At 31.9% G+C, this 57,671-nt stretch carries 49 protein-coding genes (1 of these 49 cut by a window edge); 30 read left to right on the forward strand and 19 right to left on the reverse strand.

All coding sequences use genetic code 11. From position 1 onward, the window contains the following. Positions 1–41: 41 nt before the first annotated feature. The 3 genes from JBL43_RS13390 to JBL43_RS13400 all read left to right on the forward strand — a co-directional run bounded on the left by JBL43_RS13390 (position 42) and on the right by JBL43_RS13400 (position 1,505). Positions 42–416 (forward strand): hypothetical protein, encoded by a 375-nt coding sequence (locus JBL43_RS13390; protein ID WP_198841921.1) that lies wholly within the window; start codon positions 42–44, stop codon positions 414–416. 109 nt (positions 417–525) lie between these two features. Beyond that, positions 526–1,005 carry a hypothetical protein gene (locus JBL43_RS13395; RefSeq protein ID WP_198841922.1) on the forward strand — a complete coding sequence of 160 codons (480 nt, stop codon included), beginning with the start codon at positions 526–528 and terminating at the stop codon, positions 1,003–1,005. 173 nt (positions 1,006–1,178) lie between these two features. Next, on the forward strand, positions 1,179–1,505 hold the full coding sequence (locus tag JBL43_RS13400) for a DMT family transporter (protein ID WP_198841923.1): 327 nt from the start codon (positions 1,179–1,181) through the stop codon (positions 1,503–1,505). Positions 1,506–1,549: 44 nt separating this feature from the next. Here JBL43_RS13400 and JBL43_RS13405 read toward each other — a convergent pair whose 3' ends face one another. Genes JBL43_RS13405 through JBL43_RS13415 form a run of 3 tightly spaced genes read right to left on the reverse strand, consistent with a single transcriptional unit; the run spans position 1,550 to position 5,848 of the window. Continuing rightward, entirely contained in the window at positions 1,550–3,355 is a 1,806-nt protein-coding gene (locus JBL43_RS13405; protein ID WP_198841924.1) for a M61 family metallopeptidase, read from the reverse strand. A 56-nt stretch (positions 3,356–3,411) separates the two neighbouring features. Beyond that, entirely contained in the window at positions 3,412–4,125 is a 714-nt protein-coding gene (locus tag JBL43_RS13410; protein WP_233098778.1) for a gluconate 2-dehydrogenase subunit 3 family protein, read from the reverse strand. A 1-nt stretch (position 4,126) separates the two neighbouring features. Continuing rightward, the gene (locus JBL43_RS13415; RefSeq protein ID WP_198841925.1) at positions 4,127–5,848 is read right to left on the reverse strand and encodes a GMC family oxidoreductase; all 1,722 of its coding nucleotides are present in this window, start codon (positions 5,846–5,848) and stop codon (positions 4,127–4,129) included. A 161-nt stretch (positions 5,849–6,009) separates the two neighbouring features. Between JBL43_RS13415 and JBL43_RS13420 the strand changes: the two genes are divergently transcribed. Next, on the forward strand, positions 6,010–7,191 hold the full coding sequence (locus JBL43_RS13420; protein WP_198841926.1) for a GlmU family protein: 1,182 nt from the start codon (positions 6,010–6,012) through the stop codon (positions 7,189–7,191). Between the two features lie 771 nt (positions 7,192–7,962). Here JBL43_RS13420 and yidD read toward each other — a convergent pair. The 8 genes from yidD to JBL43_RS13460 form a co-directional block, all read right to left on the reverse strand. Continuing rightward, a complete protein-coding gene (yidD, locus tag JBL43_RS13425) occupies positions 7,963–8,199 on the reverse strand; it encodes a membrane protein insertion efficiency factor YidD (RefSeq protein WP_198842022.1) in 237 nt (78 codons plus the stop codon). A gap of 10 nt (positions 8,200–8,209) precedes the next feature. Continuing rightward, a complete protein-coding gene (cysS, locus tag JBL43_RS13430) occupies positions 8,210–9,685 on the reverse strand; it encodes a cysteine--tRNA ligase (RefSeq protein WP_198841927.1) in 1,476 nt (491 codons plus the stop codon). Positions 9,686–9,958: 273 nt separating this feature from the next. Then, on the reverse strand, positions 9,959–10,909 hold the full coding sequence (locus tag JBL43_RS13435; RefSeq protein WP_198841928.1) for a hypothetical protein: 951 nt from the start codon (positions 10,907–10,909) through the stop codon (positions 9,959–9,961). Continuing rightward, positions 10,890–11,435, reverse strand: coding sequence for a ribosome small subunit-dependent GTPase A (locus JBL43_RS13440; protein WP_198841929.1), 546 nt, complete (start codon positions 11,433–11,435; stop codon positions 10,890–10,892). Before JBL43_RS13440 ends, JBL43_RS13435 begins: the two co-directional genes overlap by 20 nt. Next, positions 11,428–11,907, reverse strand: coding sequence for an RNA polymerase sigma factor (locus tag JBL43_RS13445; protein WP_233098779.1), 480 nt, complete (start codon positions 11,905–11,907; stop codon positions 11,428–11,430). Before JBL43_RS13445 ends, JBL43_RS13440 begins: the two co-directional genes overlap by 8 nt. Positions 11,908–12,301: 394 nt before the next feature. Further along, positions 12,302–13,396, reverse strand: coding sequence for a peptidylprolyl isomerase (locus JBL43_RS13450; protein ID WP_198841931.1), 1,095 nt, complete (start codon positions 13,394–13,396; stop codon positions 12,302–12,304). 1 nt (position 13,397) lies between these two features. Beyond that, complete coding sequence (gldI, locus tag JBL43_RS13455; protein ID WP_198841932.1) at positions 13,398–13,955, reverse strand: gliding motility-associated peptidyl-prolyl isomerase GldI; 558 nt, start codon at positions 13,953–13,955, stop codon at positions 13,398–13,400. Then, positions 13,945–14,976, reverse strand: coding sequence for a DHH family phosphoesterase (locus tag JBL43_RS13460; protein WP_198841933.1), 1,032 nt, complete (start codon positions 14,974–14,976; stop codon positions 13,945–13,947). Before JBL43_RS13460 ends, gldI begins: the two co-directional genes overlap by 11 nt. A 123-nt stretch (positions 14,977–15,099) precedes the next feature. On the opposite strand from JBL43_RS13460, the gene JBL43_RS13465 reads away from it, so the two are divergent. Next, positions 15,100–15,519: a nucleoside-diphosphate kinase gene (locus JBL43_RS13465; protein ID WP_198841934.1), complete on the forward strand. Its 420-nt coding sequence runs from the start codon at positions 15,100–15,102 to the stop codon at positions 15,517–15,519. Between the two features lie 127 nt (positions 15,520–15,646). On the opposite strand, the gene JBL43_RS13470 is transcribed toward JBL43_RS13465, so the two are convergent. The 3 genes from JBL43_RS13470 to recF all read right to left on the reverse strand — a co-directional run bounded on the left by JBL43_RS13470 (position 15,647) and on the right by recF (position 21,006). After that, entirely contained in the window at positions 15,647–19,552 is a 3,906-nt protein-coding gene (locus JBL43_RS13470) for a RemA C-terminal-like gliding motility protein (RefSeq protein WP_198841935.1), read from the reverse strand. 68 nt (positions 19,553–19,620) lie between these two features. Beyond that, entirely contained in the window at positions 19,621–19,920 is a 300-nt protein-coding gene (locus JBL43_RS13475) for a DciA family protein (RefSeq protein ID WP_198841936.1), read from the reverse strand. Between the two features lie 3 nt (positions 19,921–19,923). Next, the gene (gene recF / locus JBL43_RS13480) at positions 19,924–21,006 is read right to left on the reverse strand and encodes a DNA replication/repair protein RecF (RefSeq protein ID WP_198841937.1); all 1,083 of its coding nucleotides are present in this window, start codon (positions 21,004–21,006) and stop codon (positions 19,924–19,926) included. A gap of 103 nt (positions 21,007–21,109) precedes the next feature. Between recF and JBL43_RS13485 the strand changes: the two genes are divergently transcribed. The 7 genes from JBL43_RS13485 to JBL43_RS13515 all read left to right on the forward strand — a co-directional run bounded on the left by JBL43_RS13485 (position 21,110) and on the right by JBL43_RS13515 (position 27,270). Then, positions 21,110–21,883 (forward strand): tetratricopeptide repeat protein, encoded by a 774-nt coding sequence (locus tag JBL43_RS13485; RefSeq protein ID WP_198841938.1) that lies wholly within the window; start codon positions 21,110–21,112, stop codon positions 21,881–21,883. A gap of 6 nt (positions 21,884–21,889) precedes the next feature. Further along, entirely contained in the window at positions 21,890–22,363 is a 474-nt protein-coding gene (gene ribH / locus JBL43_RS13490) for a 6,7-dimethyl-8-ribityllumazine synthase (protein ID WP_198841939.1), read from the forward strand. A gap of 115 nt (positions 22,364–22,478) precedes the next feature. Then, on the forward strand, positions 22,479–22,748 hold the full coding sequence (locus JBL43_RS13495; RefSeq protein WP_198841940.1) for a riboflavin synthase subunit beta: 270 nt from the start codon (positions 22,479–22,481) through the stop codon (positions 22,746–22,748). Then, positions 22,749–24,575, forward strand: a complete 1,827-nt coding sequence (gene mutL, locus JBL43_RS13500; RefSeq protein WP_198841941.1) for a DNA mismatch repair endonuclease MutL — start codon at positions 22,749–22,751, stop codon at positions 24,573–24,575. Between the two features lie 20 nt (positions 24,576–24,595). Next, positions 24,596–25,342, forward strand: a complete 747-nt coding sequence (locus JBL43_RS13505) for a rhomboid family intramembrane serine protease (protein ID WP_198841942.1) — start codon at positions 24,596–24,598, stop codon at positions 25,340–25,342. A 6-nt stretch (positions 25,343–25,348) separates the two neighbouring features. Further along, positions 25,349–26,203 (forward strand): rhomboid family intramembrane serine protease, encoded by an 855-nt coding sequence (locus JBL43_RS13510; protein ID WP_198841943.1) that lies wholly within the window; start codon positions 25,349–25,351, stop codon positions 26,201–26,203. Between the two features lie 17 nt (positions 26,204–26,220). Further along, complete coding sequence (locus JBL43_RS13515) at positions 26,221–27,270, forward strand: endonuclease/exonuclease/phosphatase family protein (RefSeq protein ID WP_198841944.1); 1,050 nt, start codon at positions 26,221–26,223, stop codon at positions 27,268–27,270. Positions 27,271–27,293: 23 nt separating this feature from the next. Here JBL43_RS13515 and JBL43_RS13520 read toward each other — a convergent pair whose 3' ends face one another. Both JBL43_RS13520 and JBL43_RS13525 read right to left on the reverse strand, forming a co-directional pair. After that, a complete protein-coding gene (locus tag JBL43_RS13520; protein ID WP_198841945.1) occupies positions 27,294–27,818 on the reverse strand; it encodes a GNAT family N-acetyltransferase in 525 nt (174 codons plus the stop codon). A gap of 16 nt (positions 27,819–27,834) precedes the next feature. Continuing rightward, positions 27,835–30,618 carry a helix-turn-helix and ligand-binding sensor domain-containing protein gene (locus JBL43_RS13525; protein WP_233098780.1) on the reverse strand — a complete coding sequence of 928 codons (2,784 nt, stop codon included), beginning with the start codon at positions 30,616–30,618 and terminating at the stop codon, positions 27,835–27,837. A gap of 341 nt (positions 30,619–30,959) precedes the next feature. Between JBL43_RS13525 and JBL43_RS13530 the strand changes: the two genes are divergently transcribed. From JBL43_RS13530 to JBL43_RS13580, 11 genes are all read left to right on the forward strand, one after another. Continuing rightward, positions 30,960–34,067 carry a SusC/RagA family TonB-linked outer membrane protein gene (locus JBL43_RS13530; RefSeq protein WP_198841947.1) on the forward strand — a complete coding sequence of 1,036 codons (3,108 nt, stop codon included), beginning with the start codon at positions 30,960–30,962 and terminating at the stop codon, positions 34,065–34,067. Positions 34,068–34,078: 11 nt separating this feature from the next. Next, positions 34,079–35,596 (forward strand): RagB/SusD family nutrient uptake outer membrane protein, encoded by a 1,518-nt coding sequence (locus tag JBL43_RS13535; RefSeq protein WP_198841948.1) that lies wholly within the window; start codon positions 34,079–34,081, stop codon positions 35,594–35,596. A gap of 17 nt (positions 35,597–35,613) precedes the next feature. Further along, positions 35,614–36,516 (forward strand): PKD domain-containing protein, encoded by a 903-nt coding sequence (locus tag JBL43_RS13540; RefSeq protein ID WP_198841949.1) that lies wholly within the window; start codon positions 35,614–35,616, stop codon positions 36,514–36,516. Between the two features lie 180 nt (positions 36,517–36,696). Beyond that, on the forward strand, positions 36,697–38,181 hold the full coding sequence (locus JBL43_RS13545) for a glycoside hydrolase family 30 protein (RefSeq protein ID WP_198841950.1): 1,485 nt from the start codon (positions 36,697–36,699) through the stop codon (positions 38,179–38,181). A gap of 18 nt (positions 38,182–38,199) precedes the next feature. After that, positions 38,200–39,666, forward strand: coding sequence for a glycoside hydrolase family 30 protein (locus JBL43_RS13550; protein WP_198841951.1), 1,467 nt, complete (start codon positions 38,200–38,202; stop codon positions 39,664–39,666). Between the two features lie 27 nt (positions 39,667–39,693). Then, positions 39,694–41,436 (forward strand): cellulase family glycosylhydrolase, encoded by a 1,743-nt coding sequence (locus tag JBL43_RS13555; protein ID WP_198841952.1) that lies wholly within the window; start codon positions 39,694–39,696, stop codon positions 41,434–41,436. Positions 41,437–41,442: 6 nt separating this feature from the next. Continuing rightward, complete coding sequence (locus JBL43_RS13560; protein WP_198841953.1) at positions 41,443–42,519, forward strand: glycoside hydrolase family 16 protein; 1,077 nt, start codon at positions 41,443–41,445, stop codon at positions 42,517–42,519. 124 nt (positions 42,520–42,643) lie between these two features. Continuing rightward, on the forward strand, positions 42,644–43,981 hold the full coding sequence (gene mtaB / locus JBL43_RS13565; RefSeq protein WP_198841954.1) for a tRNA (N(6)-L-threonylcarbamoyladenosine(37)-C(2))-methylthiotransferase MtaB: 1,338 nt from the start codon (positions 42,644–42,646) through the stop codon (positions 43,979–43,981). Next, complete coding sequence (locus JBL43_RS13570) at positions 43,978–44,634, forward strand: alpha/beta hydrolase (protein WP_198841955.1); 657 nt, start codon at positions 43,978–43,980, stop codon at positions 44,632–44,634. The genes mtaB and JBL43_RS13570 overlap by 4 nt, the downstream gene beginning before the upstream one ends. 95 nt (positions 44,635–44,729) lie before the next feature. Further along, positions 44,730–45,269 (forward strand): dTDP-4-dehydrorhamnose 3,5-epimerase, encoded by a 540-nt coding sequence (gene rfbC, locus JBL43_RS13575; RefSeq protein WP_198841956.1) that lies wholly within the window; start codon positions 44,730–44,732, stop codon positions 45,267–45,269. A gap of 14 nt (positions 45,270–45,283) precedes the next feature. Next, positions 45,284–46,222, forward strand: coding sequence for a lytic transglycosylase domain-containing protein (locus JBL43_RS13580; RefSeq protein WP_198841957.1), 939 nt, complete (start codon positions 45,284–45,286; stop codon positions 46,220–46,222). A 47-nt stretch (positions 46,223–46,269) separates the two neighbouring features. Here the strand turns inward: JBL43_RS13580 and JBL43_RS13585 are convergent, their stop codons facing one another. Together JBL43_RS13585 and mnmA are read right to left on the reverse strand one after the other, a co-directional pair. After that, complete coding sequence (locus tag JBL43_RS13585; RefSeq protein WP_198841958.1) at positions 46,270–47,217, reverse strand: NAD(P)H-dependent flavin oxidoreductase; 948 nt, start codon at positions 47,215–47,217, stop codon at positions 46,270–46,272. Positions 47,218–47,226: 9 nt separating this feature from the next. Continuing rightward, the gene (gene mnmA / locus JBL43_RS13590; protein WP_198841959.1) at positions 47,227–48,414 is read right to left on the reverse strand and encodes a tRNA 2-thiouridine(34) synthase MnmA; all 1,188 of its coding nucleotides are present in this window, start codon (positions 48,412–48,414) and stop codon (positions 47,227–47,229) included. Positions 48,415–48,614: 200 nt separating this feature from the next. Here mnmA and JBL43_RS13595 point away from each other — a divergent pair, with 200 nt between their 5' ends. Beyond that, the gene (locus tag JBL43_RS13595; protein WP_198841960.1) at positions 48,615–49,595 is read left to right on the forward strand and encodes a fasciclin domain-containing protein; all 981 of its coding nucleotides are present in this window, start codon (positions 48,615–48,617) and stop codon (positions 49,593–49,595) included. An 81-nt stretch (positions 49,596–49,676) separates the two neighbouring features. Here JBL43_RS13595 and JBL43_RS13600 read toward each other — a convergent pair whose 3' ends face one another. After that, entirely contained in the window at positions 49,677–50,396 is a 720-nt protein-coding gene (locus JBL43_RS13600) for a toxin-antitoxin system YwqK family antitoxin (RefSeq protein ID WP_233098781.1), read from the reverse strand. A 238-nt stretch (positions 50,397–50,634) separates the two neighbouring features. Between JBL43_RS13600 and JBL43_RS13605 the strand changes: the two genes are divergently transcribed. From JBL43_RS13605 to JBL43_RS13630, 6 genes are all read left to right on the forward strand, one after another. After that, positions 50,635–51,213, forward strand: coding sequence for a hypothetical protein (locus JBL43_RS13605; RefSeq protein WP_198841961.1), 579 nt, complete (start codon positions 50,635–50,637; stop codon positions 51,211–51,213). 65 nt (positions 51,214–51,278) lie between these two features. Further along, entirely contained in the window at positions 51,279–52,622 is a 1,344-nt protein-coding gene (gene purB, locus JBL43_RS13610; protein ID WP_198841962.1) for an adenylosuccinate lyase, read from the forward strand. Next, a complete protein-coding gene (locus JBL43_RS13615; protein ID WP_198841963.1) occupies positions 52,622–53,011 on the forward strand; it encodes a hypothetical protein in 390 nt (129 codons plus the stop codon). Before purB ends, JBL43_RS13615 begins: the two co-directional genes overlap by 1 nt. A gap of 36 nt (positions 53,012–53,047) precedes the next feature. Then, a complete protein-coding gene (locus JBL43_RS13620; protein ID WP_198841964.1) occupies positions 53,048–53,935 on the forward strand; it encodes a DUF808 domain-containing protein in 888 nt (295 codons plus the stop codon). 402 nt (positions 53,936–54,337) lie between these two features. Beyond that, positions 54,338–56,617 carry a TonB-dependent receptor gene (locus JBL43_RS13625; RefSeq protein ID WP_198841965.1) on the forward strand — a complete coding sequence of 760 codons (2,280 nt, stop codon included), beginning with the start codon at positions 54,338–54,340 and terminating at the stop codon, positions 56,615–56,617. Positions 56,618–57,030: 413 nt separating this feature from the next. After that, positions 57,031–57,671, forward strand: partial view of a 3-ketoacyl-ACP reductase gene (locus JBL43_RS13630; protein WP_198841966.1) — the 5' portion only. It continues 79 nt past the right edge of the window; 641 of the gene's 720 nt are visible here — the first part of the coding sequence; it begins with the start codon at positions 57,031–57,033; the stop codon falls past the right edge of the window.

A 57,671-nucleotide genomic window follows, 5' to 3' on the forward strand; every position in this document is an offset into this window, starting at 1 on the left:
TTGCAATTAATAACATACTTTCTAAAGTTCAAATAGTTTAAATGAAAAGGTGGAATCAAATACTTAGCGTAGTTCTACTTATTTCAGTGTACTGTTTTGGTATTTATGTTCCTGCAAAAACATCTTTATCTTCAGTCACACAAACGGTTGAACAAAATAGTGAGCAAAAGGAATTTTCATCTACCGTTTCTAATGTTCTTTACCCGCATACGCAACAATTCGATAATTTATTTTCTGAATTCACAGAATTTACATCGCCTATTTTCAAATTGGGTAATGAAGTTTTTTGGGCAATTTTCCGTTCAAATGAAATACTGCTTAATGCAAAATTTAAACAGTATAAAAGTCACTTAAAAACACAACTGATCAGATCTAGAAAGACTGATCTCATATTTCCTTTCCATAATTTTTGGTAATTTTTTTTCGTTTAAACTACCTCTTGCGTAGTTGTATTTAACGTATTGATATGTTGTGATTTATCACTTCATACAAAAATTATTATATCAAAATTTAAAAAAACATACAATGGATTTAGGAACAACCATTATAGGAAGTGTAAGTGTTGCAATATGTGCAATGCCTTTTGTAATAACAAATAGAAGTAAAAAGAAAAAAGTAAAACAATTATTAATATCACTTAAAGACCTTGCGGCAGCACATAGCTCTGAAATAACGGAACATGATATTTTCAAATACTACGCCATTGGCATAGACGCGACTAAAAACTCCGTTTCTTTTATACTAAAAACTGAGGACGATGAGCAATCCTATTTTATTAACCTCTCTTCGATTAAAAAATGTGAAATCGTTAAAGTGGGTAGTTCAGGTGCTCATTCCGATAAGGATATTGACAAACTTGACTTAAAACTTACTTCAGTTGAAAAAAATAAACCTGATATTATGTTAGAGTTTTATAATGCTGAAGTTAGCTATCAATTGAGTGAAGAGTTACAATCAATAGAGAAATGGAATAAAATAATTAATAATCTGCTGAACAGTAAATAATAAAGCTCATCAGAAAATAATATGTATAAGCAATAGCTGAAATCAATTATAGAAAAGTAAGCTTACTTTAGTTAACTTTACCCTATCATTAAAAGGTTAGAAATGGAGAGCCGCTATTGCTTATATATTAAAACAACTTGAAATAATTACATTAGATACGTAACAAATTAAAAATGAATTGGATTATATTAATCATTGCCGGCCTATTTGAAGTTGCTTTTGCCGCATGTCTCGGAAAAGCAAAAGAAGCCACAGGTACAGAAGTAACGTATTGGTATATTGGTTTTTTAGTTTGTTTATCAGTAAGTATGTTTTTACTACTAAAAGCAACTCAAGAACTACCTATAGGAACTGCCTATGCCGTTTGGACAGGTATTGGTGCCGTTGGAACTGTACTGTTAGGCATTATAATTTTTAAAGAACCGGCTACCTTCTGGCGATTATTTTTTATTTCAACATTAATAATTTCAATTGTAGGACTAAAACTAGTTTCAAATTAAAACTAATTGTAGTAAAAAAACACCTCTAATTTTCTATTCAATAATTATTTATTATTTTTAGTACCCAACCATTTTTTTCTATTCTCTTGTACCTTATTACTTACTTTTTCTTGCAAATTGGTACTATAATCTTTATTGGAATTAAAAGTAAACGTAGTTTCTTTTTGCTTACCTAAACGTTTATAAATTAATTTTACAGTTTGATTAGGTTGAAACTGCCCAAAATATGTTGCATCTTTTGTTTCCGAATCTATAACCATTCCATCCATTGAAATAAATTCGTCATCAATTGCCAAACCAGCGTTGTAGGCAGCACTACCTTCTGTAGGATTTGAAGCAACTTTAAAATTTCTTATTCTCACTCCTAAATCTAATTGATTCGTCATAGTCTGTTCAAAATTTACACCTACAGTTGCTAACAACGTTTTATACGCTGGCATTTTACTCTCGAAAATATAATTTGAGAAAAAATCTGTGGCAAATGAGGCTCCTGCATAATTAGTCAGTACATTTTGTAAATCTCTAACCGTATATGGTATTTCATTGCTGCCATGTGTTTTCCATAATAGTTTCATAAAATCATCTAGATTTTTGTCAGCATCTAAATCTCTCAAAGATAAATCAAGAGCTAAGCCCAACACACTTCCATACGTATAATAGCTAATAAAAGTATTTTCTCTATTTACAGGATCTACAGATGTGGCTGCATCTACGAAAGGAGCTTGATAACTCATTTCAATGGGATTAAAATATTTCCGTGCAGGCGAATTCCATACATAATTAATTCCACCAGATAAACCTTCAACATATTTTTTCTCCGTCATTAATCCCGCTCTACATAATATTAAATTGGTGTAATAACTTGTAAATCCTTCTGCAAACCAAAGCTCACCAGACATATTAGCATCTGTATAATCAAACGGTTCTAAGGTTTGTGGTCTAATCCGTTCTACATTCCAGCAATGAAAAAATTCGTGAGATACGGTACCAATATTTCTTTCCATTCCGCCTGCAGCCAAACTTCTTGTACTGGTTACAATTGTAGAATTTCTATGTTCCATACCATCACCAGAGGCATTTGGAATATAACATGCTAAAAAAGTGTATTCTCCAAAATCATAATCAGGTAATTCTCCAAAGACTTTTTGTTGCTCTAAAACTACTTTTTTTACTTTTTCAAAATAAGTGTCAAGTTCTGCCTCTGTTCCGTTATGGTGTAATGCAAAATTTATTTTTAATTCTTTTGACCCATTTTGTACCATAAAACTTCTAACAGAATGGTTGCTAATTTCGGTGGGACTATCCATAAAGTAATCTAAGTTTGGAGCATAAAAAGTATTATTATCCAAGCCTTTTAACTGTGTAGCCACTTTCCATTTTAAATCTTTACGAACATCAAATTTCACCTTAATAGGTCTATGTTCATAATCGAGAGCATACATAAATGTAGCGGGAATGTTCAAATGAGCATGCGTTTCGTCAATCTGACTGTACGTGCCATCTCCCCTATTTCCAAATAGTGTGTAGGTTACTTTTACGGTTCCATCATGACTAACAATGTTCCATTGATGTGGATCGGAACGTGTAACTGATAAGGCAGTACCTTTACTATCTACCGCTTTAACATTGTAAACATTTTTTGCAAATTCATGCACTGCATACCTACCTGGTGATGTTCTACTCATTCGCAATTGCAACATTTTATTTTCAAGATTGGAAAACACAGCAGTTATTTGTGCCTCATGTTGTTCAGCCTTATCGAAGGATATGGAATATTCATTTGATGTTTGACTGAAGCCAGTAAATGATAAAAATACAGTTAGTAAAACGATCAGAATTCTATTTTTCATTTTTGTTATTTAATTAAAATTTTAAGTAGATAATTATGTATTGTTTATGTTAAGCTCTAACTAATTAAATTACCATCAGCATCCCATTTGGCTAATTCACCTCGTTTAGATTGATCAACACATTTTGCCAACCATTCGGCATCATATTCAAACCCATGTGCCTTTAACACATCCTCAGGAACACCATCCCAAACATTTGGCGTATTTCCTTTATAGCCTAAGTCTTTTATTCCCATTTCAGTAGTGTAGTATCCCGTTAGGGTTAAATTTCGCATACTGGTAAAGAATTTTTCTCCTTGTTTATGTTCCGGCTTTGTTTTTTTGGGATAGGCAATTAAATCGCAAATGGCGAGTTGTTCCTCAGTTGAACACAATTTGAATTCCTTTCCATTTTTTTTATTGCTATAACTATCTAGCCACATGATACCTCCTCGTATAGGTACTTGATGATACGGCATGTCTTTCATTATGAATTCAATAAATCCCGGTACATTCGCATCGGTTGCAGATCCAAAATCATCATTCTTTGGCAAAATGATATCACAAATAACAGCTACAGTTTCTAACTCGTGTTCATTAAAAAATACTTCTTCATGAAGCCTTTTATCTCTAGCTTTCTCTTTTGGAGTACGTCCGTAGAAAGGTGTATTCTCCGCTTCAGGTAATGCAACTGATGTACTATCTGCTTTAGGAGCACAGCCTTGTACGGTTAATCCTACAGCAACAGAACCCAGTAATAACGACTTAATAGTATCTCTTCTGTTCATCATACTATATATTTTGTTTATTTAATTGATCAACTATATAATCACATGTTCTCCATGATAAAGCTAAAATGGTCCATGTTGGATTTTTATCTGCCTGTGAAACAAAGGGTCCGCCATCAACTATAAAAACATTATCAACATCATGCAATTGCATATATTTATTGGTCACTGATTTTTTAGGATCATTCCCCATACGGGTTGTACCTACTTCGTGAATAATCTGACCCGGTTTTAATAAGCCATAATCTCTATCTGCACCAGGTCTTTCTCCACTAATCACTTTCCCTCCCATTCCATCTATAATCTCATCAAAAGTTTCAACCATATGTTTGGCCTGTAACTTTTCGTGTTGCGACCAAGTATAATTAAATCGTAAAACGGGTATACCCCATTCATCTACCATATCAGGATCAATTTCACAATAATTATCTTCTCGTGCAATACATTCTCCTCTACCCGCCATGCCGACAATTGAGCCGTAAAAACGTTTAACATCATCGCGTAAGGCATTGCCATAACCCCCTATTTCTCCTCCAATATATTCATTAAGATTGTTGGCGTTGAAACCAAATCCATATGATGGCATACCTAAACCTCCCCAAACTTCAACATGATACCCTCTCGGAAAATCTAACTTTTTATCATTACCCCACCAAGGTGAATATACATGTAAACCACCAACGCCATCTTCATTATATATTTTTCTATTCATTAATTCTGGCACAAAGCCCACACGGTCAGCCCCAGTAGAATCATGAAGGTATTTACCTACCATTCCGCTACTATTACCTAAGCCATTTTGATGTGTTTTACTTTTTGAATTCAATAAAATTCTTGCTGTACTACATGCAGAAGCTGCTAAAACAACTATTTTAGCATTAAGTTGATATTCCTTTCTATCTTTTTTATCGATATAAATGACGCCCGTAGCTTTACCACTATCATTTGTAACCACTTCTCTAACCATAGCATCTGTAAACAAGGTTATTTGTCCACCCGATTTTTGAGCTGGAAAAATAAGACATGATCCCGATGAAAAATCGGCATAAACACTACAACTTCGGCTACATTGGCTGCAGTAAAAACAGATTCCTCTATCTTCATTTATTTTTTTGGTAAGAATAGAAAGTCTTGAGGGAATAACAGGAATACCCATTTTTTCGGCACCCTTTTTATAATACATTTCATGCAATCTAGGTTTCGGAGCTGGCAAGAAAAATCCATCTGGCTCATTCGCAATACCTTCTTTACTGCCAAAGACACCAATTAATTTATCAACCTTATCATAATATGGTTTTACATCTTCATATGAAATCGGCCAGTCATCACCTAAACCATCATGACTTCTTCGTTTAAAATCTAAAGGACCGAATCGTAAAGATATGCGTCCCCAATGATTGGTTCTTCCACCTAACATCCTAGACCGAAACCATTCAAATTCAGTTCCATTTTTTCTAGTGTAAGGTTCTCCTTCAATTTCCCATCCACCATAAGCGGCATCAAATTCACCAAAAGCTCTTGTAGTCCCTGCTCCTCTTCGCGGTGATTCATAGGGCCACTTTAGTTGATTCTTTTGTTCTGCATCTGCCGGATCAAAATGTGGACCTGCCTCAACAACCGCTATATTTAGACCTGCTTCTGATAGTATTTTTGTCGCCATTCCTCCTCCAGCACCAGACCCTACAATAATTACATCAAACTCTTTGGGTGATTTTTTTATTTGCATATATGATGATTGATTTTCATTAAATTGACTTAAATAGTTCGCTATAATGCAAAGAATTTAAGTCAGTTCTTCAAATATAAGTAATCTAACTAACATATTATTTTACCTTAACAATAATATATTTATTAATTAGTTCTATTATTGCAAAATAATAGAACTCAATGAACTACATCTTATTTGACGGAAATGTACGCAACAATTTATTGCCATTTACCTATACACGACCCGTTGCCGATATTAGAATTGGTATTTTAACCATTAGAGAAAAATGGGAAAAACACTTAGGTCTGACGACCACCACATTAACCGAAGACTATTTAGAAGAAAAATATCCAATGGTTGAAATGGAAACAAATGTAATGCTAAATGCTTCATTTTTACCTACCGAACAATTGGTTGAAATGGTACAAACATTACAAGAAAATCAGGCAATCTATTATAAGGATGAAATTGTTGCCTTTTTTACAACTGAAACGCAAGAAGAAGTTGATTTTGATGCTTATGAAGCCATTATCTATAATGAAGAATTGCTTCAATTAAAATGTGTAAGTGATATTTTTTCATTGAATGAAAAAGCAATTCAAAGTGATTTTCACCTCGTTACTAATGGTAGAAAATCAGAGCCTATACCTGACACCGTAAATTGTATTAATAAAGAAAATATTTTTCTTGAAGAAGGTGTAGAAATAAATTTTGTTACGTTAAACGCATCAAGCGGCCCTATATATATTGGAAAAGATGCTAGTATTTGGGAGGGCTCTACAGTAAGAGGACCATTGGCTCTGTGCAATAATGCCGTTATAAAAATGGGAACAAAGGTTTATGGAGCTACCACTTTGGGTCCGTTTAGTAAAGTGGGCGGTGAATTAAGTAATGTGGTTATTTTTGGATATTCAAGTAAAGGTCACGACGGTTATTTAGGCAATTCTGTAATTGGGGAGTGGTGTAATCTAGGTGCGGATACTAACAATTCAAATTTAAAAAATAATTATGCACACGTTAAATTATGGGATTATGAAACTGATCGCTTTGAAAGCACAGGTTTACAATTTTGTGGCTTAATGATGGGCGACCATTCTAAATGTGGAATTAATACGATGTTTAATACGGGTACGGTAGTTGGTGTTAGTGCCAATGTATATGGTAGTAATTTCCCTAGAAACTTTATTCCTTCTTTTTCATGGGGTGGTGCCTCTGGTTTTACTGAGTATAGAATGAATAGAGTTAATGACGTAGCAAAAATGGTAATGCTTAGAAAGCATGTCATATATACGGAACAAGATCAAAGGATATTACAATGTGTTTTTGAACTCTCTCAAAAGTACAGAAAACAACATCATTAAATTTCATTAAAAACATCTCGTTTAATATCAATTTTTACCGTAAAATCTTCTTCAACTCGTATTCGAAATTGGATAAATAGTCTTTTTTTTAATTTTTTCTATTTTTTTTTAGATTTACTTCCTATTTCACTTATTTACTTTTAAACTACTGTACTACAAATACTTAACCCTAACTCAAAAGAATGAAACTTGTAGTAAAACAGTAAATAATCCATAAAACAGTACTATTTATTGCATAGTACTGTAACAAAATATTAATTATCTCGTCTACTAAGTATAAATGAATATAAAATTTATAAAATGAGTCCTGAAGTTTGGGATAGAAAAACAAGAAAAATTAAATTTAAAAACAACAATTATGAAAACTACAAAAAATCGAACAAAATTAACTTTTGGAAACACTTCTAGCCGAGTTTGGAATAACAACAGACGCTATAGCTAATAAAAAAATTAAATCTAAAAACAACAATTATGAAAACTACAAAAAATCGAACAAAATTAACAATTGGAAATACTTCTAGCCGAGTTTGGAATAACAACAGACGCTACAGATAGAAAAAAAAACTAACCTTTAAAAACTATAAATTATGAACACAATAAGCAAAACAATAACTGAATCAGGAATAAATACACTTTTACCTTCTACTAAAATTAGAAAAAAAACACTTTGGACTAACTATAGACACTACAATTTCTAATAGCGTATGAAAAATGTTCAAACAAACAGCTAAAAGATAAGCCATAACTGACTTATCTTTTTTGTTTTTAACCTTATTTCTCTTTCTTATCTGGCACCGGATCATAACCACTTCTACCCCATGGATGGCAACTAAATATTCTCTTTATTGATAACCATCCTCCTTTAAAAAGTCCATGTTTTTGCAAAGCCTCCACTGTATAATGAGAGCACGTTGGTGTAAATCTACAACTTGCCGGTGTATAAGGTGAAATGACAGTTTGATAAAACCTAACAAGTAAAATAAACGGATATGTAAGTATTTTTTTAATCTGATACTATTTAAATTGCAAAAGTTGTTCCGTCTTTTCCATCCTTTAACTGGACACCAGCAGCTGCCAATTGATCTCTTATTTGATCAGACAATGCCCAATCTTTATTAATCCGAGCTTCATTACGCATATCAATCAATAATTCTACAACATTACTCAATTTTTCTGAACTATCCGTTGAAGTAACATTTTCTAGACCTAAGACATCAAAAATAAATGTATTAAAAGTAGCCTTAAATGTTTTTAAATCATTAGATGATAAAGTCTCTTTTTTCTCCACTAACAAATTTATAGTTTTTACACCTTCAAATAAATTTGCGATTAAAATGGGACTATTAAAATCGTCATTCATGGCATTATAACAACTCTGAATCCATTCAGAAATATCTATTGAAGACGCATTACTTTCTTGTATATTATCTAATAAATTAACTGCATTCATTAAACGATAATACCCTTTTTCAGATGCCACTAAAGCGTCATTTGAAAAATCTAAGATACTTCTATAATGTGCTTGTAACATAAAAAAGCGTGCTACAGTAGCAGGAAAAGGCTTACTTAAAATAGCATTATTACCGGTAATTATTTCTTCAGGTAAGATATAATTACCGGTTGATTTTGCCATTTTTTTGCCATTCAAAATCAACATATTTCCATGCATCCAATACTTAACAGGAGTTATATTATTGTGAGCTTGAGCTTGTGCTATTTCACATTCATGATGTGGGAACTTTAAATCCATTCCTCCTCCATGAATATCAAATTGTTCGCCCAAATACTTTGTACTCATAGCGGTACATTCTAAATGCCATCCGGGAAAGCCATCACTCCATGGAGAAGGCCAACGCATAATATGCTCTGGTTGAGCCTTTTTCCACAAGGCAAAATCTTGAGGGTTTCTCTTTTCAGACTGTCCATCTAAAACACGGGTGTTATGAATGGCATCTTCAATATTTCTTCCACTTAAGATACCATAATGTTCTTTCTCATTATACTTTAAAACATCAAAATATACAGAACCATTCACTTCGTATGCTAAGCCATTATCAATTATACTTTTTATAATCTCTATCTGTTCAATGATATGCCCCGTAGCGGTCGGTTCAATATTTGGTGGTAATAAATTGAATTTTCTCAATACATTATGAAAATCAACAGTGTAACGCTGAACAACTTCCATAGGCTCAATCTCTTCCAGACGTGCTTTTTTTGCAATTCTATCTTCACCAACATCAGCATCATTTTCTAAATGCCCAGCATCCGTAATATTTCTTACATAACGAACTTTATACCCTAAATGTTTAAAATAACGATATACTAAATCGAAAGACATAAAGGTTCTAACATTACCTAAATGCACATTGCTATATACCGTAGGTCCGCAAACATACATACCAATATAACCTTCGTTTATTGAAACAAAATCCTCTTTCTGATTAGAAAGTGAATTATAAATCTTTACTTTTTGTTGTTTATACAACTCCATAAAATATGCTCTTTTTTAGAAGCTCTAAAGGTAACAACATTTTAAATAGTGGCAGGTTAGAAATAGACAAAAATTAAAACCAATTCTTTTGATCCTATTTTTATTCATTTCTTGTGGGCTGATGCTTAGGCATCTCCTAAATAAAAAAATAAAACTATCCTCAAAAATTTATTGAGTTTGTAAAAATCTGTTTATTTCTGACCTGCCACTGTGTACTAAAAAACCACTAAATTTATGAAATTTAGTGGTTCAAATGAGTTAGTAATTTAAAAACTAGTTTAAGAAACTTAACGTGCCATATTTTACATTCATTTTGAATTTCGCATCCTTTGGAGCCTTAATAATTATCGTTCTTTTTACTTTTACTTTTTCTCTGTCTCCTAAAACACCAATTATAATATTTCTTTTTTCATTAGCTTCAGCTACATTTACTCGCAATTTACCATTAATAACAACTTGATCTTTTCTTTCTTTAGCTTGTTGTTTTCTAAGTTCAATTTGCTTTTTTATCAACTCTTTACGTTGTTCTACATGTTTCTTTTGTTGCTCTGCCATTTTTTCCAGTTCAACCTTTAATACTGCTGAATGTTCTTTTGTATTTTCAGCATCTTTTTCCCAATTTACTTTATTTTTTTCTAATTTTTTTTCCATTTCTTTTTGCCATTCTTTTAAATAGCCTTTGTCCTCTTTATATTTTTTATAATCAAATTTGGGCAACTTCTCCTGAAAATGAAAATCAAAATCTAACACTACAGGTAATTCAGGCGATTCTGGAAAAACCATAATATCATTATTTAATTCTATTAGATTATCTAAGTTTACCTCAGGGAAATTATAATCATAGTCTTCATTGAACCTTCCTTTCACAATAATTCTGTTATTACTATTAATATTATCAGATGAAAAAAAGTAATTTGCTCCGCCATTCGATTTTGAGGAAATTTCCACTTCACTTTTATTTCCAACTGCATTGAATATCCAATTATCTAAGGTTCTTTCTGCTTTTTCATCTTCCGCACCTTCTACTTCTATAATGGCTTCAATACTTACTTTGTTTTTACTCCATGTTTCAATTTTCACATCAGTATTTCTTGTATTTACGTCAATTATAACATCTTTGTTTGTATTAAAGTCTTCGTTGTATGTTCTTCGATGGTTTTGAGCACCAATGGTTGTACTAAGCATTAGTAGTAACCCTAATATTTTATATAGTGTTGTCTTCATTTTGAATTGTTTTATTTGATTTAATTTCTTTGAGTTTATCTTTTAATTCCAATAGAAGTTGCAACCTTAATTGTAAATTATTTATTAATGCATTTACGATGTTTTCATTAATATCGTCAGTAATTAGCTTTTTGCTCAACACTTTATAATCATCTGACAACACTGATACTTTTTCTAAATAACTATCTAGTATTTCTTTATTATCGTCAGTGACTTCAATTCCGAGTAATTCATAATTGATTGCCGTTTCATAGTTATTTTCTATTTGTTTTAATTCTGGAGATATAGCGGCGAGGTCGATTTTTTCATCAATTACCTCTGTTTGAATGTCATTATTTCCAATTAAAAAATATCCAGCACTTATCAATACCAAAATGGATGCGGCTATTTTTAGAAACAAATAATTTTTCCTTTTTTTAGGTTGTTGTTTTTGCAACCTGTTTTCAAAACGTTGTCTATGATTAGATAACATTTCTAGCTTTTCACCTTCATTTTCTTTTATGATTTCTTTTATATCTTTAAGCATAGTTTTTTTGTTTTAGCATTTCCTTTAATTTATTTTTTGCTCTAAATAATTGTGATCGTGATGCTACTTCAGTTATATTTAGTATTTGAGCAATTTCTTGATGATCATAACCTTCTAATAAAAATAGCTTTAAGGTAATTTTATAATTTTCAGCCAATTGTTCAATCGCATAATAAACTTGATCTATAGAAATGGAACTTTGAACCTTCCAATTATCCTCATCTGATAATTGTAAATGATTTTCATTTATTTCAACAATTGTCAGTTTTCTCCTTTTTAAGTAATCTAAACATTGGTTGATTACAATTTTTTTTAACCAAGCTCCAAAGGCAACACTTTCATTAAATTGATTTAATTTTTGAAAAGCTTTTATAAAAGATTCCTGCATCATATCTTCTGCCAACGCTTTATCTTTCATAAAATTAAATGCTGTTTTAAACATTGCATCACAATACAAATCATAAACTTTCATCTGTGCTTTACAATTGTTTTTTTTGCATTTAATAATTAGATCTCTATGCAAGAATTTGGTTTGATTCATTATAGCTATTGGCTATTTCTATTTGTTCAATTATTTCTTAAACTCATATTAAATACGATGAAAAAAAAGTAGTGTTGCACTTTTATCAAAATATTATTTTAAATCTACAACAATTCCCTCTTATTACTAAAAGTCATAAGTAGGTACAAAATATTAATTAAGATTGTAAGTATAGGTGAATTTATGGTAATCGAGAAAGTAAGTATCGCTAAATAAGAGTTGTTCCTGCTAAAAAAAGTATGGCAAATTAGACAATAGTAGACCTATCAAATATTCCCGGTTATTGGCTGTAATGGCCTATCGAATCAATCAAATAAAATTGTAATTATTCTACAATTTCTAATTCAAATATTAAATCTGTATCTGGTGGTATCGGCCCACGCCCTTGAGTTCCATAGGCTAAATGAGAGGGAATAAAAAGCATTACTTTATCTTCAATATTCATTTTTTGTAAACCTTCCTTAAATCCATGTATTAGTTCCGCATCTGGACTATAATCCATTTTTTTAGGATTATAACCACCTCTTGCTTCTACTTTAGGATCGTATTTTAAATAAAGTTCAGCTATTTCTTTATTATTTGTAGTAAAAAGCTCTCCCGAATTAAAATAACCTGAATAATAAACATTAACCGCAGTACCTAATTTAGGTTTTGCTCCTTCTCCTTTATGTATAAAATAAATTTTTAGTCCTGAGTGCAAACTATCCGCGTTTGCCTCAAAGGTTTCTTTTTGCTTTAAAAAATTAGTTTTAGCCGTTTTGGCCATTTCTTCTTTTATTTCAGCTTCTTTTTCTAATTTCTTAAAATAGTCACCAAATATTTTTGGTGCATTAAACTTCTTTGATTCATTTCCTATTCTAATAATTTGAACTTTGTTTATTACATCATCCTTAGCAATAGAATCTAATACTTGTGCACCTTCTACAACATTTCCAAAAACGGAGTGTACGCCATCTAAATTTGGAGCATCTTTTAAGGTAATAAAAAACTGACTCCCGTTGGTATCAAAACCAGCATTGGCCATGGATAAAATTCCTTTTTTACTATGTGTTAGAATTAGCTCGCCATTGTCATCTAAAGGAAACTCATCTTCAAATTGATAACCTGGCCCTCCAGCACCCGTTCCTTGAGGATCGCCTCCTTGAATTATATAGTCTTTAACAACCCTATGGAATAATAATCCTTCATAAAAATGCTTATTCCTAAATCTTTTAGCTACATATGGATTCGTTCCTTCCGCTAAGGAAACAAAATTTGACACCGTAATTGGTACTTTTTTATATTCCAATTGCACTAAAATGGAGCCTTTATCAGTTTGAATATCTGCATACAATCCCTTTTCCAAATCAGTATAGTTGTTTGATTTACAGGAAGAAATAACAACTATAACTACGAGAAAAAAAATCTTAGCTATTCTCATTTTACTTATTTTTAAGAACTTTAGTTAAAGTAACCGTGTACTGTAACGGTTGGTTAGAATTAATTTTTTGATATCCAGAGTACCCATATGCTTTATGAGATGGAAATAAAAAAGTAACCGTCTCACCTTCTTTCATTAGTTTAATTCCATCTTGTAAACCTGTAATAAGTTCCTGCTTGTCGACAAGATAATTCTTCTCACCTAATTCTTCTTTGGTATAAATCGTTTTATTATTTACATCTTTAATTTCGTAGGTGAAAACTACTTCATCTCCAGTTTTTGGTAAATCGATTATTTCAGTATTTTTTATATTGTAGTAATACCAAAACCCTTTTTCAGAAGTAATATATTCTTTTGTAGTGTCAGATTGCATTAATGCAATTAACGCCTCTTCTTCTACTTTGTTGATAATTTTATTTCGCTCAATTGACTCCTCTAAAAAAGAAGATGTTTTTTGGACAACTGGTTTTCTGGGTTGTGGAGTTGTACATGAAATTATTAAAGCAAGTAAACTTATGCTAAACCCAATGGTTAAAATATTTTTAATTTTAGTATTCATAAGAATTTTCTAATTCATTTTTATAATCTGGTAAAAGTTCCATAAAGTGTTTCACTGTATCTTGCAAAGGAATTTCGCTTCTACCACCTGCAGCATTTAAATGACCGCCACCGTTAAAATGATTACGAGCAAATTCATTTACAGAAAATTTTCCTTTGGATCGTAAAGACATTTTAATAATACCTTGCTTTTGATCTTCAATAAATATAACGGCAAAAACAATACCTGCAACAGACAATCCATAATTTACAAAACCTTCTGTATCTCCTTTTTTGAAATTCTTACTATTGAGTTCCTGCTGAGAAATGGTAATAAATGCCGTTCTATATTCATGCATTACCTTTAAATTACTTAATGCTGTACCTAGTAATTGTAAACGACTATAGGTGTTTGTATCATATAAACGGTTATGTATTTTTGTATGATCAATACCTACATCCATCAAATTGGCTATAATTCGGTGCGTTGTACTTGAAGTCGCTTGATATTTAAACGAGCCTGTATCAGTAAGAATTCCCGTATAAATACAACTGGCAATATCTTTATCAATACTTTCTAACGCATCTACTTTATCCATAAAATGATAAATCATTTCACAAGTAGAGGCTATAGAAGCATCTGAGTACATATACTTGGCGTAATCATCTGGTTGTTCATGATGATCTATCATTATGTATATGGGACTAATTCGTTCTAAAACATGCTCCATTTGATGCCCTACCCTATGCAGTGCATTAAAGTCTAGCGTAAAAACAATGTCAGCTTCCTCTAAGAGTTTTGTACCTTCTTCAACATTTTCATCAAATACAATTATTTTATCCTGATTTGGCAACCACTTTAAAAAGTCTGGACAATCATTTGGAGAAACTACTTTAACTTCATGATTTCCTATTAATAAATAATGGTATAAAGCTAAACTAGAGCCATATGCGTCACCATCTGGATTTCTATGTGAGACAATAACTATTTTTTTAGGAGTAGATAACAACTCCTTTACTTCTTGTATATCTTTCGTATTCATTGCTCGCGAATATACAATATTTTAATATTTTTTATCCTTTAGTATTAAAACAAAAAGTTAAAATGAATTCGTTTTTTTTAATAAAACGATTACTTTTGCATTTCAATAAAAGAAAATTTAAAAATGACAACAAACAGAACTTTTACAATGCTTAAGCCTGATTCAATTGAAAAAGGTAATATTGGAGCTATTTTAGAAAAAATAAATGCTGCAGGATTTAGAATCGTAGCCATGAAATTAACTCAAATGACGGAAAATGATGCGAAAGCATTTTATGCGGTTCATAATGAAAGACCATTTTTTGGCGAGTTAGTTGAATATATGACACGCGGACCTATTGTTGCAGCTATTTTAGAAAAATCTAATGCTGTTGATGATTTTAGAGCGTTAATTGGAGCCACAAACCCAGAAGACGCAGCTGAAGGTACAATTAGAAAATTATTCGCTACATCTATTAGCGAAAACGCTGTTCACGGAAGTGATAGCGATGAAAATGCAGCTATTGAAGGTGCTTTTCATTTTGCTGGACGTGAGATGTTTTAATATTAGAAATAATATACTTTAAGTATAAGTGACTTATTCTCATATCTTAAAAGAAAACATATAGAACAAAAAAAATGCCTCGTATTTACGAGGCATTTTTTATTAATTCACTGTAGATTAAGTATTCTTAATACTTAATTGCTTTTTTACTGATTTCAGTTCCATTTTCAAAAGTAGTATTTAAAATCAATACCGTACCTTTTCTAATATTCTGAGTATTTACTCTGAACTCACTTTCATTTGGTAACATATTCACTAGTAATCTACCAGTTATATCATACATTTTCAATTCTTTAACAACCGTTTTAGATTTTACCAACAACGCATCATCTTCATTTATAACGACAAAGTCATTGTTTAAATCAAAATCATCAACACCTAAAGTTGCTTTAGTAAACTGAAGTGTAAATCTATCATCTGAAGTATAACCATCATTGAAATCTACGGGTACTGATACATCAAAGTTATAAGCACCTTGTTTTAAATCATGAGTTATGTTTAATTCATTATCTACTAAGTAGATATCATTATCTCGCAACACTCCTTCAAAACGATCTATACTTATAGAATATGATACTGTAGCATCTTCTATATAGGTCTTAAATGCCAATGGTACTTTTTTCTCAACTGAAAAACTACTCAATCCTTGAATACCATAATTCAACGTGTCAATTTTTGAATATAAATTTACATAGCCTTCACTTATTTTTATACCATCATAAGCTCTATCAAAACCATCGGTAGCATTTTCAGCAAACCCAACTAAAATTTGACTAAAAGCACCTCCAGTACTACTTTCCATATTTAACCAAATTCTGTCCTTTTCTACTACAGATGAAGACTTTTTTGTATCCGTACCTCTAAAAAATTCTGTGTTACCACCTTTAATACGCATACCATCAGTGAACGTTACATTCTGTATGACCGAGTTGGTTTGAACCATAAACCCTTGACCTGAACCTATTATTCCATTTGGTGTAGGCCCTCCTGTATCTGCTGGTGCACCAGCTAGACCGCCCAATAAATTATACGATGCATAATCATCATTCGTATATTGTTCACCCGTTGTACTTTGGTTATTTGCGGTATTATGTGTCCAAAACCATATAGTCCCATTTATTGAAACCACATTATTACCATCACTAATAAATTCATCTGCATCAATTGCAGAAGGATAAGGGTTACCCACTAAATTTAAATCATCATTTGAATTGCCATTATTATTAAAAATAATGTCATTTCCTCCTGCATCCAAATCCGTTGAACCATTATTTGGTGTACCCGTAAAGGACACCGTTGCTTGCATAGGATAAGTTCCTGCTTCTGGAGATTGTGATATATAACCTTTACCTGGTTTCATTGCAAGACCTGCAGCCGGAATCCACTCTCCTAATGCCTGACTTCCTCCATATAAAATGTCATTACTTGCAGACTGATCCCAATAATACAATCTAGTTTGCTGATAAGTTCCTGGAGCAAATACACTTGACATATTTGCACTCTCTACTGGAGATGACCAATACGTATAATCATCACTATCATTTAATAATGTAGTTGTTTCTAATTTAGTAATAACGCCTGTAACTGAAACTGGATCTGTACCAGGGGCTAATACATTTACGGAATACAAAGATTCTTGATCACCAATGGTAAATGTGCCATTTACTACCAAATTATCATTTACCTCTACATAATTGGAAGTACCACTATTAAAATTAAGATTACCATTAACTGTTAGATTACATGCTCCGAATGACCCATCAGTAGCATTATATGTTCCATTAACAATTGCATTTCTTGTTCTACCCGGCGTACCATTACTCCATGCAGTTGTCCATACAGTTGAACCTAACAATTGTGTTCCTAAAGCAATATTACTGTCCGGGTCAGCTGTATTCACTTCATCTAAAAATAACTCGATATAATTACTACTATCAAAAACCAATGATGGTTGTTGAGTAGTACCACACCCTTTAATTAGACTTTTATTACTTCCCCAAACTGGTGGAAAGCCTGTCGACGGAGGTACAACTCCTACAATATCAATTCTGTCATTATAACAATTTACTCCCGTAGACGTAGAAATTAAAATAACATCATTACCCGTAAAATTACATACGGCTGTTGGTATAACGTGTGCAGTACCTAAATTGGCAGCACCTGGTAAAAGAGGCGTCCCCACGTTATTTCTAAAAAGTATAACTTCTCCTGGCTGTATTGCCCCCAATGCACCGCTAATTCCTACACTCTGTGCAGGAGCCTTTGTATTTATTTGTCCTTCTCTTGTAAATGTATTTTCATATAAAGCTAGGTTGTAAACTCCAGCCGTAATTATTTGCGTTGAAATATTTTTAACTTCTATCCATCGGTCATTCCCTGCCCCTTCATAGTATTGTGTAATCATAAGCGGACTACCTGTATTTGTATCTACAGCGGTACCTGAAATAGCAAAGGTGTACGGATTCTCATCACTATCGTCATTGGCAATAGAAACCGTTGCATTTCTAGTAGTTAATGCCACACCTGTAGGGTCAAAAATTATTCCGAATGTTGTACTTCCTGATGCAGCGATGGGACTTGTAGGTATTGCTATTAAAGTAAAGTCAGCAGCATCTACACCTGAAATAGTTACATAAGGACTTGGGTCTGTTAAAGTCAAATCTAACGTACCATTATTTTCAATGGTAAAAACATGTGTTACACTCCCTGTAGAAACATCTATAGCACCAAAATCAGTATCATTTGCAATACTTGTGGTAAGGTCTCCATTATTAACAGGATTTCCTAAACCAGTTATGTCCATTTCTGGACCAGGTACAATACCATTACCTTGTATTAAAAAAATAAAATTTAAATCGGTTGTATCATCACTGTCAATTCTAATTGTTGCAGTTTGAGGCCCAGTACTAGTTGGACTAAAAGTAACATCAAACGTTGTTGAACCAGAAACCGGTATTGGGCTCGTTGGTAAATTAGAAACTACAAATTCACCTGCTCCAATAATACCTACAATAGGTACACCCGTTAAATTTAAAGGGGCGGTACCCGTGTTTTCAATGGTAAATGTATGTGTAATACTTGATGCTATCGCCACATTACCGTATTCCGTATCATCAGTCACTGTTGGTGAAAAATCAAAATTTGCAATAGGGTTACCTAAACCACTGACTTCAATCTCTGGTGTATTAACAACCCCTGTTCCTGAAATTTGATATAAAAAGTTAGTATTCGCAGCATCATCACTTTGTATAATCACGTTAGCAGTATAATACTGGGAAGCTGGAGTAACTGCAGGTGTAAACTCAACATCAAACGTACTAAAACTACCAGCCGGAATCGGCGTAGTAGGAAAACTAGTTACATTAAATGTTCCTGCACCACCCGGTACATTTACAACAGGAGAACCTATCAAGTTCAATGGAGCTGTACCTGAATTTGAAATGGTAAACGTATGTGTTTGAGAACCACCAACCGTAACATTACCAAAACTAGTGTCATCAATTATACTTGGAGTTACATCAAAGTTCGCTATTGGCACTCCTAAACCACTAAGAACAATTGTAGGTGATGTCGCGGGCGGAGTTGTAGCAGTACCCTTAAAATTTAGAGAATGACTAGTACTTGTACTTCCCAGCAAACCGAATTTAGTTGCGATTAAATTTTGAGTAGCAAGTTTTATACCTATAGGACTTACTGGATTAAAAGTAATTTCAAATGTTCTTGATTGGAATCCTGGTATAACTAAATTCACATTTGGGCTTCCTCCAGTAGTACCTGTAAAATCAGTAATAGCCCCTGTCATTCCATTATCAGAAATTGATATTAAACTTAAGGTGTTGTTTGAAACTGTAAAAGTATGTGTTACAACAGCAGCACCTATATCTAGTGAGCCAAAATCTGTATCATCGGTTGGAGTAGGGACGTTAGAACCATTACTTGATATGGTAATCCCAAGTCCTGTAATGGTTATGTCCTGAGCCTGCACAAAGAAAACTGCAAACAAAGCCATTAAACATAGTAATTTTTTCATCATTTTTTATTAGTGTTAGCGTCTTTAGAGACTTTTTCTTATTTTGCAAATATACTAATTATAAACAAATGTTAATTAAGCTTAACGCTTTTTATTAACATTTTATTTAACTTTTCGTTTAAAAGTTTTACAATTTTTTCTTTTCCATAACTTAGCTCTTCTCGTAAAACCGAAGAATTCAGCTTTACCGTTAAAATACCATTTCTAAATTGCACGTCAGTGGTGTAACTTACTACTCCACTCCCCATTACCTCTGCCCAAGCCTCTTTTATCAATACGAGATCAATACCTTTTTGTAATTTATTTTCGCCCAAAACGTTCTCCATTACTTCTTTTATCGATAAAAATTCGTTATTTCTTCTGTTGCTCATAGTCTAGTTTAATTCAAACATTTTATAGGGTTGATCTGTTTTTTTAATTACATTTTCAGTCCTTTCAGCATGTGTGTCTGTAATAAATATTTGTCCAAAATTGTCATCATTAACCAAATCTACAATTTTTGACACTCTATTTTCATCTAATTTATCAAAAATATCATCTAACAACAATATAGGTGTTTTTTTTGATTGCATTTGAATAAAATCAAATTCTGCCAACTTTAATGCTATAAGATATGTTTTTTGCTGTCCTTGCGATCCAAACTTCTTTATAGGATACTCCTCTATACTATATAACAAGTCATCACGCTGAATTCCTACCGAGGTGTATTGTAAAACCCTATCTTTTTCTAAACTATTTTGCAATAACTCTTCAAAATCTGTTTTATCCAACTGACTTTTATAGGTAAAACTAACATTTTCCCCTTCACTACTAATGTGTTTATGTCTTCTTTCTAATATTGGAGCAAAATCTTCCGAAAATTGTTTACGTTTTTTATAAATTTTATCACCAAAATTGATGAGTTGCTTATTATAAACATCAATATTCAAAGCGTCAAAAGTATGGTTAGATGCAAAATATTTTAATAAGGCATTGCGTTGTGAAAGTACTTTATTGTAACTAATCAAATCTTGCAAGTAATACTTATCTGATTGAGCGATGACACTATCCATAAATTTACGTCGAACATCACTACCTTCACTAATTAAATTCGTATCATTTGGAGAAATAATGACGACGGGAATCAACCCAATATGCTCAGAAAGCTTTTCATAATCTTTCCCATTCCGTTTTACAACCTTTTTCTGACCTTTTTTAAAACTGCAATTAATTAACTCTTCCCTTTCGTCAAGATTAAAAAGACCTTCTACCACAAAAAATTCCTTTTCATGTTGAATGTTCTGGCTTGCTATACTATTAAAATACCCTTTTGTAAATGCTAAGTGATAAATTGCATCTAAAACATTTGTTTTACCTACACCATTATAGCCAACAAAACAATTTATTTTAGTATTGAATTCAAATGCTTCCGCCTCAAAATTCTTATAATTAACAAGGCTTATTTTCTTTAAATACATGTTTTATATGAAGTTCATTGCAAAAAAACGAAATTTACATCAATAATAAGAATATTATATCATAAAAAATTATACTTTTGCACCCACAAATTTTGACATAGAAATGGCAACATATAAGAAAAAAGGCAATAAGGCTAAAATTGATAAGGTTTCAAAAGTAGAAGAAGAAAGCACAACAGCAGAAGTGTTTAACACTTTAGATGAAACAGCTTCGAAATCTGAAAAATGGATTGAGAAAAATAGTAAACCTTTAATTATTGGTTTCGTAGCACTTGCGGCAGTAATATTAGGTTATTTAGCTTATAACAATTTTGTTAAGGAGCCAAAAAGTATTGATGCAGCAAATGAATTAGCGTATCCTAAAAGCTTTTTTGATCAAGCCGAATCAGGCTCTGCAACAATAGCGGTAGATTCTCTTTATAAATTAGCCCTTAATGGTGCAGACGGAAAATATGGCTTAATTGACATCATTGATAATTACGGAAGCACAGATGCTGGTAATTTAGCAAAATATATGGCAGGTATATCTTTCTTAAAAACAAATGATTATGAAAATGCTGAAAAATATTTGAATTCATTCTCTACAGATGATGAAATTTTAGGAGCTATAGCGGAAGGTAACTTAGGGGATCTTTATTCAGACACTAACCAACCTGAAGATGCTATTGACAGTTATATAAAAGCTGCTAATTTCAAAAGTAATGAGTTTACTTCTCCTTTGTATTTATTTAAGGCAGGTAACATTGCTATGGATTTAGAAAATTATACGAAAGCTGAAGAATTGTTCACTAGAATAAAAAATGAATATCCTAATTCTGATGAAGGACTTAAAATTGATATTTATTTAAATAGAGCTAGACTAGCTGCTCAAAATTAAGCCTACATGGCAACTACAAACTTATCAGATTACGATAAATCAATACTTGGCAATGCTAAAAAATTAAAATTTGGTATTGTTGTTTCCGAATGGAATACTTCAGTTACAGAAAATCTTTATAAAGGTGCACATGCTACCTTATTAGATAATGGAGCTTTGGATACTAATATCACAAGACTGAATGTACCTGGTAGCTTTGAATTAGTTTACGGAAGTAAACACCTACTTAAACAAGGTAAATTTGATGCCATAATTGCCATTGGATGCGTGATTCAAGGTGAAACTAAACATTTTGATTTTGTTTGCGAAGCCGTTTCGCAAGGCATTAAAGATTTAAATATTCAATTTGATGTACCTACTATTTTTTGTGTATTAACGGATAACACATTACAACAATCTGTTGATAGATCAGGAGGAAAACATGGTAACAAAGGTGTAGAATGTGCAGTGGCCGCCATTAAAATGGCAACATTAGCATAGTTTTAACAGGTATTTCCCTAATAAATTTTGATTGCCCCTATTTATTTCTGTAAATTTGATTTTGGTTTAATTTTTGGTGTAAATCAGCTAAATTTATAATTAAACATTAACTATTATGGGATTTATTAAACGTAAAAACAAAAAATTTGAATATTCTCCAAGATATTATAAAGGAGAGGGCAATCCATACAAGATTGAACATAAGTTTGACGAGTTTAGAACAACTGTTGGAAAAAATTCTCTAAAAACAAAATTTAGCAATGCCTTTGAAGAAACTAAAAGCTCTAAAGGCATCAATAAAACAATAGCAATTACAGTTGCTATTTTAGTGTTACTATTTCTATTTATAATAGATTTTGATCTATCCATTTTTCAAATGAAATAAATGTCAGATATCATTCAACTACTTCCTGATCATGTTGCCAATCAGATTGCTGCCGGCGAAGTGGTTCAACGTCCTGCTTCCGTTGTAAAAGAATTGCTAGAAAATGCTATAGATGCAGGTGCTACGGAAATAAAATTACTCATTAAAGATGCAGGTAAAACCCTAGTTCAAGTTATTGATAATGGCAAAGGTATGAGTACTACAGATGCTAGATTATCTTTTGAACGCCATGCTACTTCAAAAATTAGAACTGCAGAAGATTTATTTAATTTAAATACCAAAGGTTTTCGAGGAGAAGCATTGGCCTCTATTGCCGCTATTGCACATGTTGAAGTTAAAACGAAACAAGTAGATCAAGAATTAGGTACACATATAAAAATTGAAGGTAGTACGATTCAGAATCAAGATGTTATTGCTACACCGACAGGCACGAGTATTGCGGTAAAACACTTATTTTTTAACATACCTGCTCGTAGAAATTTTCTAAAATCTAATTCGATTGAATTACGTCATATAAAAGATGAATTCTATCGTGTAGCTCTTACCCACCCTTCCATTGCATTTGACTTTTACAGTAATGATAGCGAAGTACTGAATTTAAACAGTAGTAATTTGCGTCAACGCATAGTAGCTGTCTTCGGAAAAAAAATAAACGAAAAACTTGTCCCAATTCAAGAACATACCGATATTATTACAATTGAAGGTTTTGTATCAAAACCAGAATTTGCTAAGAAAAAACGTGGCGAACAATTTTTCTTTGTAAACAATAGATTTATTAAAAACGGATATTTGCATCATGCTGTAATCAATGCTTTTGATCAATTATTACCGCCAGGTCATCATCCTTCTTATTTTTTGTATCTCAGCGTTCCTCCAAATACAATTGACATAAATATTCATCCAACTAAAACGGAAATAAAATTTGAGAATGAACATGCCCTTTATGCCATTTTACGTTCTACCGTAAAGCATAGCTTAGGACAATATAATGTGTCACCTGTTTTAGATTTTAATAGAGATGCTACTATGGATGTTCCTTATTCATTTAAGGATAAGACATCTGTTTCTACACCCAAAATAACCGTTAACCCGAGTTTTAATCCTTTTGAAAGTGAGTCTAACTCAAAATCATATGACAAACCCAAAACGGCCCAATGGGAATCTTTATATTCGGGAACAGAAACAGCATTAGATGTCCAAGAAATTGAAGTGGAGGCTGATGTTGTACATAAAGATTTGTTCAATTCTTCTGAAAACGAAATAAAAGTAAAAACACTTCAAGTACATAAAAAATATATACTTAGTGTAATCAAATCAGGTGTTGTGTACATTAATCAAAATTTAGCACATCAACGAGTTTTATATGAAGAGTTTTTAACGAAAATGACTATTGAAGACACTTCTAGTCAACAATTACTATTTCCGTTAGAAATAGCTTTCAATAAAGGAGACATAACGCTTTGTAAAGAAATTCAACCCGATTTAGAAAGTGTAGGGTTTCAGTTTGACAAAATTGACAATGATACCATTACATTAGATGGAATTCCTGTAAATGTGAATCAAAACAATGTTCAAGGTTTATTTGAAGAGCTTTTTGAAGACATAAAGAATGAAATACCTGATTCTAGTTTCAGCCAATTGGATGCCATAGCTAAAAGCTTGGCAAGAAGTTTGGCTATAAAAAATGGAACCAAGCTTAACAGTAAAGAGCAAGAGGAGTTATTACAACAATTATTTTCATGTAAAGAGCCCAATCAGTCACCTTTTGGTAAAAAAACATTTATTACACTTTCTTCTGAAGAAATTCAACTTAAATTTGACAATTAAACCCTTTATAAATTACAGCAATGGGAAAAATAACTGATACGGTTAAACATATCATCATAATAAATGTGCTGCTCTTTCTAGTAGCGAGATTTGCTTATCCGCCTTTACAGGACTTATTTGCTTTACATTTTCCGACAAATCCAGAATTTGGTATTTGGCAATATGTTACACATATGTTTATGCATAGTCAACAATCCTTAATGCATATCGGGTTTAACATGTTAGGCGTTTGGATGTTTGGTAGTCCTTTGGAACAACTTTGGGGTCGTAATAAATTTATTTTCTTTTATTTTTCTGCTGGTATCGGTGCTGGTTTAATTTATAGTGCTGTAAACTACTTTCAATATACAAGTATTTATAACGATATCATTTCTATGGGATTTAGTAGTTCTGATATTCAGAATTTATTAAATACTGGAAGTTCATCTTCTGGAATATTTGATAAATTTTCTCAAGAAGAATTACTAAAATTCTACAGGCTTTATAACACGCCCGCTGTTGGTGCATCTGGTGCTCTCTATGGGGTATTGGTCGCATTTGGAATGAGTTTTCCAAATGCTAAATTGGCTTTAATATTTTTTCCAGTTCCGGTTGCAGCCAAATACTTTATTCCTGTTTTAATTGCATTAGATTTATTTTCTGGTCTCACAGGATACTCAATTTTTGGAGATGGAGTCGCTCATTTTGCTCACGTAGGAGGTGCTATTGTGGGATTAATCATTATGTTGTATTGGAAAAAGAATCAATTTAAACGGTGGGATAAATAAAATACTTTGAACACATTAAAAGATCAAATATTATACAGAATAAAATCAGCAAACATTGCTGAGCAAATTATCTATGCCAATATTATTTTATATATAATAACCTTATTGTTTAAGGTGTTATCTGGTTTTATGCAATGGCACGATAATTTATTTGTTAACTGGCTCTCTTTACCTGCAGACTTTAACTTATTTCTTACTAAACCTTGGACCCTAATTACGTATGGATTTTTGCATGCCGATTTTTTACACATTTTATTTAATTTAATATTCCTGTTTTATATTGGAAACCTATTTTTAGATTTCTTTTCAAAACGTGATTTTTTAATTTATTATATAGCGGGTATTGTTGTTGGAGGCATAATTTACCTTGCCAGTTATAATTTTTTTCCGGCCTTAAAAGGAAGTAATGCGGTTTTATTAGGTGCATCAGCTGGTGTAACTGCAATTCTGGTAGGTATTGCAGCTAAGGTACCCAATTACGCCATCCATTTAAGGTTTATTGGGGCGGTAAAATTATGGCATATTGCTGTAGCTATGATCTTTATTGATATTATTCAACTACCTGTAAATAACACTGGAGGACATTTAGCACATTTAGGTGGTGCTCTAATTGGTTTTCTACTCACCAACCAAGCAAATAATGGAAAGAACTTAAATCAGCTCTTCGGATCACTATTTAAATCTAAAAAGAAAGAGCCTTTGAGAACAGTTTATAAAAACCCTAATCCTCAAAAAAAGACAAAAAACACTGTCAATGACCAACAAAAGATAGATGCCATATTAGATAAAATAAGTAAATCTGGCTATGAAACTTTAACTCAGGAAGAAAAAGATTTTCTTTTTAATGTTGGTAAAAAATAACGTGGTAATTTTATACGGTGAAGAAACTATCTTTTTTTAATAAAATACTATTTATCATTAATACAATCTTTGCGATTGCATTAATTTTCGCAATTTTTTTACCGGGATTATCTCCAAATAAATTTGGTGTATTTTCTTTATTCAGCATAGTAGTTCCTGCAGTTATAATTGTAAATATTTTATTTGTAATATATTGGATAGTAATCGGCTTTAAAAAGCAACTTTTACAGTCATTTATAGTATTGATAATATCCTATCTTTTTATTCCTCAATTATATAAATTTAATGATAATATTAATCAAGAAGATTCTAACACAATAAGCTTAATGAGTTTTAATGTGAGGAAATTTAATATGTATAAATGGATAAAAGTTGATGATATAGAATCAAAAATTAAAGATTTTATTGAAAATGAAGATCCAGATATCTTAGCATTGCAAGAATATAGAATTCCTAAAAATTTTAAATTAAAATATCCTTATTTTAGCAACCCACCTGCTGAAAATTATTCTGACTCTATTCAAAATAGCAAACATAGAATTGCATTAGGCATATATTCGAAATATCCCATTGTAAAAGAAGGCATAATTAAATACGCAAGAACATCATCGGCAGCAATGTTTATTGATGTTTTAAAGAATAAGGATACCATAAGAATTTATACTTTTCACATGGCCTCTTTAGGAATTGTACCTAATCAGCATTACTTTGGCCACGATGATTCAGAAAAATTAGTAAAAAAAGTACGCCAATCTTTTAAAGTTCAACAACAACAAATAGACTCCTTAAATAAGCATATAAATACCTGTAAGCACAAAGTAATAGTAACGGGTGATTTAAACAACACAGCCTATTCATGGGCTTACAATAATGTTAGAAAGAATTTTAAAGATACATATTTGGAGGCTGGTCAAGGATTTGGGACTACTTATAAATTTAATAAATTTCCCTTACGTATTGATTATATTTTTGTGGATAACCACTTTAAAGTTAAATCACATAAAAATTATGACATACAACTCTCAGACCATTACCCTGTTATGGCAACATTAAAACTTAAAGATTAGTTGTTAATCTTTTAAACTTTATATTACTTTTTACACTGCAACTTTAATAAACTTAAAACATACCTTTGTTCTGGTATCTTTAAATCATCACTCACAAATTTTTCAATGAACTGAAAACCAACATTTTTTATCATCTTTAAGGATGCAATATTTTCAGTTGCAACTACTGCTATAATATTTTTTATTTTTATTGATTTACAATACGCTATCAACCCACTAAGAACTTCCGTTCCATAACCACTACCCCAATATTCTTCTAAAAATCGATACCCTATTTCATCTTTATTATGTTCGTCTTTAACTAATGCAACTGTACCAATAAATACCCCATCTTCACTTCTAGTTATTGCATAAATATAAAAATCATTTCCTTCTTTATCATAAACATCAATTAATTTGGGTAATTCTTCCTTATTCTCTTCATAGGTCATCGGTCGACCTCTGACATATTTCATCACATTTTTATTTGACTGCATTTTATTGAAAGCTTTAAAATCTTCCATAATTAACCTTCTTACTTGCAACCTTTTTGTTTTAAAAATTGTCATTATCCTTAATTTAAGTCTATATATTCATCAAAAAAGCTGTTAAATTGTCCTTTCTTGAAAGTCCCAATTTTTTACGCAACCTATATCGAGCTAACTCTACTCCTCCTTTTGATATATTCATTACTTCAGCTATTTCTTTAGTTGACATATTAATTAGTAAATAGGTAGACAAATCTAATTCACGCGGGGTTATATGTTCATATTTCTCTTGTAAGCGTTTAAGAAATTCAAAATGCACATTCTTAATATGTTTTTCTAAATCCTTCCAACTTTTGTCTGCATTTATTTCCTTTAAAACACTTTTTTTAAGACTGTGTAATTGCGATTTTGTTTCAGGGCTTATCTCAGAAGTTTCTAATTTTTTTAATTTATCAATTATTCCATTCAAAATTTTATTTTTTTTAACAACTTGTAACGAATTACTTACCAACTCCTTATCCTTGGCTAAAATTCTTGTTTGCAATTTATCACGGTTTAAATCCTCAATTTCTTTTTCCAACCTATATTGTTCAGATATAATTTTTGCTTCTTTTTCCAAATAACGTTTTCGGTGTTCTAGAGTCTCATAATATTTATCCTTTCTAATTTTTAAGTTCATCCATAAAGAAATAAAATATATACTCAATATTACAAACAAAGAATAACATATATAAGCTATATAATGACGATACCAAGGTGGATTAATTCTAAATTTTAGGACCGTTGAATTAGAAATATTACTATAACTATTCTTAACCCTAACATACATTTGATATTCATTCTCTACTAAATTGGTATATTCCTTTATTGCATTCTTGGTCCATAAACTCCATTCTTTATCAAATGGTTCTAACTTATACGAATACAATTTCGGTTCTCTATTATACTCTGGTGACGAGAACGTGAATTTTATATTATTTGACTTATATGGAATTTTTATATTAAAAGAGCTTTGCTGTGGGTTGCCCTGCATAATTGTATCGTTTTCATAAATAAAACTTCTAATAACAGCTTTTGGTATTGCTATTTTATTTGGTATGGTTCCATCATAATGTGCTAACCCATCAATTAATCCTATAAAAATATTCGTACTATCTTTTGTGTTGACTGATAAATAATTCTGTACCAAATTTCCTGTCAAATTAGCAAATGGTTTAATCACATTGGTATAGTCTCTATTTTTATTTTTCATTAGCACCCCTAAAGATTCATCAAAAACATACCATAAATTACCTAACGAATCTTCAATTAATGTATTTATAGTAGCTATATCCTTAAAATAATTACTCAACTTTCTATCTTCAAAAAATCTATCCTGTCCTTTTGAATAAGAATAAAAATGATTATTTGATTGAAAATAAACTTCATTATTTATTCTTTGTAAGCTATTTATAGTGTTAAGGGTATCATTAAATTTAGTTATGGTTTTTATAGAGTTAAACTCTAGATAATCTTCTGAAATTTCCATTTGATAGAGTAAATTATCTCTTTTCAACCATAAAAAATTACCATCATGTTCGAATATATTTGAAGCTTTATCGAATTCGCCAATATGATTTTTATAAATTAAACCGGTTTTAGTTTTTTCAAATATGGAAAACCCACCATAATTAGAACCAATAATTACATTCGGTTGGTTGGGTATTTCTTTAAATCCGTAATAACCAATATTATCCAGTACTTTGGCAACCTTATTATTCTTTATAAGCATGGCTCCTCTATTATTTGCACACACTAAATCATCACCAATAACTTGTATATTCCAAGTTTGTGCCGTTGTACCTTCTACTAATTTAAAGGTATCATCTGAAAAGGTATTGTTCAATAAACGGTAAAAAAGACCCTGGTTGGTGGCAACATATAAATATCCTTTATGAATTATTGTTGCATATACAGTACTCAAGTTTTGACCTGAACCAAAATAGGTGAAAGGTGAATTTATACTCACATGAGTGATTCCATTATCTAGGCCTAACCAAAGATTACTATTACTATCAATAAATGAGCTAAGAATTGTATTATTTTGAAGTCCCTTGTCTAAGTTTATATGTTGCTTAATCTTTCCATTCAAATTGCTAATAATAATTCCATCTAAAACCGTATTAAATACAATTGAATTATTTATTATAATTGCACCAAGTGAACTGTTTTTCTTAACAAACTCATTTGCTTCAGTCTCCCAAGGTTCAACTTTTTTATTTTGATAGGTATACAATCCTTTTTCTAATAGAGCAAAAAGTAATGTATTATTTGGCATTTTTAAAATACTCCATATTTCTGTATTTTTCAATACTTCAGTCCCCTTTAGATATATTAAAACCCCATTTACATATTCAAAAACTCCATACTCCGTGTCTTGAAAATAAAGTTTGTTATCGACTAAAAATGAAAACTGAAATCGTTTAGGAGCTTCTAACGTTTTAATTATATTATCCTTGAAAATATATGCCCTATGAAAAGTTTGAAAAATAACTTCATCATTAACTATATGAATCTTCCAAATAAAATCAGTCGTTTTACTTTCTGTACTATCAATTAATGACAATAATGATTTAAATACAAGTTTTCCCTTTAAGTTAGATTCAAAATAACCAAATTGATTATAACCACCGACATAAATACGTCCATTTGTTCTATCATATTTTACACTTCTTATATTAGACGAATTAGGAATTTTATATAATTGCCATGAATTTCCGTCAAATTGAAGTAACCCATTATTATTGGCAAAATAAATATTGCCAATTGTATCTTGATCAATTTGCCAATTTTGAGTACCAGCATTATAATCTGTTTTTGTGAAATTATTAATTTTTGGCAATCCATTATTTTTAACCTGGCCACTAATGCTTTTTACACCAAAACATAAAAGAATAAATACTAAATAGATTGATAATTTATTACGTAAAAACATCATTTAAACTAGATTTCTTATTAAAGAAGGTATTTACACCAAATGTAGTGTTTTATTTTTGACATTAATATAAAATTAATTTATTTTAACATTTTTACTCACCTGATTATTAAGATAATATATTCATTTTGATGTGTTTTTGTATAATTAACATATCCATGTTGATGTGTTTTTGTATAATTAATAAATTTACTAAAAAGTTAAATATTGGTTAAATTCGTATCATTATTAACTCAAACACTAATTATATGAAATTCAGAAAACATTATGTTTTACTCTTTCTATCTATGTTTATTTCATGGATGGTAAGTGCACAGTCTGTTACCGTTAATGGTACAATTAAAGATGGTAGTGGAGAACCTGTTCCTGGGGCCACTATTCTAGTAAAAGGAACAACACAAGGAACAACATCAGATTTTGATGGAAACTATCAAATCGATGTTTCGTCTGAAGGTGTACTCGTTTTTAGCTTCGTCGGATTTACAACGGTTGAAGAACACGTAAATGGGAGAACTGAAATTAACGTTACTCTAAACGAAGATGCTCAAGCTTTAGAAGAAGTTGTAGTAGTGGGTTATGGTACACAAAAGAAAAGTGTGGTAACCGGTGCTATTTCTAGTATCAAACAAAGTGATTTAGAAGACTTACCTATTACAAGGGTCGAACAATCATTACAAGGTAGAGCTTCTGGTCTTACTATAGCGTCTAATTCTGGTCAACCAGGATCTTCCTCAACCATAAGAGTACGTGGTATTACAACATTAAATAATAACAATCCGTTGTGGGTAGTTGATGGCGTTGTAGTAGACAATGGAGGAATTGGTTATTTAAATCAGGCCGATATCGAGTCTATCGAAGTTTTAAAAGATGGTGCTTCTGCAGCCATTTATGGTTCTAGAGCCGCTACCGGAGTTATTTTGGTAACTACTAAAAAGGGTAAAGCTGGCAAAATGAATGTCAATTACAATGGATATGTAGGTGTTTCATCACCATCACGGAAATTAGATTTATTAAATGGTACTCAATATGCAACTTTAATGAATGAAGCCTCTATAGCAGGTGGTGGTTCCATTTTATTTGCAAACCCAGAATCTTATGGAGAAGGTACAGATTGGCAAGATGAAATTTTTAACAATGGAGCCGTTCGTACTAGTAACGAATTAAGTTTAAGTGGTGGTAATGACAAATCTACTTTCTATGTTTCCTTTGGTTTAACTGATCAAGAAGGTATTGTAGCTACTAAAATTTCAAATTATGTTAGACAAAATATACGTTTGAATTCTACGCATAAGATTACGGATAAAATTACTTTCGGACAAACAGCTGCTTATTCTCATGAAAAAGTAGTTGGAATTGGGAATACTAATAGTGAATATGGTGGACCATTAGCATCTGCTATTAACTTAGATCCATTAACGCCAGTGGTAGAGACTGATCCTGTTTTGGCAAATCAAGCTCCTTATACAAATGCTGGTATTTTTAGAAATAGTAATGGTGATCCTTATGCCATTTCAAGCTTAGTAGGTCAAGAAATGGCGAATCCATTGGCATATATACAAACTAGGTTAGGTAACTATCAATGGTCAGATAATTTTGTTGGAAATGCTTATGTAGAAATAGAACCCATTGAAGGTTTAAAAGTTAGATCAACTGTTGGTGCTAAGCTAGCCTATTGGGGTGAAGAGAACTTTACACCTGTGTCTTATTTAAACTCTGCATTTGTTGTAGGTCAAAATAACATCAATAAACAAACGAATAGAGGTTTTGCATGGAACATAGAAAATACTGTTTCTTATGATAAATCCATAGGTGATCATAATTTTACGGCATTACTAGGTCAGGGTACTTATGTTGATGGAATTACAGGTAAAAGTTCTGTTACCTATTACGATATTCCTACTAATGATTACAGAGAAGCTGCATTTATTTCCGGTCATCCTGCTGATAAAATCACGGCTTACGCTGTAGATGATTATTCACACACCGTGTATTCACTATTTGGTAGATTAAATTATAATTACAAGGAAAAATATATGTTTACTGGAATTGTTCGAAGAGATGGTTCTACAAAATTTGGTGATAATAATAAATTTGGTTATTTCCCGTCATTTTCAGCTGGGTGGAATCCTGTTTTAGAAGATTTTTGGCCTGAAAACAATGTAGTAAATCAATTGAAAATTAGAGGTGGATACGGTGTTGTTGGTAATGATTCAAGTGATAATTTTTTATATTTAGCAACCATAGGAAGTGGTCGTAATTACCCAATTGGCACAGCCGGTTCTGTAGTAGCTGGTAATAGTCCAAATGCACCATCAAACCCTGATTTAAAATGGGAAGAAACTAGTCAACTTAATATAGGTTTTGACGCTAGATTCTTTCAATATTTTAGTTTTACTTTTGATTATTATAATAAAAAAACAACCGGAATATTACAACAAATTGTATTACCAGGTTATATTGGCACCACTGGAAATCCATGGGGGAATGTAGCTGACATGGATAATAAAGGGGTAGATTTAGAATTAGGTTATTCTAAAACATTTGAAGATTTTAAAGTTTCTGCAAATGCAAATATCGGTTATGTAAAAAATGAGGTTACTTATTTAGGTAACGGTGTTGACTTTTTAACCGGAGGCGAAAGTATTCAGTCTAGTACTTATCCTATTACAAGAACACAAATTGGACAACCTTACAGTTCTTTTTATGGATTCAAAACGGATGGTATCTTCCAAAATCAAGCTGAAATAGATGCGTATACCAATACTGATGGAAGTTTAATTCAACCGAATGCTGTACCTGGTGATTTTAGATATGTTAATGTTGATGGAGAAGGAACTATAACTTCTGATGACAGAACTTTTATTGGAAATCCATTACCTGATTTCACTTTCGGATTTACTGTAAATCTTTCCTATAAAAATTTCGATTTTATGGCATTTGCACAAGGTGCGGCTGGCAACCAAATTTATCAAGCGTTAAGACGTTTAGATATTGGTAGTGCCAATTACCAAACTAATGCATTAAATAGATGGACTGGAGAAGGTACTTCTAATTCTTATCCGAGATTAACTACAAATGACACTAATTTGAATTTTAACAACCCTTCTGATTTCTATTTAGAAGATGGGGATTATTTGAGATTTAAAACCATTCAATTGGGTTATACGTTGCCAAATTCTATTATTGATAAAATAGGTTTATCTAAAATTAGATTATACATAACTGGAGAAAATTTATTCACTTTTACAAAATACAGTGGCTTTGATCCAGAAATTGGAGGTAACGTATTAGGTATTGATAGAGGTTATTATCCTCAAGCCAAAACTGGAATGTTGGGTATAAATGTTCAATTTTAAAAAATAAAATTATGAAACTAAAAAATATAAAAATTATAGTTGGGCTATTGATGATATCGCTTTTAGGTATCTCTTGTAATAAGGATTTCATTGAACTAGATCCTAAAGGTGATGTACCTTTAGAAGACAATTATTACGCCAATGATGCAGAAGTTTATTCGGGTGTTATTGCCGTCTACGATATCTTGGGAAAAGAATCAAGTACCTTCGAAAATATGATCACCATGATGAATGCTGGTTCTGATGATTATTACGCAGGAGGTGGGGGTGCTACTGATGGAACCGGTATACAGTCCTTTTCAGATTATTCTATTAGTGAATCTACGATTCCTAGTAGTTTTTGGAGCACTTATTATCAAGGAATTTTTAGAGCTAACGTTTTACTTACACAACTACCAGAAGCACCTATAACTGATGCCAATAGAGTACGTTATACTGCCGAGACAAAAACGTTGAGAGCTTATTATTATTTTCAATTGGTACGTATGTTTAAAAATATACCATTAATTTTAGAAAGAATTCCTACTGCTGACATCTATAATGTGCCGCAGGTAGCACCTGAAGCCGTTTATGCACAAATTGAACAAGATTTAGTAGATGCTAAAACTGGTTTACCAAACAACTTGACAGATGTAACCACAGAAGCTGGGCGACTTACCAAAGGTTCCGCACAAGCATTATTAGGTAAAGTATATTTGTATCAAGGTAAAAATACCGAAGCCGCAACTGAATTTGCAGAAGTAAATGGAACACCTGGTGGAACTAGTACGTATGGATATAAATTAGTCGATAATTTCGCTGACTTATGGAATATTGAAAACAAATTCAACTCGGAGGCTATTATTGAAGTTGCAAGTACGGATAAAGCCAATGTTGGCTGGGGTGAATGGGGAGATGGAAGAAACGATGGAAACACTATAAACACTATGGTTGCTCCAAGAAGTATTTCAAGACCAAGTGGTTCAACTGCCCCAGATTATGCATCTGGTTGGAGTTTTAACACCGTTACCTTAGACTTATATGATGTTTTGAAAGATGACCCAAGATTTGAGGCAACTATTGCTGATTTTAAAGCTTTAAAAGCAGCAGGGCAAATAGATTATATTCCTGGGTATAAAGACACAGGATATTTCTTGAACAAATTTATGCCTTTAAACTCTGAAGTAACCACTGGTGGTGGTGAACCCATCTTAAACTACAGACAAAATGTTTATGCCATCCGTTTAGCTGACACTTATTTAATGGAAGCTGAAGCTTTAGGAGGTTCTGGTGCAAGAGCACAAGCCTTATTAGATGCTGTAAGAGCAAGAGTAGGCTTATCATCAATTCCAGTTTCTTTAGATGCTATTGCAAAAGAACGTAGATTGGAATTAGCGGGTGAAGGTCATCGATTTTTTGACTTAGTCAGAACAGGAAAAGCTGCATCGGCGTTAGCGGATAGAGGATTTACAGCAGGTAAGAACGAAATTTTTCCAATTCCTTTAAAAGAAATGGAAAATACGATAATTGAACAAAATCCAAACTACTAAACTTTAAATAAAATCTTATGAACTTAAAAATAAAATTTAACAACTACCTATACCTTTTTATAGGATTAATAGGCTTGGGAACTATTGTAGCTTGCCAACCCGATGATTTTGGGAGTGGCAACGGATTAGGGACGGCTCCATCAAATTTAGAAATTACCGCTACAATTGTTGGACAAGATGCAGCTAATCCAAATGGTGATGGTAAAGGAATTGTAAACTTTACAGCATCAGCATCTGACGTTATTACTTATAAATATATTTATGACGGTAAAGAAACGATGGCTCCTGCAGGTGAAGCGACGATGACTTTTTCATCAACTGGTGTCAAAAGCTATGATGTAACTGTTGTGGCCTACGGTGCCGGAGGAGATAGTGCTACAGAAACTATTACGGTTGAAGTTTTAGTACTATATGTAGCACCTGAAGATTTATTGGAAATGTTATATGGTGATTCAGAAAAAACGTGGAGAATAAAAGCAGAATCTGCAGGTCATTTTGGTCTTGGCTCTGCTGGAGAAACTTCTGCGGCTTGGTGGTCAGCTAATCCAAATGATAAGGCTGGTAAAGGTACTTATGATGATAGAATTACTTTCAAATCTGATGGTACATACAACTACGTTACCAATGGAGATATTTACGGACAAGCTTCTCCTTTAGATGCTGATTTCGGAACTTCATGGACTGCAAATTCAGATAATGAGTACGAAAATTATCCTGTAGATGATTTTTCTAGTAGTTGGGAATTATCGGCTCCTAGCGATCAAGAAACATTAACCTTCAATGGTAAAGGTTTCCACGGCTTCTATGTAGGAGGCACTCATGCTTATAAAATCATGGAGCGTTCTGAAACAGAAATGACAATAAGAACTATTGGAGCAGACGGAAATGCTTGGTATTGTATATTAACCTCAGAGGATTAAAGCCTAACCAATTTATAAACTCTTGTTATTCTTAAAACATATAGAAGTCTAACAATTGACATAAAACAAATATTTATTTGAGTTAGTAAAGATTATAGCCCGTAGTTCTAAAGATTGCGGGCTATTTTCGATTTTAACAAATCCAATTTTTGCCTTTTTTTAATTTAAAGTATTTAAGAAATGAAACTAAAACACCTTTATATCCCCTGTTTATGCTTCGCATTATTTTCTTGTAATGACAAAGCAGATACTAAGATAGACACTCCACAAGAAAGTATAAATACTAAAAAATTCAGTACAAAAGATAAAACTATCGTAGTTTACACTACAGCAGATAATACCAATTTGCGTCTTACCAAAACAGATAGCCTTACTTTCCAACATGCAGAACAACCTTTAGAAACTGAAATTTCTGTGTTTGTTAACCCTAATAAAACATTTCAAACCTTTATCGGTATCGGAGGTGCAATAACTGATGCCAGTGCTGAAACTTTCGCTCAACTAAGTGCTGATAAGCAAAAAGAATTATTAAAAGCTTATTACAGTAAAGAAGATGGAATTGGTTATTCCTTATTAAGAACTAGTATTCATAGTTCTGATTTCGGTTCTGGAAGCCATACCTATATAAAAGAAGGAGATTCTGCTCTTACAACTTTTTCAATTGAACATGATATGAAATATCGCATCCCCATGATGAAAAGAGCTATTGAAACAGCTGGCGGTAAATTATTGACCTATGCTTCTCCTTGGAGTCCACCGGCTTTTATGAAAAGTAATAAGAGTATGCTAAAGGGAGGTACGTTACTCCCCAACTATTATCAAAGTTGGGCCACTTATTACACTAAATTTATTAAAGCTTATGAAAAAGAAGGTATGCCAATTTGGGGGATTACCATCCAAAATGAACCTATGGCAACTCAAACCTGGGAATCATGTATCTATTCAGCAGAAGCGGAACGTGATTTTTTAAAGAATTATTTAGGCCCGACTATGGAAACAGAAGGTTTAGGTGATAAAAATATTGTAATATGGGATCATAATAGAGATTTAATAACCAATAGAGCCAACGTAATTCTTTCTGACCCAGAAGCTTCTAAATACGTTTGGGGAACGGGTTTTCATTGGTATGAAACCTGGACAGGGGGCGACCCAATGTTTGACAACCTAAAAGCTGTTAATGAATCCTTTCCTGATAAAAAATTATTATTCACCGAAGGCTGTAATGAAAATTTTGATGCTACTAAATATCAATATTGGCCTAATGCTGAACGTTATGGAAATTCTATGATTAACGATTTTAATAACGGTACTGTAGGTTGGACTGATTGGAATATTTTATTAGATCAGAATGGTGGTCCTAACCATGTTGGTAATTTTTGCTTCGCTCCTATCCATGCTGATACAACTACCGGCCAACTTATTTACACACCTTCTTACTATTATATTGGTCATTTTTCAAAATTTATTCGCCCTGAAGCTAAAAGAGTTAGCACTGCAGTAAGTCGAAGTGTATTAATTAGTACATCCTTTCTAAATGATGATGATAAAATAGTTACCGTTGTAATGAACAAAAGTGACAAAACTATTAGCTACAACTTATTTGTGGCTCAAGAAAAAACAGTGGTTAAAATTCCACCTCATGCCATGCAAACATTACTTTACTAAATAAAAAAGTCATTGAAAATGAAACAAATCATTTTAAAACCTTTAAAAACAATACTTAAGAATCTATCGGTTCTACTTTTAGTAGGATTGCTCGCCAACTGTAGTTCTTCTAGTGATAAAGAACCTATTGATGAACCCGAAGAGCCTATATTAACAAGCGATATTGATTTTTGGTTAACAAAAGGAGATCGTAGTGTACTTTTGAGTCAACAAGAAACGGTTTTAAGTTTTGGAACTAAAGCAAATAATTATCCTCAAATTGAAATAAACGAAGGACAAACATTTCAAACGATAGATGGGTTTGGCTTTACATTAACCGGCGGTAGTGCAATGGTAATAAATGAATTATCATCAGAAAAGAAAGCCGAATTATTACAAGAATTATTTGGCAATGGTAATAACGATATATCCATTAATTATATCCGATTAAGTATTGGTGCTTCTGATTTAGATCCTGCTCCTTACAGCTATAATGATTTGGAAAGTGGTAAAACAGATTTAAACTTAGATAACTTTAGTTTAGATGCTGATGTAAGTGGTGTAATTCCTCTATTGAAAGAAATTTTAAAAATCAATCCAAACATCAAAATTATGGCAACTCCTTGGTCGCCTCCAGTATGGATGAAAGATAATGATAGCTTTAAAGGTGGCAGTTTACAAACGAAATACTATGAAGTATATGCCAATTATTTTGTAAAATATATTCAAGCTATGAATGCAGAGGGTATTATTATAGATGCCATAACGCCACAAAATGAACCATTGCATCCTGGAAATGTACCTAGCTTATTAATGACTGCATCAGAACAAATCAATTTTATAAAAAACAATTTGGGGCCAGCTTTTAAGGCTGCTAACATTACAACTAAAATAGTTGCCTATGATCATAATTGTGACCAACCAGAATATCCAATAACCGTACTTAATGATGCTGATGCTAAACCTTTTATAGATGGTGCTGCATTTCATTTATATGCTGGTGATATTAATGCCTTAACTACATTTCACAATGCCCATTCCGATAAAAATGTGTATTTCACAGAACAATACACTGCCTCTACTGGAGAATTTAAAGGAGATTTAAAATGGCATTTAAAAAATGTAATTATTGGTTCTATGAGAAATTGGAGCAAAACTGCATTAGAATGGAACCTTGCTAATAACACTTCTTTCGAACCCCATACCGATGGTGGTTGTACTACCTGTAAAGGAGCAGTAACCATAAGCTCTAGCGGAAATATAACTAGGAATGTAGGTTATTATATTGTTGCACATGCATCTAAATTTGTTCCGCAAGGCTCTACTAGAATTGAAAGTAATATTACTGAAGATTTAAATAATGTTGCTTTTAAAACTCCTGATGGAAAAATAGTATTAATTGTAGAAAATGATGGTACTACCAACCAGGTATTTACAATTAAGTACAAAGACAAATGGTCTATTGCAGCACTAGATGCTGGTTCTGTGGGAACCTTTGTCTGGTAATAATTAAATTTTAATCTAATTTATATTATGAAAAACTTAGTCTTAATTTTATTTTTAGCAATGTTTCATCTTGCTACATCTCAAAACTTTCTGCATCAAGATGGACAAAACATTGTTGATAAAGATGGAAACAACATATTACTAAGAGGTTTAGGTCTTGGGGGATGGATGGTACAAGAAGGTTATATGTTGCAAACTGGAGCGTTTGCCGGCCCGCAACATATTATCAAAGAAAAAATTATTGATCTTATTGGTGAACAAAAGACAAAGACATTTTACGATTCCTATTTAACAAATGGTATTACTAAAAGAGATATCGATTCACTTGCGGCTTGGGGGTTTAACTCCATTAGGTTACCTATGCATTATAACTTATACACACCTGCTATTGAAGATGAAACAACTGATGAAATTACGTGGATAGAGAAAGGTTTTAAGATGACTGATGATGTACTCGAATGGTGTAAAGAAAATAAAATATATCTAATTTTAGATTTACATGCCGCTCCTGGAGGTCAAGGTAAAGATGCGAATATTTCCGATTACGACCCTTCAAAACCTTCACTTTGGGAAAGTGAAGCAAACCAAAAAAAAATGATTGCATTATGGCGAAAATTAGCCAATCGCTACAAAGACGAACAATGGATTGCAGGTTATGATATTATAAATGAGCCTAATTGGGGATTTACAGGTGAAAATAAAAATGGCTGTGACGAAACATCAAATGCTCCTTTAAGAGAGTTAATGATTGCTACTACAAAAGCAATCAGAGAAGTTGATAACAATCATATAATTTTTATCGAAGGCAATTGTTGGGGAAATAATTACAAAGGTGTTTTGCCTGTTTGGGATAATAACATGGTACTAAGCTTTCATAAATACTGGAATTATAACACCATAGAATCTATTCAACAAATGTTAGATTACCGAACCCAGTACAACATTCCTATTTGGCTTGGTGAAAGTGGAGAAAATTCTAATGTATGGTTTAAAGATGCCATTAGCTTGGTAGAAAAAAATAATATTGGTTGGGCATTTTGGCCTATGAAAAAAGTAGATAATATAGCTGGTGTGACTTCTGTTACTATGAATCCTGATTTTGAAACTATCAAAGATTATTGGAAAGATGGAGGTGAAAAACCTTCTGAGACCTTTGCTTTTAATGCTTTAATGCAATTAGCTGAAAATTATAATATGGAAAATGTTACTATTAAACCCGATGTAATTGACGCCATGTTCAGACAAGTAAAGACAAACACTACGATTCCTTTTAAAAAACATACTGTTCCTGGGATTGTATATGCTACGGAATATGATTTGGGAACTAACGGTTATGCATATAAAGATGAAGATTTTATTAATTATAAAACAAATACCGGAATTCAAGGTCCATGGAATAAAGGAAAAAAAATGCGGAATGATGGTGTTGATATTCAACTTTGTAAAGATGATAATTCAAATGGATATGAGGTTTTTGACATTCAGGATGGAGAATGGTTACACTATACTGTTAACGCTCTAAAGGGAGGTTCTTATGACATATTAATTCGATATTCAAGTTCTATTGAAGAAGCTATAATTCATTTAGAAAATGAAAAAAAGCACATCTTAAAACCATTAACACTTACGAATACAACTGACAAAAGTGCAATTTATAAGATCGTAACTTTAAAGGATATAAAATTAGCAAAAGGAGAAAATAAAATTAAAGTAGTTTTTGACAAAGGCGGCTTTGTTTTAAACTATTTAGAATTTAAAATAAAAAAATAAAATTCCATGTATAACATAAAATCATTATTGTTCGTATTCTTATCAATAGCAATAGTATCATGCAGCGGTGACAGTGATAACGAAGAACCTGCAACTACAAAGCCATCTAACCTTTCAATTATTGAAAATGTAGCTGGAGTAGATAATGAAAATCCAAATGGAGATGGTAGTGGAATCGTAAACTTTACTATTAATGCTACAAATGCGACTTCTTATAAAGTATTGATAAATAATGAAACCTTAGATTTAACTGAAAACACATTTAGTTATACCTTTACTAAAAAAGGAACGAATGACCATACTATTATAGTTTCTGCTTACAACGCTAGCGGATTTACGAGTACAACCTCTACCTTTAAAGTCTATGTAAATGATGTGCTAGCCTTAGTATGGCAAGATGAGTTTGACCAAGATGGTGCTCCAAATGGTTCTAATTGGGGCTATAATATTGGTAATGGTGATAATGGTTGGGGAAATAGTGAATCTGAATACTATACCAATCGCTTAGATAATGCTAAAGTTGAAAACGGACTTTTAAAAATTACAGCGAAAAAGGAATCTTATGAAGGTTTTCAATATACCTCTGCCAGATTACTAAGTCAAGATAAATTTGAATTCACCTATGGAAGAGTTGATGTTAAAGCTAAACTCCCTGCTGGTGGTGGTCTATGGCCTGCAATTTGGATGCTTGGAGCCAATATAAATACAGTGGGCTGGCCTACTTGTGGTGAAATTGATATTATGGAATATGTAGGAAATAATCCGGGACATATTTCAAGTGCTCTACACACCGCTTCTAGCTCAGGAGCAACAGTTAATTATAAAGCAAACACGATAACGAATGAAACTACTGAGTTTCATATCTACTCAATGGTTTGGACAGAAGAAAGTATTACTTTTTTATTGGATGATGTAGAATATTACACCTATAATCCAAGTACAAAAAACAATCAGACATGGCCATTTACAGACAAACAGTTTATTATTTTAAATGTTGCTGTAGGCGGTAATTTAGGAGGTACTATTGATCCCGATTTTGCTACATCAACCATGGAAATTGATTATGTACGTGTATATCAATAAACGTAACTCGTTTAAATATACATGAGATAAAATGATTGCTACAAAAACCAAGCTGAGTTTTCTATCATTAAAAGAAACACACTATTAAACTTTTTGTACTTTTGCATTTTATCAAAGTAATGGTATGCCAATACAACAAAAAGTCGCTTTTTATACACTCGGATGTAAACTAAATTTTTCTGAAACCTCAACAATTGCTCGAGGTTTTCAAGATAAAGGCTTTACACGGGTAGACTTTAACGAAAAAGCAGATATCTATGTCATTAATACCTGTTCAGTGACTGATAACGCAGATAAACGATTTAAAACTATCGTAAAATCAGCTCTAAAACAGAATGATAAGGCTTTTCTAATTGCTATTGGATGTTATGCCCAATTAAAACCTGAGGAACTAGCAAAAGTTGATGGGGTTGATTTGGTTTTGGGTGCTACTGAAAAATTCAATGTTACCGATTATATCAATGATCTGTCAAAAAATGACAAAGGAGAAGTGCATTCATGTGAAATTTCAGATGCTAATTTCTATGAAGGCTCCTACTCTATTGGTGATAGAACACGTGCCTTTTTAAAAGTTCAAGATGGTTGCGACTATAAATGTACCTATTGTACTATTCCTTTAGCTCGCGGTATTTCTAGAAGTGATACCTTAGAAAATGTTTTGCAAAATGCAAAAGAAATTTCTGAACGTGGTATTAAAGAAATTGTATTGACAGGTGTTAATATTGGTGATTATGGTAAAGGTGAATTTGGTAACAAAAAACACGAACATACCTTTTTTGAACTAGTGCAAGCCTTAGAAAATGTTGAAGGTATACATCGTTTACGTATTTCTTCAATTGAGCCTAATTTGCTAAAAGACAAAACAATTGACTTTGTAGCAAATTCAAAAACTTTTGTGCCTCACTTTCATATCCCCTTACAAAGTGGTAGCGATGATTTATTGAAAAGAATGAAACGTCGTTATTTAAGTACTACGTATACAAATAGAGTTCAGCAAATAAAAGAAACGATGCCCAACGCCTGTATTGGAGTTGATGTTATTGTAGGCTTTCCTGGAGAAACCGATGCCCATTTTTTAGAAACATATAATTATTTAAATGAACTAGACATATCCTATTTACACGTTTTTACGTACTCAGAACGTCCAAATACGGAAGCTGTTTTAATGGATCAAGTTGTCCCAAAAAATGTACGCCATAAACGTAGCAAAATGCTGAGAGGTTTATCCGTTAAAAAACGCAGAGCCTTTTATGAAAGTCAATTAGGGAATGAATTGACAGTATTGTTTGAAAATGAAAACAAAGAAGGTTATATTCATGGTTTTACTGAAAATTACGTTAAGGTAAAAACACCATGGAATCCTGAATTTGTAAATACCCTACATCCTATTAAATTAAGAGAAATTGATGAAGACGGAATTGTTAAATTTGATTTTGTAAAACAACCTGATTTTGTAGCATGACAAATAAAAAGCACCTCTATTTTGTACCAGGTTTAGCGGCTAGTCCAGAGATATTTGAATACATAAAACTACCTATTGAACAGTATGAAATTCATCATTTAGATTGGTTAATACCTGATACGAAAGAAGAAAATATTCAACATTATGCAAAAAGAATGTGTGATCGAATTACACATAAAAACCCTATTTTACTTGGAGTATCTTTTGGTGGTGTTGTTGTTCAAGAAATGAGTAAACTTATTACCACAGAAAAAGTTATTATTATTTCAAGTGTAAAATGTAGAGATGAAATTCCGAAACGTTTAAAGTTAGCTAAAATTACAAAAGCATACAAACTCTTTCCTGTAAAGGCAGTAACCAATATTGAAAGCTTAGCAAAGTATGCCTTTGGTGATACTATAAAAAAACGTGCAGAACTCTATAAAAAATACCTTTCCATGCGAGATGACAATTATCTTCCTTGGGCAATTCATAACGTATTAAACTGGTCTCAGGAAATACCATTACCCAATATAATTCATATTCATGGTAATAATGATAGTGTTTTTCCCATTAAACATGTCAAAGGTTGTAAAGTTATAAAAGGAGGTACCCATTCAATGATAATAAATAAGGCAAGACCAATTTCTAAGATATTGCTAGAAGTTATTTAGTATCTTTAACGCAACATTATTCCTTACTTAGAATTAAAAACAACACTCTATTTAAAAAAGAATAAACCTTAAATTTTAGAAGTCGCACTATACTTATGAAGATTGAAAAAACATTTATCAAAGATTTATTAATTATTACACCTAATGTTTTTACAGATGACAGAGGTTACTTTTCAGAAAGTTACAACAAAAGAAATCTGGAAAATTTAGTTACTGATGAATTTGTACAAGACAATGAATCTCTATCGCATAAAGGAGTACTTAGAGGTTTACATTTTCAAGTTCCGCCATTTGCACAATCTAAACTCGTTCGTGTCATTACAGGAAGTGTTTTAGATGTTGTTGTAGACTTAAGAAAAGATTCACAGACTTATGGACAACATTTTAAGCAAATATTATCAAGCAAAAACAAGACACAACTATATGTACCTAAAGGATTTGCTCATGGTTTTTCTGTACTCGAAGACAATACTATATTTAGTTATAAATGTTCAGATTATTATAATAAAGCCTCTGAAAAAGCAATTTTATGGAACGATAGCACGTTAAATATAGATTGGCAAATTAAAATGCCAATTATTTCTGAAAAGGATAAAATTGCAGAAAATTTCGCTAATTTTGTATCACCCTTTTAACAATCCCCAATATTATGAATAAGCCTCTTCGCATACTAGTTATATTAAGTGTTATTATTTTAAGTGGTGTTTTAATTAATGCCGCACAGCAAGACAGTGTAACTGAATATGATCATACAGATACTACTGAAGTTACTGTCGAAAACGATAAAATAACAAGTGATTCTTATAATATCAAAGCTATAAAAATACCAGATAATTTAGAGTTTGCTGGTGAAAGAGTTCCTTTGGAGAAAGATTACATTAAAGAAGATGTAGATAGAGAGTTTTTAGTGAATACCTATTGGCAATCTAATGGTCTATTGTGGATTAAACGTGCAAATAAATACTTTCCAATCATAGAACCTATTTTAAAAGAAAAAGGTTTACCTGACGATTTTAAATATATAGCGGTTATTGAAAGTAATTTAATGAACGTAACCTCACCGGCTGGTGCAAAAGGATTTTGGCAACAATTAAGCGGTGCGGCAAGAGATAACGGCTTGGAAGTAAACAGTAATGTTGACGAACGTTATCATTTAGAAAAAACGACTCGTGCAGCTTGTGATTACTTAATCGACGCTAAAAAAACATTTGGCACTTGGGCTTTAGCTGCGGCTACATATCATTCCGGTAAAGGAAATATTAATAAATACTTAAGAGAACAAATGGTTGATAGTTATTATGATTTACTATCAGGCCCTAATACAGAACGTTATTTACCTAGAATTTTAGCAGCGAAGTATATCTTAAGCAATCCTAAAAAATATGGTTTTCAATTTGATGAGTCTGATTTATATACATATCCTGAACACACAACGATCAAAGTAGATACCGCTATTGCGAATTTAGCTCAATTTGCTAAAGAGCATAACACGACATATAGGGAATTGAAAATTTTAAATCCTTGGTTGCGTGAAAATAAATTGAATAATAAATCACGTAAAGTTTATTACATAGATATACCTAAGTAATCAATTTAAAAGATTTGATATTGCTCGCTGTTATAGAAGTGTTACCTTTAATAGGATGCCATTTCTTTTCTTGCACTTTCAAAGTCTGACATAATTTCATTAACAATTTCAGAAGCTGGTTTTATCGTATGGATTAATCCTGCTATTTGACCTATTTCTAATTCCCCCTCTTCTAAATCACCTTCAAACATACCTTTTTTGGCCCTAGCCCTACCGAGTAAATCTTTTAGATCATCAATTGTAGGGTTCTTTTTATACAAATCTTGAACATCATTAAAAAACTTATTCTTTAACAAACGAACGGGAGCCAGTTCTTTTAAAGTCAACTGTGTATCTCCTTCCTTGGCCTCTACTACTTTTTGTTTAAAATTAATATGCGAAGATGCTTCTTCACTAGCTACAAACCTACTCCCAATTTGAACAGCATCTGCCCCCAACACCATTGCGGCTAGCATTCCTCTTCCAGTTGCTATACCTCCAGCAGCAATAAGTGGAATGTTTATTTTTTCTTTTACCATGGGGATTAATGTAAATGTAGTAGTCTCATCACGACCATTATGTCCTCCTGCTTCAAAACCTTCAGCTACAATTGCATCAACTCCAGCTTCTTGAGCCTTTAAAGCAAATTTCAAAGAACTGACAACATGTACTACGGTAATACCATTTTCCTTTAGAAAAGAAGTATATGTCTTCGGATTACCTGCAGATGTAAAAACAATTTTAACTTCTTCATCAATAATAATTTGAAGAAGTTCTTTTACGTTTGGATATAACATGGGCACATTTACACCAAAGGGCATATCTGTAGCTTTTTTACATTTTTGAATATGTTCCTTTAACACATCAGGATACATAGATCCAGCTCCAATCAAACCCAGTCCACCTGCATTACTAACCGCTGATGCCAATCGCCACCCACTAGCCCATACCATTCCTGCTTGAATTAATGGATATTTAATATCAAATAAATTTGTGATTTTATTATGTTCTAACATTGATTTAATTTAAGAAATTACTCCTGATCCTAACAACTCATCATCTTGATACCACGACACAAATTGACCTTCAGTGATGGCTGATTGTTGATTTTCGAATTCCACATATAGTCCGCCATTCATCTTGTATATGGTAGCATTTTCCAACGCTTGCCTATATCTAATTCTAGCCTTAACTTGTAACTGTTCACCATTTTTTAACACTAAGTCTTCACGAACCCAATGAATTTCATTATTATTTACAAAAAGAACATTTCTATAGAGTCCTTTATGATTTTTCCCTTCACCAGTATAAATAATATTGTCTTTAACATCTGTTTCTATAACAAAGAGCGGTTCTACCGTTCCACCAACAGCTAATCCTTTTCGTTGACCTTTAGTAAAATAATGAGCACCTTGATGTTTACCAACTACTTTTCCATCATTTAAATGATATTCATATTTTGTTGCTTTATAGACCAATTCTTCTTCTTTAGATTCAAATTTAGTTTGAGATCTATTGAAAACTGGAGCATCATTAGGTATTTGAACGATAGTACCTTCTTTAGGCTGTAATTTTTGCTGTAAAAATTCTGGTAATCGTACTTTACCTATAAAACATAAGCCTTGTGAATCTTTCTTTTCTGCAGTAATTAAATCTAATTCATTGGCAATTTTCCTCACTTCAGGCTTTGTCAACTCTCCGATAGGAAATAAAGTAGTTGCCAATTGTTCTTGCGATAATTGACATAAAAAATAAGACTGATCTTTATTAACATCTTTACCTGCTAGTAATTGATAAGTTTCTTTACCATTATTCTCAATAATACCTTTTCTACAATAATGACCTGTTGCTACATAGTCAGCACCTAACTCTAAAGCTATTTTTAGAAAGACATCAAATTTAATTTCTCTATTACACAGTACATCAGGGTTTGGTGTCCTTCCTATTTCATATTCACGAAACATATAATCAACTATACGTTCCTTATATTCTTCACTCAAATCTACAACCTGAAAAGGAATTCCCAATTTTTCAGCAACTAGCATGGCGTCATTACTATCTTCTAACCATGGACATTCATTAGATATTGTAACCGAATCATCATGCCAATTTTTCATAAATAAGCCAATAACTTCATATCCCTGTTCTTTCAATAAATAAGCGGCAACGCTAGAATCTACACCTCCTGAAAGTCCTACTACGACTCTTTTCATTTTTAATATAATTTAAATGCAAAGATAAGCATAGCTAAGGATATAAAAAACACCTCATTCATTAAGATGCACTGTAGAAATACAAATTCAATATTGCTAAAGAAATGTTAAATCTACTGTTTTGTTTAACTTTTTTACGAAATGATTAAACATTATTGAAATTTATTTATATATTTGTCAAAACTTTAAACATAAAAACGATGAAAAAACTATCAAAATTATTACCAGCATTTTTAGCCTTATTCCTAGTATTCTCATTTGTATCCTGTGATGACGATGATGATCCTAAACAACCAGAAATTAAAACCATCACTGATTTTGTACAAGCAAATGAAGCCAATTACGGACTTCTACTTGAAGCATTAACTAAAGCAGATGGAGGATTGGCAACTGTACTTGACGGTCCTGGACCTTTTACAGTTTTTGCACCAAACGATGCTGCATTTACAGCCTTTCTTTCTGCTAACGGTTTTGCAAATATTGACGCCGTACCAACTGATGTCTTATCACAGATCCTTTTAAATCATGTTGTTAGCGGAGCTGTTAAATCAACAGGTTTATCAACTGGATATATTGAAACATTATCTACATTATCTCCTGGTTCAGGAAATTTAAATATGTATGTAAATACTGAAGGTGGAGTTACTTTAAACGGCGGAGCGAAAGTTACTGCTGCTGACAATGTGTTAGAAAATGGAGTTGTTCACTTAGTAGATGAAGTTATTGGATTACCAACAATTGTAACTTTTGCTACTGCAGATGCTAATTTTTCAACTTTGGTAGCTGCCTTAACAAGAGCAGATCAACCTGATTTTGTAGCCACTTTGTCTACAGCAAATGGCACAGACCCTGCTCCATTTACAGTTTTCGCTCCAACAAACGATGCTTTTGGTAGTTTATTAACTGAGTTAAATGCTGATGGTTTGGATGATATAGATGGGCAAACATTGACAGCCGCCTTACAACACCATGTTGTAGCAGGTGCGAATGTTTTATCTTCTGCATTAACTGATAATATGACAGTTTCAACGTTAGGTGGAGACATCACCGCAAACGTTACGGGAGGTGCCACATTAACAGATGCTAATGATAGAGTAAGTAATATAGTAGCTGTAGATGTTCAAGCTGCAAACGGAGTAATACACGTAATAGATAAAGTGATATTACCACCTTTAAATTAAAATATAGTTTGGTTGGTTAGTTAGTTAGTTAGTTAAAAGGCCTTAATACAATTGTATTAAGGCCTTTTTCTATATTATAAATTAATTTTTTTCTTGTTTTATTGGACGCTCTTTCTTTTTGTTGGGTTGCTCAGTACTAATTAACTCTCCATCTACATAATTCTCCCAAGTTCCTACTTTCTTATCATCCTTGAATTCTCCTTTTGTTGTAAGTTCACCTGTTTTTCTATTATAATAAACCGCTTTTCCATTTAACAAACCATTCTTATAATTAAAGTGTTGATATAAATGTCCCTTTATAGAATACTTTCTATAGACACTATCCAATTTACCGTTTTTAAAATAGCCAACTTCTGTAGGTTTACCTGTATTATAAAACGTTTTATAGTCTCCTTCTAACTTACCATCTACATAATTTTCTTCTGACATAATTGTTTTACCATCTTCATGAAAATATTGCCACTTCCCTACTCTTTTTTTACCATCCATTTTACCACTACTTAGCAATAATCCTTCATCACTGTAAAAGCTAACATCAGCAATACCATCATTTGACTCGAATTTCTTTATTACATTCGGATAATCCGACTGAGCTGCTGAGTAATACTTAAATGTACCTACTTCTTTGCCATGTTCAAAAGTACCTCTATAACGAATTCTACTATTACTGTAATATTTTTTCCAAACTCCATGTCTGTTACCATTTTCATCTAATTGATTACTATCATCTTGTGAAAATGACAACTGAGAGCCTAAAATGGCGACTATCAAAAATATATAGGGTAGTTTAATTTTTTTCATAAACATTGATCTTTTCTATTTCGTTAAACAAATAATGTTCCAACTTTAATTTTTATAACAATTTAACGCAACATTCAATGATAAATTATAGAGATAATGAAGAATATTAATAACTGGTATACAAAAAAAAAGTTAATATTTATAATATTTTCCTTTTTTTTCTGTTAAAATACATCCAAAATGTGGAGATTAAAACAGTTTTTAATTCTTAATGTAGTATATGAACGCAGTTAAAAATATGAACAAATATTCTTTAATAAAAGAACTAAACATAATACCAAATACAAATAGAGAAAGTCTTAAGAAACTATCAAAAATTATTCTTACAGACCAGTCTTTATTTGAATCATTGGTAGAAATATCATTTGATTATGATAATGATATTTCATTAAAAGCTATAGCCACATTAGAGATCGTTGTTGAGCAACGTCTTGATTGGATAGCCTATAACTTATCCTATTTCACTAAGAACATCTCTAAGTTAACTGATGAGAATGCAATCAAATCTGTATCAAAAATATGCAGTTTAATAGCCCAAGAATATACCTCTAAATTCGATTCGCCAATTAAACTGATATTAACACATGAACAATTATCTGAAATAATTGAAACGTGTTTTGATTGGATGTTAAAAGATTATAAATCCAATACCAAAACCAATGCAATGGACACATTATTCTACATTGGTAAAAAAATTGGATGGATTCATTATGAAATGAAATTGATAATTAATAAAAACATTGCGAATGAAAGTGCCAATTATGCGTCAAAAGCTAAAAAAGTATTGGATTTAATTGAAAAAACAACCGTTGCTTAGAAAAGCTCTTAATTACTTTTCTGTTCATTAGTTTTCATTTATTTTTACAGTCTAATTTAGACTAAATGATCCTTAACGAATTAAGTGCCGTTTCACCAATTGATGGCAGATACAGAAATAAAATATCAAATTTAGCTCCTTTTTTTTCGGAAGAAGCATTAATAAAATACCGTGTTAAAGTAGAAATTGAATATTTTATCGCATTAACAGAAATACCACTTCCTCAATTAAGTGATTACGATAAAAACACAAATACAGCACTACGTGCTATTTATATAGATTTTTCAACAAAAGATGCCCAAAGTATCAAGGACATTGAAAAAGTCACCAACCATGATGTAAAGGCTGTTGAATATTTTATAAAAGAAAAATTTGACATTTTAAATTTACAGAAGTTCAAAGAGTTTATCCATTTCGGACTTACATCACAAGACATAAACAATACTGCAATTCCACTTTCTATTCATGATGCTTTTGATACCGTTTACTATCCGGATTTAGCAACATTAATTGAAAAATTAAGAATCTTATCTAATGACTGGGCAGAAATCCCCATGTTAGCACGTACACATGGCCAACCAGCATCACCAACTAGACTAGGTAAAGAGTTTATGGTTTTTGTAGAACGTATTGAACAACAAGTAAAGCAATTGCAAAACATACCGTATGCCGCTAAATTTGGTGGAGCCACAGGTAATTTTAACGCTCATAAAGTTGCTTATCCTAATATAGACTGGAAAAAATTTGGTACTAATTTCGTAGAAAACATCTTAGGATTACATCATTCTTTTCCTACCACTCAAATTGAACATTACGATCATATCGCTGGTATTTTTGATGCTTTAAAGCGAATAAACACAATAGTAATAGATTTAGATAGAGATATATGGACTTATATTTCCATGAATTATTTTAAACAAAAAATAAAAGCTGGCGAAGTGGGCTCTTCTGCAATGCCACATAAGGTAAATCCAATAGATTTTGAAAATTCGGAAGGTAATTTAGGAATGGCTAATGCTATTTTTGAGCACTTGTCTGCAAAACTTCCAATTTCTAGATTGCAACGTGATTTAACCGACTCAACAGTACTAAGAAATGTGGGCGTTCCTTTTGCTCATACATTAATTGGTTTTTCTTCTACCTTAAAAGGACTTAACAAGTTATTGTTAAATAAAGAAAAATTTGAAGAAGATTTAGAAAACAATTGGGCTGTTGTTGCAGAGGCAATTCAAACCATTTTACGTAGAGAAAGTTATCCAAATCCATATGAAGCCTTAAAAGGATTGACGAGAACTAATGCTGTGATTAACCAAAAATCAATGGCTGACTTTATTGATAGCTTAGAAGTGAATAATAGCATAAAAACAGAACTAAAAGCAATTACTCCGTCTAATTACACTGGAATATAATGCGATATTTAATTGTCATATTAACTTTTATTCTCATTTATTCTTGTGCTGAACAAGGAGATGTAGATCAATTTAAAATTGGCACATTTAAAACCCATTTAGATGAGTCAGATGCTACATCTGTCGCTTTTAGAAATGACAATATTCAAATTGAAACCTATGACAATGTAAAGGATACTTTTGCTATTAAATGGAATTCAAACTTTGAGTATGAGTTGACAAAACTAAAGCCAAAAACACAATTAGACAGCACCCCTTTTATTGTAAAAATAACAGGAATTAAAGACAATTCCTATTCATTTACTGCTCATTACAAAGGTTCTAATTTTAAACAAAAAGGAACTGCGATTAAGTTGAATAGTGAAAAGTCAGAAAAACAAGGTGATTAATAATAACAATTCTTCAATAAAACAAACTATAAAATTATGGCTACAGGATTTTTTGCCTTATTAGATGATATTGCCGCTTTGATGGATGATGTTGCTGTTATGGGCAAAATTGCGACAAAAAAAACAGCTGGCATATTAGGTGATGATTTAGCCGTTAATGCAGAAAAAGCATCAGGCTTTATGTCTTCAAGAGAAATTCCTGTATTGTGGGCCATTACAAAAGGTTCTTTTTTGAACAAACTAATTATCTTACCTATTGCATTTTTATTGAGTGCATTTTTACCTTGGGCCGTGACACTTATATTAATTTTAGGTGGTGTTTATTTAGCCTATGAAGGTGTCGAAAAAATATATGAATATTTTGTACCACACCATCATGAAGTAGCTATTATTGAAGAAAAAGAACTAACAAAAGAAGAAGTATTAGCAGTTGAAAAAACGAAAATAAGATCAGCCATTATAACTGACTTTATTTTATCTATTGAAATTGTAATTATTGCATTAGGTACAGTCCTTGACAAACCTTTGCTCACACAAATAATGGTAGTTTCGGTGGTAGCGATTATTGCAACAATAGGTGTTTATGGTATTGTAGCTTTAATTGTTAGAATGGATGACTTAGGTATGCGATTTGTAAAACTAAGTAAAGACAAAAAAAATATATCATTTTATTTTGGTAAATTTTTAATAAATGCTTTACCTATGATTATTAGAGCTTTAGGTGTTATAGGTACTATTGCATTATTATTAGTAGCTGGCGGTATCTTTGTTCATTATATAGACTTTTTTCACCATCTCTCAGAAGACTTATTATCATCTGTACCATCAATTCTAAAGGAGTTTATTTTTGGGTTACTGATTGGCTTTATAGCATTATTGATTATAAATTCTGGTAAGTTTCTTTGGAAAAAAATAAAGAAGTAAAAATCTATTTAAGATTTTAGTATCTTTGTAGCTTGAGAAAAAAGTATTCACATAAAATTCTGTCTACACTTGTAGCCATAGTTGTTCTTTTGCCCTTTGCATTTCAAACACTGCATGCTATAGAAGGTCATGAACATTATTTTTGTAATGCTAAATTAGAAAAACACTTCCATAAAAAGCAAATTGATTGTCATTTTTACCATTTAAAAATCACCTACAATTCATTTGATTTTAATAGCAGTTTTACTTTCTATAAACCGCACTCTTATTTTCAACTTTTTGATTCGTACAGTCAAACTTACTTTTATTCATTTGAGAGTACAAAATCTTCAAGAGCACCCCCTTCTATTATTGCTTAATTAGTTTTTTATCAACGCATTAACAATAATAAAATTTACAAAAATGAAAATTTATTTATCTATACTTATGGTATGGTGTGGCCTTGTATTACATGCTCAACACACGCTTTCAGGAAAAATTATTGACACCAACAACCAGCCTCTTATTGAAGCCGATGTTTATGCTCCAGATTTGCATAAAGGCACAATAACAGATATGGACGGTAATTATATCTTAAAAAATTTACCAAAAGGTACTTTAACAATTGTTATCGGTTATGTCGGATATAATTCAAAATCCGTAACCGTTGAAATTACTGAAGAAAGTACAGTATTAGATGTAACCTTAGAAGAATCTGTCTTTAATATGGACGAAATTATATTATCTACTCCATTTAACAAATTGCAAAGCGAAAATGTAATGAAGGTAGAACACAAAACGGTTCAACAACTACAACGCTCGGGAGCAGTAAGTCTAATTGAGGGTATTTCTAACGTTGCTGGTGTTTCTCAAATATCAACAGGGATGGGTATTGGAAAACCTGTAATTAGAGGTTTAAGCGGTAATAGAGTATTGGTTTATTCGCAAGGGGTGCGTTTAGAAAACCAACAGTTTGGAGATGAACACGGGCTTGGATTAAATGATAACGGTGTTGAAAGTGTAGAAATTATTAAAGGTCCAGCTTCCCTTTTATACGGATCTGATGCTTTAGGGGGAGTCTTGTATTTTAATCCTGAAAAGTATGCTAATGCGAATATTACTACTGCCACCATTAGTCAAAAATATTTTACCAATACTATGGGAAGTAATACTTCATTTAATTTTAAATCTTCTTCTGAAAATATAAAATTTATAGCGTCTATGGGCTATAACTCTCATCACGATTATAAAATACCAGACGGAACGCATGTTACCAATTCTCGATTTAATGAGTTTGACGTTAAATCTGCATTAGGCTTCGAGTTGAAAAATTTCAGTTCTGACAATCGTTTTAATTTAACCTCATCAAACATCGGTATCGCTGAAGAAATTGGTGTACAAAACGCTAATATTATTCCACAAAATCCATATCAAAAAATTGATAATTATATTGTAAGCTCACACAATCATGTCTATTTTAATGATTCTAATTTGGATATTCATTTGGGGTATACCGCAAATAATCGAAGAGAATTTGAAGATGAGCATGAACATGAAGAAGAACACGAGGAAGAAGAGCATGAAGAAGAGCATGAAGAAGAGCATGAAGAACATTTAGAACCTTCATTACAAATGAAGCTTAAAACGTTTACTTATGATGTGCAATATCATTTACCCACAATTGGTCAGTTCGAGAGTATTTTAGGTGTACAAGGTTTAACACAAAGCAATACTAATTTTGGAGAAGAGCTATTAATACCTGATGCTAACATGAATGACTTGGGTGTATTTGCTATGGTAAATACAAAATGGGATACCCATTTTTTACAAGGAGGTATTCGCTTTGACACAAGAAATATTAATACAGAAAAACATATTGTAGAAAATGAGGGAGATGAACATATATTTGATGCCATTGATAATTCATACAACAGTTTCACTGCTTCTTTAGGTTATAAAACTACATTATTTGATAAGGTAGAGACGCGATTAAATTTAGCTACAGGTTTTCGTGCTCCTAATTTAGCAGAGTTGACTTCAAATGGTGTACATCATGGTACTAATAGATATGAAATAGGAAATTCTGATTTAAATAACGAACAAAATTATCAAATAGATTTAGCTTTTGAATATAAAAACGAACACATTGAATTTTTTGCCAATGGTTTCTTAAATGTGATTAAGAATTATATATTTTTAACTCCTACAGGAACAACTATTGAAGATATTGACGCCTATACCTACATACAAGATGACTCGAAGTTGTATGGTAGTGAATTTGGTTTCCACTTACACCCTCACCCTTTGGATTGGTTGCATTTAGAAAGTAGTTTTGAAATGGTTATTGGAAAACAAGACAATGGAGATTACTTACCACTAATACCAGCAAATCAGTTTAATAATACCTTACGCGGTGAGTTTAATATTAAAAATTGGATCTCTAATGGTTATGCATCCATAAAATTGGAAAGTGTATTAAACCAAAACAACGTGGGACTGTTTGAAACAAAATCTGATGGCTACCAATTATTACATTTAGGTCTTGGTGGAGATATAAAAATTAACAACACTAAGTTTAACCTCAGCTTTACACTTAACAACGCCTTAGATACAGAGTATATTTCGCATTTATCACGTTTAAAAAGTGAAGGCATTTATAATATTGGAAGAACAGCAATGTTGGGCTTAAAATTTAATATTTAGTCTGAAAAACTATCGTAATTTTATTATTTTCAATTCTTAATAAAATTACGATAGTTTCATAAATACATTGACAATAACAACAATCAGTGTATTATTTAAGAATTATGAAGTGATATGAACTATCATAAAACTTAATGAGAAAGGTACATTACTCATTTCAATAAAATAATAGTTTTGATTGGGTAATTTGTATGAATTAACATCAAGGTCGTAAGCTAAATTTTAGAATTTATATAATTCATTTTCAACTTCATTTTATATCTTCGTGGTCGTTCAATTCGCTTTAGTATTATAGATAAAATAAAAACGTTGCGTTAAAAAAATAACGCGAAAATCATGTCTTTTAACATATTGCTACTATTGGATAAAACGGTTACAATCAATTATTATAAATACTTATTCTATAAACTCATATGAAAGATTTAAAAAATAAAAAAGCAATAATTACCGGTGGTGGAAGAGGACTCGGAAAAGCTACAGCTATTGCGTTTGCTAAAGAAGGTATAGACGTTGCTATAACTGGAAGAAATGAAGCTATTTTAAAAGAAACCGTTTCTGAATTAGAAGCTTTTGGCATTAAAGCAATTTATTCCGTATTTGATGTAAGCAACTATGAAGAAGTCAAGCAAAGTATTAAAACTATCATAAAAACCTTAGGTTCAGTTGATATTTTAGTAAATAATGCAGGAATTGCAGCATTCGGCACTTTTAATGAAATGGAAGTTAGCCAATGGAGCCAAATTATTCAAACTAATGTGATGGGAATGTATTATGTGACTAAAGAAATTTTACCTCATTTAATAGCAAAAAATGAAGGTGATATTATTAATGTTTCGTCTACAGCTGGATTAAATGGAAATGCAAGTACATCAGCTTATTCCGCTTCAAAATTTGCCGTTATTGGAATGTCAGAATCCTTAATGAAAGAAGTTCGTAAAAATAATATTAGAGTTTGTACACTAACCCCAAGTACTATAGCATCTGATATGTCAATTGAACTAGGTATTGCCACCAAAGATTCTCAAGATAGTGTTTTACAACCTGAAGATTTTGC

Source organism: Aureibaculum flavum (genome assembly GCF_016406085.1).
GTDB classification, from domain to species: domain Bacteria; phylum Bacteroidota; class Bacteroidia; order Flavobacteriales; family Flavobacteriaceae; genus Aureibaculum; species Aureibaculum flavum.

Bases quoted from the DNA above. Each gene is read 5' to 3' on its own strand.
- JBL43_RS13390 (WP_198841921.1), top strand. From the start codon at position 42: ATGAAAAGGTGGAATCAAATACTTAGCGTAGTTCTACTTATTTCAGTG.
- JBL43_RS13395 (WP_198841922.1), top strand. From the start codon at position 526: ATGGATTTAGGAACAACCATTATAGGAAGTGTAAGTGTTGCAATATGT.
- JBL43_RS13400 (WP_198841923.1), top strand. From the start codon at position 1,179: ATGAATTGGATTATATTAATCATTGCCGGCCTATTTGAAGTTGCTTTT.
- JBL43_RS13405 (WP_198841924.1), bottom strand. From the start codon at position 3,355: ATGAAAAATAGAATTCTGATCGTTTTACTAACTGTATTTTTATCATTT.
- JBL43_RS13410 (WP_233098778.1), bottom strand. From the start codon at position 4,125: ATGATGAACAGAAGAGATACTATTAAGTCGTTATTACTGGGTTCTGTT.
- JBL43_RS13415 (WP_198841925.1), bottom strand. From the start codon at position 5,848: ATGCAAATAAAAAAATCACCCAAAGAGTTTGATGTAATTATTGTAGGG.
- JBL43_RS13420 (WP_198841926.1), top strand. From the start codon at position 6,010: ATGAACTACATCTTATTTGACGGAAATGTACGCAACAATTTATTGCCA.
- cysS (WP_198841927.1), bottom strand. From the start codon at position 9,685: ATGGAGTTGTATAAACAACAAAAAGTAAAGATTTATAATTCACTTTCT.
- JBL43_RS13435 (WP_198841928.1), bottom strand. From the start codon at position 10,909: ATGAAGACAACACTATATAAAATATTAGGGTTACTACTAATGCTTAGT.
- JBL43_RS13440 (WP_198841929.1), bottom strand. From the start codon at position 11,435: ATGCTTAAAGATATAAAAGAAATCATAAAAGAAAATGAAGGTGAAAAG.
- JBL43_RS13445 (WP_233098779.1), bottom strand. From the start codon at position 11,907: ATGAAAGTTTATGATTTGTATTGTGATGCAATGTTTAAAACAGCATTT.
- JBL43_RS13450 (WP_198841931.1), bottom strand. From the start codon at position 13,396: ATGAGAATAGCTAAGATTTTTTTTCTCGTAGTTATAGTTGTTATTTCT.
- gldI (WP_198841932.1), bottom strand. From the start codon at position 13,955: ATGAATACTAAAATTAAAAATATTTTAACCATTGGGTTTAGCATAAGT.
- JBL43_RS13460 (WP_198841933.1), bottom strand. From the start codon at position 14,976: ATGAATACGAAAGATATACAAGAAGTAAAGGAGTTGTTATCTACTCCT.
- JBL43_RS13465 (WP_198841934.1), top strand. From the start codon at position 15,100: ATGACAACAAACAGAACTTTTACAATGCTTAAGCCTGATTCAATTGAA.
- JBL43_RS13470 (WP_198841935.1), bottom strand. From the start codon at position 19,552: ATGATGAAAAAATTACTATGTTTAATGGCTTTGTTTGCAGTTTTCTTT.
- JBL43_RS13475 (WP_198841936.1), bottom strand. From the start codon at position 19,920: ATGAGCAACAGAAGAAATAACGAATTTTTATCGATAAAAGAAGTAATG.
- recF (WP_198841937.1), bottom strand. From the start codon at position 21,006: ATGTATTTAAAGAAAATAAGCCTTGTTAATTATAAGAATTTTGAGGCG.
- JBL43_RS13485 (WP_198841938.1), top strand. From the start codon at position 21,110: ATGGCAACATATAAGAAAAAAGGCAATAAGGCTAAAATTGATAAGGTT.
- ribH (WP_198841939.1), top strand. From the start codon at position 21,890: ATGGCAACTACAAACTTATCAGATTACGATAAATCAATACTTGGCAAT.
- JBL43_RS13495 (WP_198841940.1), top strand. From the start codon at position 22,479: ATGGGATTTATTAAACGTAAAAACAAAAAATTTGAATATTCTCCAAGA.
- mutL (WP_198841941.1), top strand. From the start codon at position 22,749: ATGTCAGATATCATTCAACTACTTCCTGATCATGTTGCCAATCAGATT.
- JBL43_RS13505 (WP_198841942.1), top strand. From the start codon at position 24,596: ATGGGAAAAATAACTGATACGGTTAAACATATCATCATAATAAATGTG.
- JBL43_RS13520 (WP_198841945.1), bottom strand. From the start codon at position 27,818: ATGACAATTTTTAAAACAAAAAGGTTGCAAGTAAGAAGGTTAATTATG.
- JBL43_RS13530 (WP_198841947.1), top strand. From the start codon at position 30,960: ATGAAATTCAGAAAACATTATGTTTTACTCTTTCTATCTATGTTTATT.
- JBL43_RS13535 (WP_198841948.1), top strand. From the start codon at position 34,079: ATGAAACTAAAAAATATAAAAATTATAGTTGGGCTATTGATGATATCG.
- JBL43_RS13540 (WP_198841949.1), top strand. From the start codon at position 35,614: ATGAACTTAAAAATAAAATTTAACAACTACCTATACCTTTTTATAGGA.
- JBL43_RS13545 (WP_198841950.1), top strand. From the start codon at position 36,697: ATGAAACTAAAACACCTTTATATCCCCTGTTTATGCTTCGCATTATTT.
- JBL43_RS13550 (WP_198841951.1), top strand. From the start codon at position 38,200: ATGAAACAAATCATTTTAAAACCTTTAAAAACAATACTTAAGAATCTA.
- JBL43_RS13555 (WP_198841952.1), top strand. From the start codon at position 39,694: ATGAAAAACTTAGTCTTAATTTTATTTTTAGCAATGTTTCATCTTGCT.
- JBL43_RS13560 (WP_198841953.1), top strand. From the start codon at position 41,443: ATGTATAACATAAAATCATTATTGTTCGTATTCTTATCAATAGCAATA.
- mtaB (WP_198841954.1), top strand. From the start codon at position 42,644: ATGCCAATACAACAAAAAGTCGCTTTTTATACACTCGGATGTAAACTA.
- JBL43_RS13570 (WP_198841955.1), top strand. From the start codon at position 43,978: ATGACAAATAAAAAGCACCTCTATTTTGTACCAGGTTTAGCGGCTAGT.
- rfbC (WP_198841956.1), top strand. From the start codon at position 44,730: ATGAAGATTGAAAAAACATTTATCAAAGATTTATTAATTATTACACCT.
- JBL43_RS13580 (WP_198841957.1), top strand. From the start codon at position 45,284: ATGAATAAGCCTCTTCGCATACTAGTTATATTAAGTGTTATTATTTTA.
- JBL43_RS13585 (WP_198841958.1), bottom strand. From the start codon at position 47,217: ATGTTAGAACATAATAAAATCACAAATTTATTTGATATTAAATATCCA.
- mnmA (WP_198841959.1), bottom strand. From the start codon at position 48,414: ATGAAAAGAGTCGTAGTAGGACTTTCAGGAGGTGTAGATTCTAGCGTT.
- JBL43_RS13595 (WP_198841960.1), top strand. From the start codon at position 48,615: ATGAAAAAACTATCAAAATTATTACCAGCATTTTTAGCCTTATTCCTA.
- JBL43_RS13600 (WP_233098781.1), bottom strand. From the start codon at position 50,396: ATGAAAAAAATTAAACTACCCTATATATTTTTGATAGTCGCCATTTTA.
- JBL43_RS13605 (WP_198841961.1), top strand. From the start codon at position 50,635: ATGAACAAATATTCTTTAATAAAAGAACTAAACATAATACCAAATACA.
- purB (WP_198841962.1), top strand. From the start codon at position 51,279: ATGATCCTTAACGAATTAAGTGCCGTTTCACCAATTGATGGCAGATAC.
- JBL43_RS13615 (WP_198841963.1), top strand. From the start codon at position 52,622: ATGCGATATTTAATTGTCATATTAACTTTTATTCTCATTTATTCTTGT.
- JBL43_RS13620 (WP_198841964.1), top strand. From the start codon at position 53,048: ATGGCTACAGGATTTTTTGCCTTATTAGATGATATTGCCGCTTTGATG.
- JBL43_RS13625 (WP_198841965.1), top strand. From the start codon at position 54,338: ATGAAAATTTATTTATCTATACTTATGGTATGGTGTGGCCTTGTATTA.